Consider the following 57,671-nt stretch of genomic DNA (forward strand, 5'->3'; position numbering starts at 1 on the left):
GACAAATATATACCAAATTAAAACCTTAAAAATGGTATAATTTTGCCTCGTCAAATTAATCAAAATAAAATTACTATCATGGAATATAGAAAATTAGGCAATTCAGAACTAGAATTATCAGCTATAACATACGGTGCTTTTGCAATTGGCGGAACCATGTGGGGCGGAACTGAAAAGAAAGATTCAATCGAGTCAGTTCAGGCTTCTATCGACCACGGAGTAACCACAATCGACACCGCTCCTTTTTACGGATTTGGTTTAAGCGAAGAAATGATTGGCGAAGCAATAAAATCGTACGATCGTTCAAAAGTGCAATTGTTAACCAAATTTGGTTTAGTTTGGGACGGAAGCAACAACGGAAAAGGCGATTTCTTTTTTGATGCTGATGATAACGGAAAACAAGTGCCTATTTACAAATACTCATCAAAAGAAAACGTAATTAAAGAAATCGAAGAAAGCTTAAAACGCCTTAAAACCGATTATATCGATTTACTGCAAATTCATTGGCCAGACAGCACAACGCCAATTTCTGAAACCATGGAAGCCGTTGAAACCTTAATTCAACAAGGAAAAATCAAAGCTTTTGGTGTAAGTAATTACAATATTGAACAAATCAAAGAAGCGCAAAAAAAGGTTCAGATTGCATCAGATCAGGTGGCGTATAGCATGTTGAACAGAAGTATCGAAAAAGATTTACTTCCTTTTACCATCGCAGAAAATATCGGAATCATTGCTTACAGTCCGATGGAAAGAGGTTTATTGACAGGGAAATATTTCACCGACAGCAAGTTAAAAGAAAACGATCACCGCAACGGTTATTTCGGAAAATTCGATTTACAAAAAGTAAAAACCCTAATCGAAGAACTAAGTTCGCTGGCAAACGACAAACATATTTCTATCGCACAATTAGTATTGCGTTGGACAACATTACAAAAAGGAATTTCAATTGTTTTAGCCGGAGCAAGAAATGCCGAACAAGCCATTTCAAACGCTAAAACTATGGATTTCGATTTATCAGCTTCAGAACTTGCTTTCATTAATGAAGCACTTTCTAAAGTAGACTAATTATTTTTTAAACACATAGAAACATAGTTATTCATTGCGTACAAAGGCGTTTCACTTTTCTAAAAATCACATAGCTATGTGTTAGAAACTAGTTTCTTTCAATTCCCTTTTCAAGAAAGAAAGAAAAATCTATGTTTCTATGTGTTTAAAAAAAATCTCAAACAATTAAAATAATTTGGGTGTGCCCCTCCGGGTCGGGCTTTCAGCTATATCTTTTGTTCCATTTCATTCCACAAAAGGATACCGCCTCAATCCCTCACACATCCGTTTTCAAAAGAAACACTTATATCTCAATTTAGGTAAACAAAAACTTTGCGACTCTGCGTCTTTGCGAGATTAAAAAATAAAGAAAAAAATGCGCCTTTAAATTTCAATATAAAGACGTTAATAAAACCAATAGTAAAATGAAAAAGATATTTATAATTAACGGCGGGCAGAAATTTGCCCATTCAGGCGGAAAATTCAACAAAACAGTTCAGGACTGGACAACCGAATTTCTTTCCAAAAACAACGAATACGAAATCAAAACAACTCACGTAGAAGACAATATCGATCTTGACAAAGAAGTCGAAAAATTTGTTTGGGCAGATATTATCATTTACCATACACCAGTTTGGTGGTTTCAATTACCAAACCTTTTTAAAAAATACATCGACGATGTTTTCACCGCAGGCCATAACAAAGGAATTTACAAAAGCGACGGAAGAAGCCGTGTAAATCCAGACATCAATTACGGAACCGGCGGACTTCTGCACGGACGCAAATACATGCTGACCACAAGCTGGAATGCTCCTGCAACAGCTTTTACACTTCCAGGTGAGTTCTTCGATCAAAAATCAGTTGATGAAGGCGTAATGTTTGGTTTCCACAAAATGAACAAATTCACAGGAATGGAAAAACTAGACGGATTCCACTTTCATGATGTTGAGAAAGGCGCTACAATAGAAAATATCGTTATCTTTAAAGAGAATTACACCAAACACTTAGAGCAAACTTTTAAAAACTTATAATTATGATTTCGATTACCGCAATTTTAAAAAGTAAACCAGAGCATTTAATTGAAGTTAAAAATATGCTTACTCACCTAGTTACCGAAACTAGAAAAGAAGAGGCCTGTATTCGTTACGATTTACATACCTCCGAAAATGTTTTTATTCTTTGGGAAGAATGGAAAGACCAGCCTGGATTAGATTTACACAACAGCCAACCTTACTTACAAGAATTCATAAAAAAAACAGAATCCTTAGTTTCAACTCCAATCCAGGTTTACAAAACAGCTCAGATTTTATAAGTTTTTTTTCGCCACGACCCGAGCGATAGCGAACAGGCGAAGCAATTCACGAATTATTTTAAATACTAAGCGCATAGATTAAAAAAAATAAATTCGTGAATTCGCGGCGGAAAAACTATCCAGAAAAAAGCTAAATTGCTTAAAATTCAGAAACATATATTTTATGAGCAAATACCATCTTGCCGAAATTAATATTGCCAAAATGAAAGGAGTCGACATCAACGATCCAATCATGAAAGAATTTGTGGACAACTTAGACACCGTAAATAAACTAGCTGAAGAGAGCGAAGGTTTTGTCTGGAGACTAAAAGACGATACCGACAGTTACAATGCTACAAGTCTGAATCCGTACAATGATGAGCAAATCATTATCAATGTATCGGTTTGGGAAAGCATAGAAACACTGGAACATTATATGTACAAAACGTTTCACAGCGAATTCCTAAGACGCCGTAAAGAGTGGTTTCAAAAATTCGGAAAAGCCCATACCGCCATGTGGTGGATTCCAGCAGGCCAAATCCCAACCATGGAAGAAGCCGTTGAAAAACTAGACTACCTCCAAAAAAACGGCCCTTCAGAATTAGTTTTTGATTTAAGAACTAAATATCCGATGCCAGTAGATGCATAGTTTTTTTATAGCCACGAATTCACGAATTTTATTTTTTAAATCTATACGCAAAAATTTTGAATTAATTCGTGAATTCGTGGCTAACAAAACTTATTTAATTCCTCCAAAAGCTCCGAAACACATGTTTTTATGCAAGATTTCAACTTTAGAAAAACCTACTTTTTTCATCAAATCCAATTGGTAATTCATAGATCTTGGCGAATCTTCCTTTTCGATATAATCCAAAACTTTCTGACGATACTCCGCTCCTCCTATTCCTTCCAAATACTCTCCGTAACGTTGCCACGTATATTCATTCAACAATTCTGTGTCTTGCGTAATTAAATCCGAAATCATTAAACAGCCTCCCGGTTTTAATAATCTAAATAACTTTGTAAAAGTAGTTTCCCAATCTTCACCATCACGCAAATGATGTAAAACCGCACCTGCCAAAATAATATCAAAACTGTTTTCTTTTAAATCTACTTCACGAATATCACCTTGTTTAATTTCGACTTTTCCATTTGTTTCTGCTGAAACTCTTTCAAAAGCCCTGTCTAACATTGGTAAACTTAAATCAATCAAAACACAATTCAAGTTTGGTACTTTAGACAGCATTTTTAAAGTATAATTTCCAGCTCCACAGCCAACATCCAGTACATTTTTGGCATTCGGAACGATACGTTTTGAAGCTTCAGTAATTAATTCCAAAGAAATAGTCGCATCTATTGTAGCCACTTGCCCCGTTTCTAAATTTGAAAATCGTTCAACATCATTGTCAAACCGTTCTTTGATTTCTTGAATAGATGATTTTTTCATAGCTCCTGTTTTTTTATCTCTCGCAGATCACGCAGATTTAGGGGATCTTTTTGCTATTATATGATCGGAATTTTTGTGATTAAGAATGATTTTAATAAAATTAATTAATAATCTGCCCTATCTGCTGAATCTGCGAGAGGATTATTTTTTTTTCAAAACTATCTCTTTCATAAATACTTTAAAAATACTATTTTTATCAATAAATAATACTTTAAAAGTATCATGGAATTACGTCATCTAAAATATTTTCTGGCTGTAGCTGAAGAACTGAACTTTACCAAAGCTTCAGAAAAACTTTTTATTTCACAACCGCCATTAAGCCGACAAATAGCAGAATTAGAAGAAGAACTTCAAGCAAAGCTTTTCATTAGAAATAATAAAAAAGTCGAACTCACAGAAGCAGGAAAATATTTTGAAAAAGAAATTAAAACTCTTTTCCAGAATTTGGAACTTATTTCTGCAAAGACAAAAAAGATAGCCGAAAATGTTTCTGGTGAATTCAGAATCGCTTATATCAGTTCGATATATTCTGCTGTGATTTCAGATTTAATCAAACATTTAAAAAAACAGTTTCCGTATGTCAATTTCAAATTATTTGAGATTTCAACTGCCAAACAAATCACTGCCTTAGAACAAGGAAAAATCGAAATGGGAATTATTCGTTCTCCTGTAAAATCTCCAAAAATCAAATCCGATTTATGGTTTAAAGATGGATTTTCATTGGTTTACAATAAAAAATCAGTTCAGATAAAATCTGAAAACGATATTTTACAATTGAAAAACGAAACGTTTGTGTTTTTCAATAAAGATTATGCGCCACATTATCATGAAGTTTTATTAGAACTTTGCGCTTTTTATGGTTTTACGCCGAAGATTATTCACGAAGCCAATAACATCAACTCCATCGTACAATTAGTCAAAAATGGATTGGGAATTTCGATTGTTCCTTCTAATATTGCCAAAAACAATCATGATCCTGAAATTGGTTTTGTTGAATTGAAAAAGGTAAATCTAAAAACAGATGTTTCGATTATCACTTCGAGGGAAGATGATTCAGAGATTACGCAATCTGCTGTTGCTTTTTTATTGCCACAAAGGCCCTAAGGCTCAAAGTTTTTTTTAATCTCGCAAAGACGCAAATTTTATTAATTAAAAGTAAAAAAATAAGTTTCACGCAGATTCAGCAGATTTTAGCAGATTTTAAAAAATAATCATTTGCAGAATCTGCCTAAATCCTTTAAAATCTGCGTGAAACATAAAAATCCTTTCCAATCCTTTTAATCTGTGGCAAAAAAAACCTTGCGTCTTAGCGCCTTCGTGGCCATAACAAAAATTCGTTACAATTTAGTACAGAAATCCACATTATAAAAAGAGAACTTTTAAATACCTTAGCAAATTCAAATTCTACAATAAAAATTCAATATAAAAATGGCTGAGCAATCTTCAATTCAGTGTCCAAACTGCGGAACTCCTATCGATGTCAATGATGTTTTAAAACATCAATTGGAAGACAGCATCCGTAAAGAATTTCAACAAAAAGCAACTATTCAAAATAAAGAATTAGAGCTTAAAAATGAGCAATTGGACAAAGCCAAAGCAGAATTTGAAGCCAAAAAGAAACAAGAAAACGAGCTTTTTGCCGAGCGTTTGGAGCGTGAAAGAAAAATTGCCGAAAAGGAAATTTCTGAAAAACTAAAAACTAAACTCGAAGAAGAAAACAAAGATCGTTTGCTTTTAATGGAAAAAGAACTCTCTGAAAAATCGGAAAAAATCAGGGAATTAAATAAAATGGAAGGTGAAATCGCCAAATTACAGCGCGAAAAACTGGAAATGAAAGATGCCATTCAGGCTGAAGCTGAAAAGCAACTGAACACGCAATTGGCTTTGGAACGCGAAAAAATCAGAAAACAAGAAGACGATAAAAACGAGTTAAAATTTAAAGAACTTCAAAAGCAATTAGAAGAACAGAAAAAATTAACCGAAGAAATGAAACGCAAACAGGAACAAGGTTCTATGCAATTGCAAGGCGAAGTAATGGAATTGGCAATCGAAGAATGGCTAGCCAATAACTTCCCGCTTGACAGCATTGACGAAGTTAAAAAAGGCGCAAATGGTGCCGACTGTCTTCAAATTGTAAACACACGCGAACATCAAAACTGCGGTTCGATTTATTACGAAAGTAAAAGAACAAAGGCTTTTCAGCCATCTTGGATCGAAAAATTCAAAAACGATATCAGAATCAAAAGAGCCAATATCGGCGTTTTGGTCACCGAAGTTATGCCAAACGGAATGGAACGAATGGGCATGCGCGACGGAATCTGGATTTGTACTTACGAAGAATTTAAAGGTTTAAGCGCTGTTTTGCGTCAGTCTTTAATTCAGATCAATCAAGCTGTTCAGGCGCAGGAAAACAAAGGCGATAAAATGTCTATGTTGTATGATTTCTTAACCAGCAACGAATTCCGTTTGCAGATTGAAGGAATTGTAGAAGGTTTTACACAAATGCAAAGCGACTTAGATTCAGAAAAAAGAGCCATGCAGAGAATCTGGAAACAACGCGAAAAACAAATCGAAAAAGTGGTTCATAATACTTTAGGAATGTATGGTTCCATTCGTGGTATTGCCGGAAATGCAGTTCAAAGTGTAAAAGCTTTGGAATTGGATTTTATTGAAGGTAATGATGAAGAGGAAGGAACTAAGGAATTGTTTGAGTAAAATCATTGGTCAGAGCAACAAATTCACCATAATATTGTCATTTCGACGAAGGAGAAATCTTCGCAAGTAACTCCGTTCCAATAAGCTAAACTTTGTGGAGCTTCTCGTGGAGATTTCTCCTTCGTCGAAATGACAAAAAATGCGATAAAAATCTGCTCAATCTACAAAATCTGCGGGAACAAATAATAATCAATCCACCTTCTTAAAAATCAAAAGTTTCCCAGAAGGATTCGAAAGCGTCAATCTATTATTTTCAATAGAATACGTAGTTGTACTCTGCAACGCTTTAGTAAATTCACCTTCTTTATTTCCAGGTGAACAAGCCATTAATGTTGAAATTACTTTGGTAAATCGCAACAAATCTTTTTCATAAAAAATAGAACCGCTAATCGCATTACAACCACCATAACCAGAAAATCTATTTTCGGTTGAATTAATCTCGATTCTTGGCATTTCTTTTTGAAAATCAGTTGCAAAGACTTTATAGCCATTAAGTTCTTCCAAAACCCAGATATCATGAAGACGATAATCAGTATTATATTTTCCGCAACCACTAAGTTTTTTCAATTCTAATTCAGAATTATTTTTGATCTCGACTTTTACACTATATGGCGAAATCGCACCGGACATCGAATTCTGACATTCCAATTGCTGAATTGTGATTGTCGCTGTCGAAGTTTCATTACTAACTTTGTACATCTTTACATTGGCATCCATCGCTTTTATCGCTTCAACCGCTGGAAAAACCAATTTTTCTTTTCCCGGAATTAGCGAAGTAAAAACGATTTCTTCATTTCCTATTTTAATTCCCCAAAACGGTTCATTTCCGGTTCCGGTAAAAAAGTATTTCATTTCGTCTTCCTGAGTTCCATATTCAGAAGTAGTTTGTTTGTTATCTGAAGTTTTGCCTGCTGTAGATTTACAGCCTATCAATGAAAATAACAGCAAAAGTGAAAGTAAATTTTTCATATCGTTTTTATTAAGAATATGTTTTTATCGCAAAACACATATAAAATTCTTATGAATTTACGACAATTTTTTGAAATCCTTATTTAGAATCTTTTCAAATTTAAAATAATTCGGAATGCTAAAAATCTTCAAAACCCTTACTACGTAAAAGATTAAGTTTAAATACGTATACAATACAACTAGCATTAGCTTAAAAAATATTCCTATTACGTATTTTAATACGTATAAATACTTATATTTGCGTAGTAATACTTAATTAAAGAAATCATGATTAGAGTAATAGTAGTTGGAAACGGCATGGTTGGTTATAAATTTTGCGAAAAATTCATTGCAAAATCAGGACAAGAAAAGTATCAAATCACAGTATTTGGTGAAGAACCAAGACGCGCTTATGACCGCGTTCACTTAAGCGAATACTTCGGAGGAAAAACAGCTGATGATTTATCATTATCAACAACTGAATGGTACACAGAAAACAACATTATTCTCAATACATCAGAATTAATTACAGATATTAACCGTGATGCAAAAACAATCCACACTCACTTAAACAAAACACATACGTACGACTACTTAGTTTTGGCAACAGGTTCATCTGCTTTTGTACCGCCAATTGAAGGTGTTGAAAAAGAAGGTGTTTTTGTTTACAGAACCATCGAAGATCTCGATGCTATTATGGCTTACGCCAAAAAAATAAAAATAAAAGGCGCAACCGAAGCAGCAGTTTTAGGCGGAGGATTATTAGGTCTTGAAGCAGCAAAAGCCGTTAGAGATTTAGGATTGAATCCGCATGTGGTGGAATTTGCTCCGCGTTTGATGCCAAGACAATTGGATCAAGGCGCGAGTGATATGCTACAAGCTAAAATTGAAGAATTAAACATCGGAATTCATCTTAATAAAGCAACACAATATATTGACGGAAAAGAATGCATTACAGGAATGATGTTTGCGAATGAGGAATTGTTAAAGGTCGACATGTTGGTTATATCTGCCGGAATCAAACCTCGCGACGAATTAGCTCGAGTTTCAGGACTTGAAGTCGGTTTACGAGGCGGAATCTTGGTAAACAATCAAATGCAGACATCAGATCCTTCTATTTTTGCTATTGGAGAAGTAGCACTTTACAACCAAAACATTTACGGATTGGTTGCTCCAGGTTACGAAATGGCCGATGTCGCTTCTGAGCAAATATTAAATGGTGACAAAACCATGAGAGAAACCATCGATATGTCGACACAATTGAAATTAATTGGTGTTGAAGTAGCGAGTTTTGGAGATCCTTTCATCGAAAATGAAAACGTAACTGCCATTATTTATGAAAATAAATTAAGCGGAATTTATAAAAGAATCAACGTAACCAAAGATTCTAAAACGCTTTTAGGTGGAATTTTAGTCGGCGATTCAAGCGATTACAATTCACTTTTCCAGATTTACAGCAACGCAATGGCTTTGCCAAAAAATCCAGAAGATTTGATTTTAGGTTCTCGCGACGGTTCTGAAGGTTCAAGTTTAGGAAGCGTAATGGATTTGCCAGATACAGCCGTAATTTGTTCTTGCGAAAATGTTACCAAAGGTGCTATCTGCTGTAAGATTTTAGATGAAAGTTGTTCTTCATTATCAGATGTTGTTAAGGCAACTAAAGCAACTTCAGGCTGTGGAGGATGTAAACCAATGGTTTCAGATTTAGTAAAAGCGACTCAAAAATCTCTAGGAAAAGAAGTAAAAGAAGTTATCTGCGAGCATTTCAACTACAATCGTCAGGAATTATTCGATTTGGTAAAAATCAACAAATACGAGAATTTTTACGATGTTCTGGATCATCACGGAAAAGGTGATGGATGCGAAATTTGCAAACCTGTTGTAGCTTCAATTTTCTCAAGTATTTACAACGATACGGCAAATAAACACGTAACTACTCAAGATACAAACGACAGATTTTTAGCAAACATTCAACGAAACGGAACTTATTCTGTTGTTCCAAGAGTTGCCGGAGGAGAAATTACTGCCGAGAAATTAATCGTAATTGGCGAAGTAGCCAAACAATTCGATTTATATACCAAAATTACTGGAGCACAAAGAGTCGATTTATTCGGAGCGCATTTAAGTGACTTACCTAAAATCTGGAAAATTTTAATCGACAATGGTTTTGAAAGCGGTCACGCTTACGGAAAATCGCTTCGTGCCGTAAAAAGCTGTGTCGGAAATGCATGGTGCCGTTATGGAATGGATGACAGCGCGGGATTTGCCATCGAACTAGAAAACAGATACAAAGGAATCCGTTCTCCGCATAAATTAAAAGGTGGTGTTTCAGCCTGCATTCGCGAATGCGCCGAAGCCCGAGGAAAAGATTTCGGATTAATTGCCGTTGAAGGCGGATGGAATTTATACATCGCAGGAAATGGTGGTGCAAACCCAAAACACGCCGTTTTATTAGCCGAGAAAATCGACAAAGAAACTGTAATCAAATACATGGACAGATTCTTAATGTATTACATCCGAACTGCTGGTCCACTGATTCGAACTTCAACTTGGTTAGAAAAACTAGATGGAGGTTTAGAATATTTAAAAGAAGTAATCATTGAAGACAGCCTAGGAATCTGCGAAACATTAGAAGCCGAAATGCAGACTTTAGTAAACACTTTCGAATGCGAATGGAAGCAAGTACTAGAAAAACCAAGATTATTAAAACGTTTCAATCACTTTATAAACTCAGAAGAAAAAGACGATAATGTCATTTTTGTTCCGCTTAGAGATCAAAAAATGCCAAAAGCCTGGTCTTAAAAAAAAATTGCCACAAAGACGCAAAGTCGCAAAGTCGCAAAGTCAAAATAAAAAAACTTTAAAAAAAACTTAGCGCCTTTGCGCCTTTGTGGCAAACCACAATAAAGCTCCAAAAAAAGAAAAAATAAATTAAACGTTTGCTGTCCTTCTTGCCCTCTTTTTTACTGCGCCATCATAACTCTCATGATTGTAAAAAGAGGGCTAAGAAACAGGAAATCAAAACTCAATCAAAATGGAAGAAATCTTAAATCAATACGAAACAGTTCATGCGAACGATGCTACAATTTGGTTCAAAGCAGGTAAAGTAGAAGATTTTCCAACCAACCGAGGCGGATGCATCAAATACAAAAACAAACAAATCGCCATTTTCAATTTCACCCGTCGTAACGAATGGTACGCCTGCCAAAACGCTTGTCCACACAAAATGGAAATGGTGCTCTCAAGAGGAATGACAGGCTCTGCTAACGATATTCCAAAAATTGCCTGCCCAATGCATAAAAAAACATTTTCATTAGTTGATGGTTCAAACCTAAACGGTGACGAATATAGTATTGCAACTTACCCAATTAAGATTGTCGAAAATGAAGTTTTCGTTGGATTTGTAGATTAAATGAATATTTTCTTCCGCCACGAATTCACGAATCATTGTGTTCAATTTGTGTCATTAATTTCACAAATATAATTCGTTTTCATTCGTGAATTCGTGGCGAAAAAAAAACTTAATTCCGTATCTTTGAAATTCTATTATTAAACCAAAAAATGACTACACCTTTTCAAAAAGCAAGCGAATGGATTGATGCTGAAAACGCACAAGACCCAAACATCGAAATCGACCAAAACAAAGAATATCCAAAAGAATTGTTGTATTCCAACAGGATGTACGAAAGACTGATGCAGTTTGAACCCAATGCATCCGAAGAAATCCAGATCGCCTCCAAAGCACAACACATCTGTCGATGGAAAGTCGCTCGCGAATCGTACCCCATGGATCGCGTTGGTTATTTGAAATGGAGAGAAGAACTGAAAAAGTTTCACGCAAAAACTACTGCAGAAATTTTGGAGAAAGCAGGTTACGATCAAACTTTTATCGATCGCGTTTCCTTTTTAATAGAGAAAAAATTACTTAAAAAAGATCACGAAACACAATTATTAGAAGATGTAATTTGCCTAGTTTTCCTTGAATATTATTTAGAACCTTTCGTTCACAAACACGACGAAGAAAAACTAAAAAACATCATCAAAAAAACCTGGGATAAAATGTCGGACAAAGGACATCAGGAAGCCTTAAAAATCAACTATTCTGAAGAAAATCTAAATCTTATAAAAGCTTCTTTAGGACTATAATTCATATGAAGAAAAGCAATCAGGAAGAAGACAAAATTACGTTCAAAAATTTACGCCGTCTGTATTTTTTTGCGCTTCTTACTATTGCCTTAACTATAATTGTAAGTCAGATTTTAGTGCAATACAATCTGAATCAGCAGTTAAGCGACTCTAAAATCATCAATTTTTCGGGAAAACAGCGAATGCTGAGTCAGAAAATTGTCAAAGAAGTTCTGATTCTGCATTACGTTTCCGATACCGCTTCAGCCAAACAAATTTCGCATTTAGAAGAAGTTTTAGCACTTTGGAAAAAAAACCAAAACGCACTTGAAAACGGTAGTGACAGCTTAGCTTTTCCAAAAGAAAAATCAGAAACAATCAATAGATTATATCTTGAAATCAATCCGATTTTCAATAAAATTGTTCAGGCGACCGATTCGTTTTTACAGAATTTAAAACAGAAAAAACAATCAGCCGAAAATAAAAAATACGTTCAGATCATCTTAGAAAACGAAGGCAATTTCCTTTCCAAAATGAATGAAATCGTAACCCAATACGATCTCGAAGCACACGAAAAAGTAACTGAACAACGCCGAATCGAATACTGGATTTTCGGATTCACTTTACTGGTTCTACTTCTGGAATTCTTCTTCATTTTCAAACCAACCAACAAAAAAATCGAGCGATTAATTACAAGACTTTTATCTTCCGAAAAGAAAGCTTTAAAACTCGCATACGATACCGAAATACTTAGCGAAATCAAGGAAAATTCGGTTAAAGAATTAAAATCGCTCAATTATGCAATGGAAAATACTTTACTCTATTGCCGAATTGCGCCCGACGGTTCAATCATTCACATCGGAGAAAAATTTGCCAAACTTCTCAATTATACCAAGTTTTCATCCAACAAAAAATTCTCCGAAGTTTTAACCGTCGACGAAAAAGAACAAACCAATTTCGACCGCCTAATTTTCGAAAAACAAAGAAGTGGCTGGCAAGGCGAAATCAGTATTTTAAACAAAGAAAACGAAACCATTTGGCTTGATTTGTCAATGGTTCCGGTCATGATCAAAAAAGACGAATTAGAACTTTTAATCGTCTGCTTCAACATCACCGAACGCAAAAAAGCGCAACGCGAAGTCGAACGTTTAAACCTCGAAAACACCACCGAAAAAATCAATCAGCAAAAGATTATTTCAAGCAAAATCGTCGAAAATCAGGAAAACGAACAAAACCGAATCGCCAAAGAAATTCACGACGGAATCGGCCAGATGCTTACAGGATTAAAATTCAGTTTAGAAAGCATCAATCTTGATGACCGAGAAAAATCAGAACAAAAAATTGAGTATTTAAAAAAACTTTCGCTAGACATTATAAAAGGTGTCCGCACCGCAACTTTCAACCTAATGCCACCGGAATTAAGCGATCACGGAATCGTTTCTTCATTGGCAAAACTCACGCAGGAACTCTCAAAACTAACCGGAAAAGAAATCCTTTTCTACAACAAAACCGATTTCGACCGACGTCTGGATTCCCTAATCGAGATCAACATTTATCGTCTCACGCAAGAAGCCATCAACAACGCCATAAAATATGCCGAATCGTCGCATATAATCGTCCAGCTTTCCCACAGCGAAACACTTTTAAGCATCATCATCGACGACAACGGAAAAGGTTTCGACATCCATTCCGTCGACAAAAAACGCAACAGCGAATCCGGAATGGGACTTCTATTCATGAAAGAGCGCATCCAATACATCAACGGACGCGTATTCATCAACTCCATTCCCGGCGAAGGAACAAGAATCACGTTCAACATTCCCATTCTTAAATGAGAAAATTAGTCAATTAGATAATTTGATAATTACTTAAAGTAGCGTAAAAAATTATCTAATTGGCACATTTTCTAATTGCCACATTGACTAATTATCTAATTAATCAGGGCGAGACAGCATTAGAAAAAGTGGGCAATTTAACTTTGTCTATATACGCCCACTTTCCCTAATACTGTCGGGCTATCCGCGCTACTTCGGTAGCTTGCTCCTATCCCTCTCGCGGGCAATCGTTTTCAAAAGAAAATTTAAGTTTATAAGGGAATTAAAAAGTAAAAAAAAATCAATTGCCTCCAGCTTTAGCTGGAGATTACAAAAAAATATCAAGAAGGGCTTTAGCCAAACTTATGCATTTGGCTAAAGCCCTCTTTTTTGTCTACAAAAACCTCCAGCTAAAGCTGGAGGCAATTGAAAAACAAACTTTGTCAAAGCTTTTGAACTTTGACAAAGTTCTACACACGTTTGTCAGGCTGAGCGAAGTCGAAGCCCACGCAAGTAGCTCTACAAAGATTGGCGATTCAGATATTGAAATTGATTTTTGCAATTGCCATTGATATTGAAATTACCATTGATATTGCAATTTTTTCTAATGATTTTTTAATATTGGAATTTGGAATTTCAAAAAATTGGAATTTTAAATAAAAAAAGTACGTATATTAGCGTCTTCGTTATAGATGAATATACGTAAAAATCGAGAATCTAAATTAAGTAAATTATGAGTAATATCATTCGTGTAGTATTAGCAGATGACCATGTTTTTGTTCGAGACGGAATCAAATCTTTACTGGAAAACGAAGCAAACATTGAGGTTGTAGGAGAAGCAATCGATGGCGCCGACGCACTTGATGTTGTGGCCGAAACCAAACCCGATTTACTTATAGCCGATATTCGTATGCCAAACTTAACCGGTATCGAACTAGTAGAAAAACTTAGAAGCGAAAGCAACGATATAAAAATCATTATGCTTTCGATGCACGAATCCGAAGAATACGTATTGAAATCTATAAAAGCCGGCGCCGATGGTTATTTATTAAAAGGATCTTCTAAAGAAGAATTCTTGAAAGCACTTCATACCGTTTCTGCTGGTGGAAAATATTTCAGTGGCGATATTTCTTCTATCTTGATTGGTCAATTGACAAATCCATCAAATTCATTAGAACCGAAGCAAAACTTAAGCGACGAAATGATGATAACCAAAAGAGAAAAAGAAATTTTAACACTGTTATTATCAGGAAAAGGAAACAAAGAAATCGCCGAAGCACTTGCCATCAGTAAACGAACTGCCGAAGTTCACCGTTTCAATTTGATGAAAAAACTGAAAGTGAAAAACTTAATGGAACTTTCTAACAAAGCCACTGAGTATTCTTTAATTTAAGATTCAAATGAGAAAACTACAGAAATATACCTTCGTAATTCTCATTCTAAGTTTAAAAATATATTCTCAGGAATCTTCAGATTCTATTCCGAAAAATTGGAAATACTTTGAATTAAAACAGAACGAAAAAGCCATCATAATTGATCATATTCCAATTCAAATACTTTGCGGAATTACAGCTTTTGCCTCTGTAACAATTGTTAAAAACACCAAAGGAGACATTTTCAGGGTATTGAATTTATGCAGTTTAAAAAAATTTACACCTAATGAACAGGTGAATATATCTCCAGAAAAAGCACCTCCATTCAATGTAAATTTTCCAAAGAAATATTTAATAGATTCAAAAAGTGGCAACGAAATTATTCAGGAAAATAATTATGAAAAAACTATTCTAAAAACAACTTGGGGTTCAATTGAAAAGACCAAGTAGTAATTAAGTATAAATACGTAATTATTTTTAAAAAACTGCGTTTTAGCATGTTTTAACTAAGTTATAGTACTTATTTTTACATAAAAATATAAGTACTATGAAAACTACAAACTCACTATCGCAATCACACAAGATTTTATTTTTGAACACATTGGCTTTTACCGTGTGTTTTGCCTGCTGGACATTAAATGGGGTTTTAGTAACCTTTTTAGTCGATAACGGAATTTTCCACTGGAGCGTCGTTCAAGTCGGATGGCTTCTTGGGATTCCAATTTTAACAGGATCCGTAATGCGTCTGCCAATCGGAATCTTAACAGACAAATTTGGCGGAAAATATGTTTTTTCTCTTTTACTATTACTAAGTTCAATTCCACTTTTTCTCCTTCCCTACGCCGACAGTTTTTTCATGTTTGCTTTACTAAGTTTCTTCTTTGGAATGGTCGGCACAAGTTTCGCTGTCGGAATTGGATACACTTCTATCTGGTATCCAAAAGAATGGCAAGGTCGTGCTCTTGGAATCTTCGGAATGGGAAATGCCGGCGCCGCAATTACTACTTTTCTAGCTCCATCAATATTAAATCATTTTTCAATTGATGATCCACAAAATGGCTGGAAAATCCTTCCTGTTATTTACGCCGTTTCATTAGTTATCATTGGCATTGCTTTTTTGATTTTCACTCAAAATAAAAAACCAGAAAACAATACTAAAACTGTTTCTCAAATGCTTGTCCCTTTAAAATCAGCTAGAGTTTGGCGTTTTGGCGCGTATTACTTCTTGGTTTTTGGTTGTTTTGTGGCTTATTCACAATGGCTTTTACCAAATTTTATGAACGTTTATCAAACCAGTTTAGTTATGGGAGGTTTATTTGCAACGATGTTCAGTTTGCCATCAGGTGTAATTAGAGCTTTTGGAGGTTATTTATCAGATAAATTTGGCGCACGAAAAGTAATGTATTGGGTTTTGGGTTCTTCTGTAATTTTGAGTGCCTTATTGGCAATTCCAAAAATGGAAATAACAACAACAGGTCCAGGAGTTTTGGCAACCAAAAAAGGAACAATAACCGCTGTTACCAATGACAAAATCAAAATTGGAGAAACAGATTTCCCTGTCGCACAGAAAAAAGAAAACAATGCCGAAAATACTATTTTTCCAACTTCAACATCTTGGCAACAAGTTGTAGTGGCAGAGAATCAAAGTGTAAAGAAAAAAGAACTTTTAGCTAAAGGAATTACAGTAATTAAGTTTGATGCTAATATGTGGGTTTTCTTGGTTTTGGTAATCTTAATCGGAATCTCTTGGGGAATCGGGAAAGCGGCGGTTTACAAACATATTCCGGAATATTTTCCAAATGAAGTGGGTGTTGTAGGCGGAATGGTTGGAATGATTGGCGGTTTAGGCGGTTTCTTTGGCCCGATCATCTTTGGATACCTTTTAACTGCAACAGGAATATGGTCTAGTTCGTGGATTTTTATACTGCTATTCTCAACTGGCTGTCTGGTTTGGATGCATTATGTTATCACTAAAAAGATAGACAAGAAGCAAGAAATCAAAACAAAAACAGCTGGGCAACCACAACTTATAGCTGCTATAAACTAAAATTAAAAAATAATTAGATTATTATTAGCAAAGGCCTAATTTTCTTATAAATTTACGCTGCCAAAAAAATACCACTTTATGAAAAGAATAATTTTTCTCTTGCTTTTAGGAACAACTACCCTAATGAATGCACAGGAACTAGATGTAAATTTACAAGTCAGGCCTCGTTTTGAATACCGAAATGGATACCGAACCCTTTTACCAGAAGGACAAAAAGGAACTTCTCAAATTTCGCAACGTTCTCGTTTAAATTTCAATTACAAACAAGATGAATTAGTTGTTAAATTAACTCTTCAAAATACCAGAACTTGGGGAGATGTACCAACCAATGCGGTGGCTGACAAAAACGGAGTAGCGGTTTTTGAAGCTTGGGCACAATACAATTTTACAGATAAATGGAGTGCCAGAACGGGACGCCAAGTCCTTTCTTACGATAATCAACGTATTTTAGGAGAACAGGACTGGGGACAGCAGGCTCAAAGCCATGATGCCTTTACGGTAACTTATCAGACCGAAAAACAGAAATTGGATTTTGGAGGCGCTTATAACTCTACTGCCGAAAATACATTTCAAACACCTTATACGGTTGCTAATTACAAAGCTTTAATGTATGCTTGGTATCACAACCAATTCAGTACTGATTTAGGTTTAAGCTTTTTATTGCTTAATACTGGTTATGAATATGCCAATGCTGATACAAAATTATTAGTGGATTATAAACAGACTTTTGGGCCTTATTTGACTTATAAAAACAGTAAAATAGAAAGTAACTTTTGGCTATACGGACAAACTGGAAAAAGTACCGATTTACAAGTCAGCGCCTGGAATGCGGCCGCAAATTTCAATTACAATGTAACCGATTCTTTCAAAGCAGGTTTAGGGTATGAATTTTTATCGGGTAAAGCTACCAATGATGGAAGCACTGTAATTAAATCATTTAATCCAATTTTTGGAACCAACCATGGTTTTAACGGTTTTATGGATTATTTTTATGTTGGAAATCATTTAAACAATGTTGGTTTGCAAGATGCTTTTATAAAATTAAGCTACAATGTAAACAAATGGCAGTTTGCTTTAAGTCCACATGCATTTTTAGCCGCCGCAGATGTGGTTACACCCCTAAACGAAAAAATGGATTCTTATTTAGGGACTGAGATTGATGCTTCTTTTGTTTTCAATTTCAAAAAAGACATTACAGTTACAGGAGGTTATTCGCAAATGTTTGGCTCTAAAACCATGGAATTCATTAAAAATGGAGACGCTAATCATACCAACAATTGGGCGTGGTTGTCAATATCTGTTAATCCAAGAATTTTTAGCTGGAAAAAATAATTTTTCTATAAAATTAGCTCATAAATTTTACCCTTTTCCTATTTCAAGAAAAGGGTGTTTTTTTTTACCTAAAGAAAACCTATTATATAATATAATTAATTATATTTGAAGCGATTATGAACCCCCAATTCTATCCTAATGAAACCATTTCTAAAACTTTCAATGCTGACATTTATTGTTACGCAGACAGGCATTGCCCAAAAATACAATGATGCCTTAATCTCTAAAAACTCAGAAATTAATTTTGCAAAAACGCAAAAAAGAGGAATCAAAAAAAACAACATTGTTTATTATGTTGAAAACGACATGCAAACCATCTCGGCTTACAAAAAAAGTAAATTGAAATGGCAGACTAATGTAATTTCAGTTTGTGGAAAACCTAAAAAAGGAGAACCTGAAATTAGATATGTAGGATATAATTCAGACAAACTGCTTATCGTTATGGGAAAACATAATTTTGCAGAAATTGATGTAAATAGCGGTGTAACTACACTTGTTTAAAAAATAAAGAGATTTTTAAAATCTGAAATTTATAAAATACCCTTTTTTATTTTTGAGAAAGGGTATTTTTTTGTTTGAAATCTAAACTAAACCTTTCTTTATTAAGTAAATTTGATTTTGATTTCTAAAAATTTACTAATGAACAACTGGACTAAAAGATGGGACGACCGCTATAAAACCGAAGAATTTGCATACGGCGAAGAACCTAACAATTACCTAAGAGAACAAATCGAAAAATTACAAGCCGGATCTATTTTATTTCCTGCTGAAGGCGAAGGACGAAACGCCATTTTTACGGCAAAATTAGGCTGGAATGTTTCCGCTTTTGATATTAGCGAAGAAGGAAAAAACAAAGCTCTAAAACTTGCTGAAGCGAATAATGTTTCAATTGACTATCAAGTGGGCGAATTAGAAGCACTGGATTTTCATCCAGTACAATTTGATGCAATTGCTTTAATTTACGCTCATTTTCCAGCAGAAATTAAATCGGATATTCATAAAGAACTGGATGAATTATTACGCAAAAACGGGGTTATTATTTTTGAAGCTTTCAGCAAAAAACATTTAGAATATCTTGCGATAAATGATAAAGTTGGCGGACCAAAAGATATCGAGTCACTTTTTTCAATCGAAGAAATCAAAGCTGATTTTCCAAATTATGAAATCATTGAATTAGAAGAAAAAGAAATCGAATTAAACGAAGGTTTATTCCATAACGGAACGGGTTCTGTAATTCGATTTGTTGGAAAGAAAAAATAAATTATTCGACGTGGAGGTATATTACGGTCCATCTCCACAAAAATATCTTAAAAAAATATTCCCTTGGAAGATAATTCGTAAATTTGAAAAAATATTCAATGCCATGGATTTACAAACTAGAAAAATAGAATTTGTACAAGAATTTTTAAAAATTCAAAGCGAAGAATTGATTTCTCAGCTCGAAAATTTATTAAAAAACAAAGACATTGCTGATGATAGCGATTTTTTCAATCCAATGTCTATTGAAGAATTCAACAGCAGAATAGATCAGTCTGAAGATGATTTTAAAAATGGAAGATATAAAACGACTTCTCAGCTTCTAGAAAAGTACAAGTAATGAAATTAAAAATTGTCTGGTCGCAATTTGCAGAAAATGAAATTGACAAAATCTATGAGTATTATCTTTATAGAGCAGGAATTAGGGTTGCAAAAAAAATTATTAAAGAAATAATTTCTGAGCCAAACAAACTCGTCTCCAATAACCTTTCAACACAAACTGAAGAACTTTTATTAGACAGAGAAAACGAGTATCATTACTTAGTCTGTAAAAATTACAAAATTATTTATCATATTGATAAAGAAAATAAGCTAATCCAAATAGCTGATGTTTTTGACACAAGACAAAACCCCGTAAAACTTAAGCGTACAAAATAGTTTTTAGATAAGTATTACTACGTAATAACGTTCAAAAATATTTATGTTCCATAATTTCAGATCTCAAGACTGAAACTTTCAAAATCCCAATTCGTTTTCCAACAGTCTGAATCAAAGCTTCTTTTTTAAGACTTGAAATTACTCGAATAACTTGTTCTTCAGTTGTTCCGGCAAAATCGGCGATTTCTTTTCGGGAAAGATCAATATCAATTAAACCATTGATTTGTCCGAATTTACGATGAATGTAGAGCAGCAAATCAACTACACGTTCACGAACATTCATGTGTGCGATTTTGCGAATATTATTTTCACTTTTATTTAATTCTTCTGCATAAAATAACATTAAAGCATAAGTAAACTCAGGAATCTGTTTTAGAATTTCCAATATCGTTTCGTTGCTGAAATTACACAAAATCGTATCTTCCAATGCGTAAGCGCCAATTAAATACTTTTTTCCAGTTCCAAATCCGCGAAAACCTATTATATCGCCACTTTTTGTTAAACGAACAATTTGCTCGCGCCCATTGATTCCTGTTTTTACCGTTTTTGCTTTTCCTTTACAGATAAAATAAAGTCCTTGCAAAGTGGAACCTTCCACAATAAATTGATCCGACTTTTTGCAGATTATATTCTGTTTTTTAGAAATATAGCTTTGCATTTGCTCTAAATGTAGATGCTTCTTAATAAAACAATTTTCATTGATGCAAGAATAGCAAACAGTTTGTTCCTCTTTCATGAGTCCAAATTTTTATCAGATTAAAAACTAATTTGTTGTTACTCATTTTCTTTCATCAAAAATAGAAAAATAAATTCTAAAAATAAGTATTTATACGTAAAAATACTTATTTTTGTGTACGTGATTTATTTACACAAAATAAATTCTAGAATAAGTATCTAAAAAAGTATTCTAATGCAAAATACCAAAATCAAAACTACCTGTTCGTATTGCGGCGTTGGCTGTGGTATAATTGCGACCAAAGATGCCAAAAACGGTGTTATGGTAGAAGGTGATAAAGATCATCCGGTAAACAAAGGAATGTTATGTTCCAAAGGAATGAATTTGCATTACGTAGCCAACGATACTTCTGACCGAATTCTATATCCTGAAATGCGTGGCAGTAAATCCTATCCATTAGAACGTGTGAGCTGGGATACGGCTTTGGATCGCGCGGCCGCAGTTTTTTCTTCCATCATAAAAAAGCACGGCCCAGACAGTGTTGGCTTTTACATTTCAGGTCAATGTTTAACAGAGGAATATTACTTAGTAAACAAACTCGTAAAAGGCTTTTTGAAAACAAATAATATTGATACCAATTCACGACTCTGCATGAGTTCTGCGGTTGTGGGTTATAAAAAAACTTTCGGAGAAGATTCGGTTCCAATTGCTTATGATGATATAGAACTTGCTGATACATTTCTAATTACAGGCGCAAATCCCGCTTGGTGCCACCCTATTCTTTTTAGAAGAATCGAAAAACACAAAGAAAAAAATCCGAAAATAAAAATCATTTGTATTGATCCAAGACGAACAGATACCGCTGCTTTCGCTGACTTGCATTTGCAGATTATTCCGGGTTCGGATATCATTTTGTACCATGCGATTGCCAGGCGTATTATCGAAAAAGGTTATGTAGATCATGATTTTGTAAAAAACCACGTTGAAAATTTCAAACAATATAAAGACTTAATTTTAGGAACTTCGCTAGAAAAAGCTTCAAAACTGTGTGGGATTTCTGTAAACGATATTAAACTTGCAGCTGATATTATCGGGAAAGCCAAAGGATTTATCTCGCTTTGGGCAATGGGATTGAATCAAAGTGCCGTTGGGGTTGATAAAAATACAGCTTTACTGAATTTATCTCTATTAACGGGACAAGTTGGAAAACCAGGTTCTGGACCATTTTCGTTAACAGGTCAGCCCAATGCAATGGGCGGACGTGAAGTGGGTGGCATGGCAACACTTTTAGCAGCTCATAAAGACATTGCAAATCCTCAACATCGCAAAGAAGTTGCCAATTTTTGGGGCGTAGATGAAATTTCAGACAAACCGGGATTAACGGCAACCGAAATGTTCGAAGCATTAGAATCTGGAAAAATGAAAGCCGTTTGGATTATCTGTACAAATCCGTTAGTGAGTTTACCCGATTCTAGAAGAGCTGAAAAAGCGCTTCAAAATGCCAAATTCGTTGTTGTTCAGGATATTTCACACAATGCCGATACAGCAAAATTTGCCGATTTACTTCTTCCTGCTGCAGGTTGGTTGGAGAAAGAAGGAACGATGACGAATTCTGAACGTCGTATTTCTTATTTACCGAAAGGAATTAATGCACCAGGCGAAGCGCTTCCAGATATTGAAATTTTAATTCGATTTGCTAAAAAAATGAATTTTCATGGTTTCAATTTTAACAATGCCGAAGAAATTTATAAAGAACATTGTGCCCTTACAAAAGGAACCAACATCGATATTTCATTTTTAAATTACAATCGTTTAAAAACCGAAGGTACTTTTCAATGGCCTGTTCCTGACTATAATCATCCAGGAACGCCAAGATTATTTACAGACAAAAAATTCTATACACCTTCTGGAAAAGCAATTTTTAATCTGCCTGTTTCTATCGAAAATACTTCAGTTCAGCCAAATGACGAATTCCCTTTTATTTTGACTACAGGAAGAATTCGAGATCAGTGGCATACGATGACCAAAACCGGAAAAGTATCACGATTGTTAACGCATATTCCGAGTCCTGTTTTAGAAATAAATCCGATTGATGCTTTTAAAAATGATATTAAAAATGGTGATATTGTAACCGTTTCCAGCAAAAATGGCGAAGTCAGAGTAAAAGCGAAAGTAACAGATGCTATCAAAGAAAAAGTACTTTTCCTGCCGATGCATTGGGGAAAACAGCTTGAAAATGATTTAAACCGAACCAATAATTTAACGAATACAGTTGTTGATCCAATTTCAAAAGAACCCGATTTTAAGTTTACCACTGTTTCGATCAAAAAATACGTAAAACCATTCCAGAAAATTGCGATTGTGGGTGCCGGCGCAGCTTCTTTCCGATTCATTCAAAACTACCGTGAATTCAATACAACAGATGAAATTATTGTTTTCTCAAATGAAGTAAATCCGTTTTACAATCGTGTTTTGCTTCCTGAATATATGACGGGAGAATTTACTTGGGAACAGCTTTTAAAAGTCAAAGACGGTGAAACTTTTAGTAAGCTCAAAATAACTATGAAAGCAGGAGTTGCTATTGATAAAATAGACACTCAAAACAAAATTATAAAAGACAGTTTAGGCGAAACACATACTTTCGACTCGTTGATTTTGGCAACAGGAAGTCGTCCTTTTGTTCCAGAAAATGCACAGCTTCATCTTCCTGGACGATTTACCGTAAGACGAAAAGAAGATGCCGATCGTTTAAAAAAACATCTTGACAGAACCAATCTTCCACCAGAAGAACAACATGTTGTTATTATTGGCGGCGGATTATTAGGTTTGGAATTGGCTGCAGCTTTAAAACATAAAAAAGTAAAAACCACTATAATTCAAAGAGCTTCTCGCTTAATGGAACGTCAGCTCGATCGAATTTCCAGTAAATTATTAGCCGAAGAAGTACAACTTCGAGATATCCAGATTTATTTTGATAATGAAGTGAGCACCGTTTTTGAAACCGATAATCCTAATGAAATTGAAATTGCTTTAAAAAGCGGTAAAATATTGACTGCAAATGCAATTGTATATACGATTGGAACCATTCCCAATATAGAAATTGCCCGAGAAAGTGGTTTAATCTGCGGACGTGGTGTGAAAGTAAATCAGTATTTACAGACTTCAAATCCTGATATTTTTGCCATTGGCGAAATAGCCGAATTCAATAATAAACTATTCGGAATCACTTCTGCCGCTGAAGAACAGGCAGATATTCTGGCAAATTTTCTAGCTGGCGATATCAGCAGTTATTATAAAGGTTCAATTTTAATGAACATTCTAAAATTAGAAGATATCAACCTTTGCAGTATTGGCGATTTGACTATTCCAGAAAATGACGATTCCTACGAAGAAATTGTTTTTGCCGATTTGAAAAAACGTTATTACAAAAAGTGCATTGTAAAAGATGATCTTTTGGTTGGTGCAATTTTGATGGGTGATAAAAACGAATTTGCCGAATTCAAAACGATGATCGAAAGCAAAATCGAATTATCAGACAAACGAAAAACGCTTTTAAGAGGAAGTTCAAATGCAAAACCGGTTTTAGGAAAACTAGTATGTTCATGCTCCCAAGTTGGAGCGGGAAACATCGAAGAAACGATTAAAAGCGGTGTAAATGATTTTACTGAATTATGCAAAAACACAGGTGCAGGTTTAGGTTGCGGAAGCTGTAAAACGGAAGTTAAAGAGATTCTTGCTAAGTGCAAATAGGTTCTTTTATGTTACTTTACTTTGAACATAAATTTTAACGCAAAGAGCACAAAGTTTTTTCGCAAAGTTTCGCAAAGTATATTTAATAAGTAGCCAAAGTTCGCAAAGCTTTGTGAGCTTAACAAAAATAATTTCACACACAGAATGTAAACCTTAAAAAACTTTGCAAAAAACCTTTGCGCTCTTTGCGTTAAAATCAACACAATCCAGAAACTTGAAAACTGAAACAAAAAGAAAAATGGAACTAACAAGATTAATAGTAAAAGGAGGCGTTATTTCGCCAGGAGAACTTAAAGAAGTTGTAAACATCGCTTTGCAAGAAGGCCTGGATTCGATTTCGTTTGGTTCAAGGCAGGACATTATTTTTCCTAAAGGTTTTAAATCTTTAGATAAAACCACTTTAGGCAAACATCATTTTGTTTATCCTGATCAGAAAAGCGGGAATAATATTGTGTCGTCTTATGTTTCAACTGATATTTTCAGAAATACAAATTGGCTTACAGGAAACCGTTTTTTATATATTTTGGAAGAATTTAAAGAACAGCCAAAGCTAAAAGTAAACATAACTGACCCAAAACAGCAATTGGTTCCTTTGTTTACAGGACATTTAAATTTTATAGCTTCAGATAACGAAGATTATTGGTATTTATACATTCGCCTTCCAAAATGGGAAAAAATGGAAATTTATCCTGTTCTGCTTTATACTTGGGACTTGGCAAAAATTTATTACGAAATCGAAAAAATCTCTGAAGAAGAATCAGTTGATATCGAAATACTTTTTTCATTGTTGAGCGAAGCTTTAGACACCAATAACCGTACAATCGACAAACCTTTGAATGTTCCATTTTATCCGTTTCCGTATTACGAAGGAATGAATAGAATGGGAATTGATCAATATTGGTTGGGATTGTATTGGCGAAATAACTTATACGATTTAGATTTTCTAAAAGAAATGTGCGATTTGTGTTTTGAATGCAAAATCGGAAAAATTTCGATTACACCTTGGAAATCTTTCATTATAAAAGGGATTCCTAAAGATAGAAAACTAGAATGGGAAAAATTCCTCGGCAAACGTGGTATCAACGTTCGTCATTCCTTATTAGAGTTAAACTGGCATTTACCCGTTGCAATGGAATGGGCTTTGAACCTTAAAACTTTTTTGGTTCGAACTTTAGATCAATTCGACATCAGTACTTACGGATTGAATTTTGGAATTTCAGAGTACAATCGCAATGGACATTATTTCACTTCGATTGTAATTGAAAAAAATGAACTTCCAACAGCTCTGGAATCCATTAAAATCAGAGATACTTATAATGTTTTGTTTGCAAAGAATTTCGATCCAAATACACGCGAATATATTGTGCATTCACAAGACATTGACAAATTAGAATTGCCTACGATTTTAATTGAATTGAGCCGTAAATATTTTGAAGAACTTGGAAATAACACAATGGAAACAATTGAAAATCTACAAAAAAAAGAAAAAGCACCACAGGAGATTTATCAATGTCAAGAGTGTTTAACCCTTTATAATTCGGAATACGGAGATGAAAGACAAGGAATTCCAAAAGGTATACTGTTTACTGATTTAGGTGATGATTATTGCTGTTCTTTGTGCGAAGCTCCAAAAAGCAATTTCCGAATTTTGGAAACAGTTGAACATTAGCAAGTTCTATAAAAAGCTTAACATTTTTATATTTAAAAATTGCGTATATTTAGCTTAACTAAGAATTAGAAATTATAAAAGCTCACTTCAAAAGCTATAAAAATTCTTGGTTGTATCTATTTACTCAATAAAAAATATTGTTATGATAAAAAGAAACTCAAGAACTGCTGCAGAAAAGACAAGCGATATTCCAGCAGAAACTGCTGTAGAAAGCACTACGGAAACACAAACGCAGCCAGAAGCAAAAACAACTGTTAAAAGAACCACTAGAACGGCGGTTAAAACACCTGCTTCAAAATCAACAGCTGCAAGGACAACAGCTTCAAAAGCATCTGCAACAACTGTTAAACCTGTCACCAAAACGCCTGTAAGAGCAGCTTCAAAAGGAACTCCGAGAGCAACTGTTAAAAAAGAAGCCACTACACCGAAGAAAACGGAACCAATTGTTTCTGAAATTATAGAAATACAAACTCAAGATCTTCCTGAACCAAATGAGCCAATTTTAGAAATTGACGGAGCAATTCTTGAAATTGTAAAAGACAAAAAAAAGGATATAAAATCACAGCTGAAAGCGAAACTTAAAGCTAAAAAAGAAAAAGAGAAAAAAAGAGAAAAGGCTATAAAAGCCGTAATCAAAAAACTTGAAAAAGCCAAGAAAGCAAAATTAAAAGCTGCCGAAAAGAAAAAAGAAAAAGCAAAAAAAGCAAAGGAAAAAGCAAAAGCTAAAAAAATTGCTGAGAAGAAAGCTAAAGCTCAAAAAAAGGCAAAGGCTAAAAAGAAAAAATAAATTTTTAAGAAAGGTTTGACTTTAAAAAAGTTGAACCTTTTTTATTTCAAGACCGTTTTCATAAAGTTTGTCATTTCGACGAAGGAGAAATCTTCGTCAGAAGCTCCGCATGCAAAATCGCCAATCTTTGTAGAGTTACTCACGGAGATTCCTCGTTCCTGGGAATGACAAAACTGTGCGGTTAAGGCTTCGACTTAACTCATCCAGACAATTCACAATTCACAATTAACTTTTATCCTCCAATCGCAATCATACTGCGATTATCAAAATGTTTTTTAGGATCATCCATTTCATCCATGGTAACCATTCCGGCGCGAACTTTCTTTTTATTTTGAATCGATTCTGAAATCAAATTCGTTATAGATTCCCCATTTCTAAAAGCCGTTAATAAATCGGTTTCAGAATTAGAGAAAAGGCAGTTTTTGATTTTTCCGTCAGCCGTCAAGCGGATTCGGTTACAACTGTCGCAAAACGGATTTGTGATGGAACTTATAATTCCGAAATCGCCTTGAAAATCTTTTATTTTATAATTTCTTGAAGTGAAGTTTTTTTCGTCTTCCAGTTTCTGAATTTCATCTTCAGCAAAAACTTTTTCAACCAAAGATAAAATCTCTCGTTGCGAAACCATTTTGCTTCTATCCCACTCGTTTCCCGCAAAAGGCATAAACTCAATAAAACGAACTGAAACTGGAAGAAACTGCGTCAGTTTTACAAAATCAACAATTTCGTTGTCATTAAAACCTTTTATCAAAACGACATTCACTTTTACTTGAAAATCGTTATTCAAAAGCAAATGTAAATTATCAATAACTTTCTCAAATTGATTTCTGAGCGTTATAGAAGCAAATTTAGACGAAACCAAAGTGTCTAAACTCAAATTGATTTTTTTGACTTTAAACTGTTTTAAAACATCAATATGACGATCAATTAAAATTCCGTTTGTTGTTATTGAAAGTGAAATTTCTAAAGCTGATAGTTTAGAAACAATTTCAGGAAAATCTTTTCTCAATAAAGGTTCACCGCCGGTCAACCTGATTTTATCTACACCATTTTGTACGAAAGTTTGAGCGATACCAAAAATCTCATCGGCCGTCATTAAACTGGCTTTTGGAGAAAGCGCAATTCCGTCCGCCGGCATGCAATATGTACAACGCAGATTGCATTTTTCCAGCAACGAAATGCGCAGATAATTGTGTCTGCGCCCAAAACCGTCCGTCAAAATTGTGTTAGAGGCTGTCATGGTTTTTACCTTTTAAAATATGAAAGACGTGCATTACATGCGGGAAAACAGCGTCCATCGATTCTTTTACTCCGTTTGTTGATCCCGGCAAAGCCAAAACCAATGTTTTGCCTAAAGTTCCTGCAACGCTTCTTGAAAGCATTGCATACGGCATTCTCTGCTGTCCATAATTTCTGATTGCTTCTTCAATTCCTGGAATTCTGCTTTCTAAAATTGGTTCCAAAGCTTCTGGCGTAACATCTCTTGGAGACAAACCTGTTCCGCCAGTAAAAATCACCAGCTGATGTTCTTTGGCGAAAGCCTTTGTTTTCTCTTGAATAATATCTAATTCGTCTGGAATGATTTCATAATGCGAAGTTTCAACTCCGTACGATTCTAATTTTTCTACAATTGTTTTTCCCGAACGATCTTCTTTATCGCCAGCAAAAATTGAATCGGAACAAACGAAAACCGCTGCTTTGATCACTTTCGGAAATTTATTTTTGAAAGAAGATTTTCCGCCTTCTTTATTGATTAATTTGATGGTTGAAATTTCAATTTCTTTATCAATTGGTTTCAGCATATCGTACATTGTCAACGCAACGATCGATGCACCGTGCATCGCTTCAACCTCAACTCCGGTTTTGTAAACCGTTTTTACATTGAAAATGATCTGAATTTCTAAACCTTCGACTTGATATTCAACCGAAGTAAATTCAATTGGAATTGGATGACAATCCGGAATCGATAAGTGCGTATTTTTTACCGCAAATAATCCTGCCGTTTTTGCCATTTCAAGCACATTCCCTTTTGGCACAAGGTTATTTACAACAGCATCAATTGTTTCCTGTTTGCTGACTTTTACAATGGCGGTTGCGGTTGCTTTTCTTAATGTGCTTATTTTATGAGTAATATCTACCATTAACTATTTTGTTTCCAAGTGAATGTGTCATTTTCAAACATTTCTTTTCCAAAAATCGGAACATCGGTTTTAATCCAGTTTACGATGGCTTCTGTCGCTTCATAAACTTGTTTGCGTCGTGTTGCCGAAACAAAAACAAATAAACATATTTCGCCTGCTTTTACAACGCCTAAACTGTGGTAAATATGCATGCAGGTTAAATCGAATTTAGCGAAAGCTTTTTCACGAATGGCATACAAAGCTTCGTTTGCCATATCAGTGTAAGCAGAATAATCAATCGCTACGACTGTATTGTTGTGAATAACATCAGCACGAACTTGTCCTAAAAATATGTTGTGCGCCCCAATTGTATGTTTGGATTGATGTTTCGCAATCGACTCGGCAATAAATTCCGGAGCAATTGGCCCTTCTACAAATACATTTTTACTCATTTTTTTATTTTTTTTTCCGCCACGAATTCACGAATTTTATTTTTTAAAATCTATGCGTAAAGTATTTATATTAATTCGTGAATTCGTGGCTATTCTTTTTTTCTTGTAATAACTGTTTCATTGCCAAAGCGCCACCTGCAATGCTTTTTGCATTTTTAAATTGATACTTTTGAAGCAATTCGACTGCGATTTTACTCCTAATTCCAGATTGACAGAAAATATAAATTGGTTGATTTTTATCCAGTTTTTCTATTTGCTTTTCTAAATGCATTAATGGAATCTGAATTTGATTCTGTAAACTGATTTTTGGCGATTCATCAATATTTCTAACATCAAGAAAAAGAACGGCATCTTTGTTTATTTCATCTAAAACGGATTCAAAATTTACTTCTTCAATTTCTGTTTTATTATATTTTTCTTCGAATGTTTCTCTGCTTATAGACTGAAAATCGCTTTTATCGAAATCATATTTTTGCTGTTCGTTATTCAGAATATTATAAACCAGTATTTTACCGCTAAGAACTTCTCCAATTCCAAGAATCATTTTCAAAACTTCATTGGCCTGAAGCATTCCAATAATTCCAACCGAAACTCCAATTACGCCAGCGTCTTCACAATTTAGAGCATTCGAGTTTTCATTTGGATACAAACATCTGTAAGTTGGTCCGCTTTGATAATTGAAAACCGAAACTTGTCCCTGAAACCTGAAAATTGATCCATAAACCATTGGTTTATTGGTTATCAAACAGGCATCATTAATTAAATATTTAATCGAAATAGTATCGGTTGCATCAACTATAATATCATATTTTTCAAATAACGAAAGGGCATTTTTTCCGGATAATTTTTCAGAAATCGATTTTACTTTAACCAAAGGATTCAATTCAGAAATCATGGTTTTAGCTTCCTTCGCTTTTGATTTTCCGATTGCAGAAGTTTTATAAATTACCTGTCTCTGAAGATTCGAAATCTCAATAACATCATGATCTGCAATTCCGATTTCGCCAACTCCGGCCGAAGCCAAATAAGGCAGAATTGCACTGCCCAAACCACCTGCTCCAATTATCAAAACTTTTGATTCTGCTAATTTTTGCTGACCGTTCTTACCTATTTCAGGAAGTATAATTTGTCTGTTATATCGATTTGATGTTTCCATGTTTTTATCCCCCAGCAAAAGGTGGCAATAAAGCTACGATATCACTTGTCTGTAAAGTGTAATCGGATGTTTTTGAAACTATTTTTTGGTTTATTGCAACGCTGAAAGTCAGTGATTCGAACTCATATTTTTCATTCAGATCTTCCAAAAGTTTCTGCAAGGACAATTCTTCCGAAAAAGATAATTTTTCGAATTCACATTTTGTCTTTTCGGCTACAGCTCCAAAATATTTAACCTCAATCATTTTTATAAATTTAAATTCTGAAAAATGAATTCATCTTCAAAATGTTCCTGAAAATAAGAAATCCAGCTTGATGTATTTCTCACTACTTCACCAATCACAATAATTGCGGGCGATGATATATTTTTTTCAGCTACCAATTTAGTAATTGTGCTAATAGTTCCAATCACTTTTTGCTCTGAATTTTTTGTTCCGTTTTGAATAATAGCAACTGGAAGATCATCGTTTCTGTTTTCTTCATAAATAGAAATGATTTCATTCAATTTATGCATACCCATCAAAATCACCACCGTTGCGGCCGATTTTGAAGCTAACTGAATATCTTTTGATAATTTATGATCTGACGTTGTTCCCGTAATGACCCAAAAACTTTCAGCAACTTTACGCTGTGTCAAACTAATTCCAACCGAAGCAGGAACTCCTAATGCCGATGAAATCCCAGGAACGATCGCAGTTTCAATTCCGAACTCTTCTGCAAATTCGATTTCTTCGCTTCCTCTTCCAAAAACAAACGGATCACCGCCTTTTAAACGAACCACATGTCCGTGTGATTTTGCCATCGAAACAATCAAATCGTTAATTTGATCTTGTGTGTATGCGTGACAGCCTAATCGTTTTCCAACAAAAACTATTTCCGCATTCGATGCATATTCTAATAATTCTTCGTTTACTAAAGCATCATACAAAACTACATCGGCACTTTTTAAAGCTTTTATGGCTTTCATTGTAATCAACTCAACATCCCCGGGGCCTGCGCCGACAATAGTTAATTTTGGTGTTTTTAAAGTCTTCATAGTGCTTTAAATTGAATTGATATTTAAATCATCTAATTCGTCTGCCGAATTAATATTGGTCAAATGAAAGTTTTCGCTTTCTTCTATATTGATAATCTGATGCGGTACTTTTGCCAGCAGATCCATCATTCTCAATTCATTCGAATCGATTGCTTCTTTAATAATCGGAACAATTTCTTTTGAGTAAATTCCAATTAATGGATGTGTTTTACTCTCAGAAGCGAAAACTGTGATTCCAGCTTCGTTGGTATGTTTTGAAATTAATTCCTCCAAAAGTTCAGTTGAAATTAACGGAATATCACAGCTTAAAATCAGATTAAACTCGGTTTCTGAATGTGATAATGCTGTATAAACTCCACCCATCGGGCCTTTTTCTACAATTAAATCTGGTATTTTTTCATACGGCAGATAATTGTATTCTTCTGAAGCCGTAATTAGTTTTATATGGTTTGTAATAGGCAAAATCGCCTGAATGATATGCTCAATGAATGGTTTTTCCTGAAACAAAACCAATCCTTTTTCTGACTGCATTCTCGAGCTTTTTCCTCCGCAAAGAATAAATACTGTTAGTGTTTTCATAGTTTTTCTTGTTTCAGGTTTTCTTTGTTTCAAGTTGGAATGAGTTTTTTTTACCGCAAAGTGCGCTAAGTTTTTTTGCTCATCACTATCTTTAAAATTAAATTCGCTAAGCTGGATCTACACAAAGCTTTGCGTGCTTTGCTATTTTTAATAAAATTAACTTAACCTAAAAATCTTGCGTTCTTTGCAGTTAAATTTTATTTCATTCTTAAGGAAAAATCAATTTCACGCTTGCCATTAAAATTACGATTCCTAGAACCATTTTTAAAGTTCTGTTTGAGAATTTTCCACTTCCGTAAAATCCGCCTAACATTCCTCCTACTATTGCAATTGGAACCAGATAAAAACTTTCCATAGGGATTGTTTTTCCTCCTAAAAAGAAACCTAACATTCCTGCAAAAGAATTCACAAAAATGAATAAACTCGAAACCGCAGCCGATTCTTTTACAGATGCCCATCCTAAGAACAATAAAATCGGACTTAAGATAATTCCTCCGCCAATTCCAAGCATTCCAGATAATAATCCGATGGCAAAACCAATCGCTAATGCAAACGGAAGGTTAATTTTTACTTCTTCTTTTTCTTTAAAATTAAAAACTCCAAATAATCTCAGGGCCGCAAAAACTAAAACAATTCCGAGAATTATTTTATAAACCGTATTATCCAAAGTGATAAATCCGCCAATAAACGCTGCTGGAATTGAGGCTATTGCAAAGGGATAAAACAGTTTAGGCTTGAAATAATTATTTCGGTAATAAAACAAAAACGAAATACTGGAAACAAATAAATTCAACAGCAACGCTGAAGGTTTCATAATCGAAATTGGAAAAGCAAAAATGCTCATCAAAGCCAAATAACCCGATGCTCCGCCGTGCCCGACACTGGAATATAAAAATGCAATTACAATTAAGGCAAAACTGAATAATAGTATGTTTTCGGAATTTAGGAGACTCATTTTTTTGTTTTTCTTTTGTTTGCTATACCTATTCGGCTAAAGCCTTGTGTCAAGTTTCAAGTTTCAGGTTATTACTTTGTGTCTAAACTTGAACTAAAAATCTATTTTTTTTATTCTATTTTCTATTCTCTTTTTCTTTAGTCTAAAAAACTAATCAATCGGAAGAATCGTTACTAAACTTCCTTTTTTCATCTTTTCGCAATCCTGTTCTACAATCACTAAACCATTGGCGATAGCAAAAGAATTTAACATTGACGAAGCTTGACCGTCTAAAATCGTAACGCTTGTTTCATCATACAATGCTTTTAGAAATAATGTCTTGCCAGTTGTATTTTCGATATCATCATTCAGCTTTCTTGTAATTTTTGGAAGATGAGTATTTGAAAAACCCATTAGATTTTTTACTGCTGGATAAACATAAATATAGAAGTTCGTTAATGATGAAGCCGGATTTCCTGGAAGCGCAAATACCAAAGTATTCTTTTTAGAACCAAAAAACATTGGCTTTCCTGGTTTTTGATTTATTTTATAAAAAAGTTCCTCTACTCCATTTTCTAACAAAGCTTCTTTTACAAAATCATAATCTCCAACTGAAATTCCGCCAGAAATTAATATTATATCATTCTTTTTTAAAAGATCTTTCAAAACATTTTTCGTTTCTTTCAGACTGTCTTTTACTCTAAAAACCTTTGCATTCTTTATTCCTATTGTCTGTAAAGCCGCCTGAAGCATAATAGAATTACTCTCGTAAATTTTTCCCTTTTTTAGCTTTTTTCCTGGCTCTACCAATTCGTTTCCAGTAACCAAAATGGCAATTTTAGGCTTTTTATATACTTGTATTTCTGTAATTCCTAAACAAGCTAAAAAACCAATTGCTGCCGGTGTAATTACTGTATTAGCATCAAAAACAACATCTTCTTCATTAATCTGTTCCCCTTTATTTCTAACATTTGCAAATGGCTCAGGCATTTTGGCAATCAAAATAGAATCGTCATTTGCCATAACATCTTCTTGCATTACTACAGTATCTGCATTTTTAGGAACATGAGCACCTGTAAAGATGCGGACAGCTTCATTTTCTTTTAGTTTTACTTTTAAATGATCTCCAGCCTGAGAAATGCCAATGATATCAAATTGATGTCTCCCCGAATGAATAAAAGCATATCCATCCATTGCAGATTGACGAAACGGAGGCATAGCAATGGGCGAATAAATTGTTTCTGCAAGAACATAACCAAGTGCTTTATGCACTGCTATTTTCTGTTTGGGCATATTTGAGCTGTTCGCTGCAACAGTTTCTAAGGCTTCTTTAACTTCAATCATTTTTATCTAGATATAAAACTAAGTAAAAATACTTATTTACAAATATAAGTATTTCTGCTTACGATGAACATTTTTTTTGGTTTTATTTTAATTTCTATAAAATTACTCTAATTTATTCGAAATCAACTTTAAAATTCACATCTGATTTTTATAAAATAAACCGTTAGACCACTTTCTTTGACGTTTTAGAGTTCTATTTTTATCTCTTGAAGTAACTTTACAGACTTTTACTTATTAAAAATTAAGTATAAAATACTACAATTTTATTACTATTCAAAAAATTATTTTAACATTTGTTTCAGTTCAAAATATCATTTTATCCCTTTTATAATAAGGCTTCAGCAAACCAAACCTCATCTACAGCAAGCACATAGCTCTTTATTTTTCAAAAAAAAACAAACAAATTTTTGGTTTTTATTATATAAAATTTAACTTTGTCTATAGGATTAGTAGAGTTTAAAATAATATTTCAAACTAAATAATTATTATTGTGAAAACAACAGAAAGCATATTGCATTACATTCTTCCTAAAAAGTACACTTATAACACTTCTTGTTGTATGTGTTTCTGTTGTTAATAATCTACTTTTATTTTGTTTGCTGATTTTTACATAAAAGCAAATTTCTTAAAAACACACCACCAAAAATATTTATTGCATTTACCCAAAAATCTCTCTGAGGCATTTTTTATGCTTTGGACAGATTCTTGAAACCGTACCTTTTATTCAGAAATTAAATAACTAACAACTAAAGAAAACTAAAATGAAAACAATGCAAAGCTGTTGCTGTAAATAAAAAAAGCCATTTCTGCGGCAACAGAAATGGCAAGGCTTAAAGAACATTTATCACTAAATCAAGAACACTTTTAGAGTGCTGTATAAACAGTGCTCAGGGCATCTTGTTAATTACTTAAAACCATTACAAAGAAATGAAAAAAAAATTAAACATATACATACCGCTGTTTCTACTGTTGATAACGGCGGGAATACACGCCCAAAATACCACGCCGCTTATTCAATCTAAACTCGACGGAACTGTAGTCGATGCTATTACAAATCAGCCAATTATCGGTGCTTCAGTTACGATTAAAGGAACAACTCACGGGGTTGTAACGGATGCTGAAGGAAAATTTTATTTTCAGACAGGACAGAAATTTCCTTATACTTTGATTGTAAGTTACATTGGATATAAAAAATTAGAAATTATTGTAGAGAAAAATCCAGTAATTATTAACCTTAAAGAAGAACGTCAGGAACTAGATGAATTAGTAGTTGTTGGCTACGGAACGCAGAAAAGAAAAGATATTACGGGTTCTGTTGCTTCGGTTCCAAAAGCCAATTTATCTCAGGTAACCTCTTCGGCAGATAATCTTTTAAGAGGCGCAATTTCAGGGGTTGTAGTCACACAAAGTTCAGGACGACCTGGAGCTTCTTCAAGTGTACGTATTCGCGGAGGAAACTCTATCACTGCTGGTAACGAACCGCTTTATGTTGTAGACGGAATTCTAATTTACAATGATAACAGTAACAGTTCAGCAGGAGTTTCTTTTGCTGGAGCAAGTGTCAACGTCTTATCAACAATAAATCCAGCAGATATTGAATCTATTGAAGTTTTAAAAGATGCTTCGGCAACTGCTATTTATGGTTCTCGAGGCGCTAATGGCGTTGTCATTATTACTACTAAAAAAGGAACTAAAGGACAAGATAATATTTCGTATCAAGGTTATTTCGGATTCCAGAACATCTCCAAAAAACTAAGAATAATGAATGCAAGCGAATGGGCTAGTTTAAGAAATGATGTTCAGGCAAGTATTGGTCAGGCTCCATCTTTTACAGATGCTCAGATTGAAGCATTTAAAACTTCTGGAAGTTATGATTGGCAAGACGCCGCATTTGTGACTGCTGCACCAATACAAAGTCATAACCTATCTTTCTCTGGCGGAGATGAAAGATCCAGATATTCAATCTCGGCTGGTTATTTTGATCAGGACGGAATTGTTTTAGGAAGTGATTTTAAACGTATTTCTCTTCGTGCTAACTATGAAAGAAATTATTCTCAAAATTTCAAATTTGGCGTAAATGCGAATTATACCAATTCTATTTCGAATGGAGTCGGCTCAAGCAGCAGTGGCGGTAGAAATCCAAACCCGTTAGTTGGTGTTTTATTAACTGCTCCCGTAGTTCCAATTAAAAATGCAGATGGAACTTATAATGTAACCAACAACCCTTATACAACTTCTGTAAATGGTTACGTTCCCAATCCGATTAATGATCTGGAAAATACTACTAATGAAACCAAAATCAATAGAATCTTAACGAGTTTATTTGGCGAGTACAAAATCACTAAAAAACTAACTGCTAAAGTCGCTGTAAGTGGTGATGTTATCAACACAAAACAAAATTATTACGCCCCTGCAAACACTTCAAATGGCGCAGGAACAAAAGGTTTGGCTTCAGTTGGAGATAGAGTGGTAAGTTCTGTTTTAAATGAGAACACATTAAACTATAATACTAATTTTGGAGAAAGTCATAAATTTTCTGCTTTAGGAGGTTACACGCTTCAATACACTAAAGGCGAGGTTGTAAATGCGGGAGCACAGACCTTTGTAAACGATGCTAATACATACAATGCTTTACAAGATGGTGTTGCCGTAAAACCGTACAGCGATGCTTACGAAAGTGTATTAAAATCTTGGCTCGCAAGAATAAATTATTCTTATAAAGGAAAATATAATTTCACTTTATCTGGACGTGCAGATGGTTCTTCGAGATTTGGTGCTGAATCACTTTGGGGATACTTTCCTTCTGCTGGATTTTCTTGGAATATTACTGAAGAAGAATTTGCCAACAACATCAAAGGCGTAACCGAAGCTAAATTGAGAATTACCGCAGGAACAACAGGAAACCAGGAAATTGGAAATTATCTTTCTTTACCAGCAATGGGTTCTGTAAACTACTCTTTTGGAGGAACATTATACACTGGTTTAGCCCCTACCCGATTGGCCAATCCCGATTTGAAATGGGAGAAAACAACTCAATATAACGTTGGATTGGATTTATCCTTATTAGACCGAAAAATCAATTTTGTTTTTGATGTGTATTACAAAAAAACAAACGATTTATTAATCAGTGTTCCTGTTCCTTTGAGTTCAGGTTATGCAACAGTTCTTCAGAATATTGGTGGTGTTGAAAACAAAGGTTTGGAAATTGGTTTAACTACTGAAAATATTAAAACCGAAAAATTCGCATGGAATTCCAACATTGTATTTTCTGCTAATAAAAATAAAGTTACTGAAATTGGAAATGGCGTAAATGAGTTTTTTCCTGTAGTTCCAAATGGCTCTTTATTACAACAGCAACCCGTTATTGTAAAAGTTGGATTGCCTTTGGGAACTTTCTGGGGGTATAAAACCAACGGAATTTTCCAAACTCAGGAAGAAGTCAACACACAACCAAAAATCAACAGTTTGGCCAATACCAAAGTGGGAGACAGAAGATATGTTGATGCAAATGGCGACGGCGTAATTAATGCCTTAGACAAAGGAAATTTAGGAACTTCTCAACCAAAATTTGTCGGCAGTTTCAGCAATACCGTTTCATACAATGATTTTGATTTGAATTTCTCTTTCCAAGGTTCTTACGGCGGAAAAATCTTTAATGCTTTAAATCAGCAGTTAGAAATTTCTACTCTTGGAACTAATGCAGCAACTACTTTAAATGATCGTTGGACACCAACAAATCCAAGCAATGAAATTCCGAGAGCAACAAGTTCTCCGCTAGGAATTGTTTCCGAAAGATATGTTGAAGATGCTTCTTTCTTACGATTGAAATTAATCACGCTAGGTTATACTTTACCTAAAAGTGTTTCTAAAAAACTAGGAACCAAAAGCGTGAAATTCTATGTATCAGCAGAAAATCTAATTACATGGACAAAATACACTGGTTATGATCCAGAGGTAAGTTCTTACGAACAAAACAACTTATATCCGGGAATTGATTTTGGTTCTTATCCAAACTCTAAAACATTCATCTCGGGCTTGAACGTAACTTTCTAAGTAAAAAATATATAAAATGAAAAAGATCATTATAACATTCCTTTTAAGTGCCGGATTATTGGTATCGTGCACAGAGCTGGAGGTAACACCAACCTCTTTTGTAACCGAAGACAATTACTTTATCACTCAGGATGATGCTGTTGCTAGTGTTACCGCAGTTTATGCTTCCTTAAGCCTTGATCCGGGAGAACAGAGTTTATTTGGACGAAATCTTTATTTCCTAACCGATATGGGTTCCGATTATGCAGCTGCAGGAGTTTCTGCTACCAATCCGCAGGTAAGAGCCATGAGCGCTTTAACACACGATGCCACAACCGACCGTGTTCAGGTAGCCTGGAGACAAATTTATGCCGGAATCAACAGAGCTAATGTTTCGATTGATAATATTCCGAAAGTAACGGGTAATGAAGTTATCAAAACACGATTAATTAATGAAGCAAAGTTTATCAGGGCATTGCTTTATTTTCAGGCAGTACGTCTTTGGGGTGGTGTGCCGATTGTTTTGCACGAAGCGACTTCTATACAATTGGGCAGTCTTAAAACAAACAGAGCAACTGTAGAAGAAGTTTATACGCAAATTATTAAAGATTTAACAGATGCAGAGTCTTTACCTCCGACCTATACTGCTGCAGATGCCGGCCGCGCCACTTCTGGAGCTGCGAAAGCCATTTTAGCAAAAGTGTATCTGACTAGAAAAGATTGGCCAAATGCAATTGCAAAATCGAGAGAAGTAATTAACGGCGGTTATGGATATGCTTTGTTTGAAGATTTTCAAGATATTTTCACTAAAACTAAAAAGAACGGAAAAGAACATATTTTCTCTGTTCAATTCGAGCCAAATCAAGCAGGAAACGGTTCTAGCGGAAGCACTTTTCAAGCAACATCCTTTACTGGATTTACAGCAACAGAACCAGCAGATATTATTTCAGATGTTGCTTTATTTTATGACATCTATGCTCCTGGAGACAAAAGAAGAGACGTTAGCTACGCCAAGCAATTGCTTAATCCGACAACGGGAACGCTTTATACTTTTCCAAAACCAATTTTCAAAAAATATCTGGATTTAACCAATCTGGCAACACCTGCAAACGTATCAATCAACTTTCCTGTGATTCGTTATGCCGACATCCTTCTGTCTCTAGCGGAAGCGATAAACGAACAAAGCGGCCCAACAGCAGAAACTTACGAATTGATCAATCAAATTCGCAGAAGAGCCTTCGGAAAAGCCATTACAACGCCAGATGCAACAGTAGATTTAAGTGGATTAAATCAGGCAACATTTAGAGCGGCGATTCAGGAAGAACGCAAAAAAGAATTTGTACAGGAAGGACAAAGATGGTTCGATTTAGTGCGCTGGGGAACTTTGGTTACAGAAGTAAAAAAAGTAACTGCTAAAAACTCCGTTTCAGAACGAAATAACCTTTATCCGATTCCGCAGAGTGAAAGAAATATCAATCCGGATGGCTTACCTCAAAATCCTGGATATTAAAAGTTTTAAACACATAGAGACATAGATTTTTTTTAATTATTAATAAAGAAAGTAAAAGAGAAACTCGTTTCTCCACACATAGTTGCTATGTAAATTGAAATAAGTGAAACGCCTTTTATCGATTCTAAAAACTATGATTCTATGTGTTTAAAAAAGATTGAAGATTAGAAAACCTTATAACTAAAAAACTATAAAATCATGAAAAATTTAAAAAATAACCTTTTAATCAAAAGTCCTAAAAAGGGGCTTTTGATTACTGCAATACTGGTTGCTCAATTAGGATTTGCACAAGACACACAAGAATTTAAAGGAACTATTGGTCAGACTTTGGCAGATTCAAAAGAATATTGGCCTGAGCCTGTAACCGCTCCAAAGGGCGCTCCAAATGTGGTTTGGATTTTATTGGATGATGTTGGATTTGGCGCTTCAAGTGCATTTGGAGGTTTAATCAACACTCCTACTTTTGATAATCTGGCAAACAATGGTTTACGTTATACCAATTTCCATACAACAGCGATTTGCGCACCGACCCGCGCCGCTTTGTTGACGGGAAGAAATTCAGGAAGAGTTCATGTAAGCGGATTTTCGCATACTATTTTATCAGCAGGTTTTCCAGGTTGGGATGGAAGAATTCCGTCTGATAAAGGAACTATTGCGGAGATTCTTCGTGCAAACGGATACAATACTTTTGCAGTTGGAAAATATGGTGTCACACCAGACGAAGAAGCTTCAGATGCTGGGCCGTTTGACAGATGGCCGACTGGAAAAGGTTTCGATCATTTCTACGGATTCTTAGGCTCGCAGACCGATCAATACAATCCTGATTTAGTAGAAGACCAAGTTCATATAAAACCTGATGGACGCCATTTAAATGAATTAATTACCGACAAAGCCATCAGCTATATTCAGAAACAGCAGAAAGCCGCGCCTGGAAAACCATTTTTCTTATACTATGCGCCGGGAGCAGTTCATGCACCTCATCAGGTTGCCGAAAAATGGGTGGAGCCTTACAAAGGAAAATTTGACGAAGGCTGGGATGTTTACCGCGAAAAAGTTTTGGCTAACCAAAAGAAATTAGGAACTGTTCCTGCAAATGCTGTTTTACCAGAACGTAACGCCCTTATTACTGAATGGAAAAAATTGACTCCAGACCAAAAGAAAGTATATGCAAGATTCATGGAAGTTTATGCTGGATTCCTGACTTATACCGATTATGAAATCGGAAGAGTGGTGAATTACCTAAAAGAAAGCGGTCAATTGGACAATACTTTAATTTTTGTTGCTATTGGAGATAACGGAGCCAGTAAAGAAGGAACTCTGCAGGGAACAATCAATCAGAGCCTATTTTCTCAAGGGAAAACAGATGAAGAAAACTTCCAAAGCAATTTGAATAACATCGGTGAAATTGGAACGGCGAAAGGTTTAAACACGAACTATCCTTTGGGTTGGGCACAAGCTACAAATGTTCCTTTTAAAAACTGGAAACAAGATGCACATTCTGAAGGAGGAACGCGTAACCCTTTGATTGTATTTTATCCAAACGGAATTAAAGATAAAGGTGGCATCAGAAATCAATACAGCCACGTGACTGATTTGCTTCCAACAACTTTAGCCATTACTGGAATTAAAGCTCCAGAATATATCAAAGGAATTAAACAGGATATTATTCAAGGCTCTTCATTCCAAGCTTCTTTAGACAATCCAAAAGCAGAATCACTTCATAAAATTCAATATTACTACATCTTTGGAAACAGAGCAATTTACAAAGATGGATGGAAAGCTTCTGCCGCACATTTACCAGATTCATTTGCTGTAAAAAAATCTTTAGGAAGCAATGAAAAACCTGCACCAAGCAATTTCGATACCGACGTTTGGGAATTATATAATCTAAATGAAGACTTCAACGAACGTAATAATCTAGCGAAAAAATATCCAGAAAAGCTAGCTGAACTTCAAAAATTATTTGACGAACAAGCCAAAGAAAACAATGTTTACCCATTGATTGACTGGCAGGATGTGTACAACAGAAGAATTCACAACACTGGAGCAGATAAAGGAAAAACAGTTTCTGATTTAATCAAACAGGCCACTAAACCTGGAGGAACCAATAACTAGTAATTACACAACCTGCAAGGTTTCTAAAACCTTGTAGGTTTAAATTATAAAAACTAAAAAAAACATACCTACAAGGTTTTGGAAACCTTGCAGGAAATAAAATATAAAGATTATGAAACGAGTAGATTATGAAATTATCGGAAAAAAGATTGTCGTGGGGATAATCTTGTTTTTAGTGCCGTTGGCCATTCTCGCTGGCGGATTAACCTTAATTAATCAATTTTTAAAATAAGAAATCATGGCAATAGTTCAAAAAGAAAAATTAGTAAGAGACTTAACGATAAGTTTTTTCATTTATTCATTGCCTGTTGTGGCAATTTACCTTTATTTTAAACTAACTGGCGGTGCTGTAAGCGAATCGCATTTAACATTACCTCCATTCTTAGAATTTGCGCAACCTGTTTTTGCTAATATCAGAACTTGGGGACTAACGGTATTTATGATCGTTTTAGGAATTATAGAATTCGCCGCAGGTTTATACGATGACGAATGGACTGGCGAAGAACGCAAAATTGATATTGTTTGTTTCTTAGCTCCAAAATTACTGTTACCACCCGTAATTGCTTTTTTCAGCTTAACTGCTTTGCCGTATTTATTACCAAACGCTGCAAATGCATTATCTTGGGTTCCGTTTTGGGGAGGTTTTTTCCTAATTGCAATTGCCGATGATTTAACGCAGTATTGGTATCACAGATTGCATCATCAGGTTCCGTTTTTATGGCGTTTCCACAGAACACATCATTCGGCTCCGTATATGGGAATGGCGATGGCTTCGAGACAAAACTTTATTTATACGGTTTTCTTTTCTCAAATTTATTTGACTGCAACTTTAACTTATTTAGGTTTAGGGCTTCCGGCTTTATTTGTTTTGGTAATCAAAAGTGTCATCACTTTAGGCGCACACTCAAGTATTCCTTGGGATAAACCTTTCTACAAATACAAAGTATTACATCCAATTGCATGGGTTTTAGAAAGACTGATTTCTACTCCGGCAACGCATCACGCACATCACGCAGATACAAGTGGAGACGGTGTTGGACATTTTAAAGGAAACTTCGGAAACATGTTTTTTATTTGGGATGTTATTTTTGGAACAGGATTAATTACACGTCAATACCCAAAATCATTCGGAACAAAATCATACAAACAGGAAGAATGGTACGCACAGTTTCTTTGGCCGATTTTTAAATCGAAAAAAGAAGGAAGTTCCCTTGCTGAAGGTGTATTATCACTTCCATCAAAACCAAAAGCAGTTATAGAAGAAACTCCTGCACCAGTTTTAGAACAAGTATAATATTTCCGGATATGAAAAATCAAATCTTAAAAACCAGCTTAACAGCAATTGCCTTTTTATTGGCGATTGCTGTCTTTTCGCAGAATGAAAACCATAATTCATTATCTTTAGATTCCTTTTATTCTAAAATAAAAAGTCAAAAGAATCCACAGATTGTTGATGCGAGAACTTCAGAAGAATTTGCTCTAAATCATATTGAAGGCGCAGTAAATTTTAATCTTCAATCTGAAAATTACGATAATTATATTGCTAAACTAGATAAGTCTAAACCTGTTTTTATTTATTCAATCGGTGCCGGCAGAAGTGTTGCTCTAGAAAAAGAATTACTAAAAAATGGATTTGCTGAAGCTTATAGCTTAGAGGGTGGCATTGCCAATTGGATTGGAAATGGAAAACCTTTTTATTCTAATCTGAAAAGCAAATTGTCTTTAGCAGAATTCAATAAAATTATTGCTTCGAACAAAAATGTTTTGGTTGATATTGGTTCCAAATACTGTGGGCCTTGCAAAAAAGTAAAACCTATTTTAGAAACTATCAGAACAGAATACGGTTCGAATTTAAAAATCGTAGAAATTGAACTGGAAGACAGTCCGCAGGTTATTGCCGATTTAAAAAAAGTAAAAGTTTTTCCGACTTTAATTCTATATGAAAACGGAAAAATTATTTTTAAGAAGGAAGGGATTAGTGATTTGAAAAATGAGGTTGATGTTGCATTGGCTTCGAAGTAATCTCGAAACTTTTTAGACTCACATAACCACAATATTGTCATTTCGACGAAGGAGAAATCTCCACGAGTAACTCCGCAACGAATGTTCAATCTTTGTAGAGCTTCTTACGAAGATTTCTCCTCCGTCGAAATGACAAAAAATGCGTAAAACTTTGACAAAGTTCTTACCCTCCTATGAAAAACTAACCAAAACCAAACTTATGGCAACCTATAAAAAAATAACCAAAATTGTTATCCCAATTTTAATAGTGCTTTTCATTCTAGCAGCTTTTCTTTTCTGGCCAATTAATACTGATGGTACTTTAGTCAAAGAAAATGAAAAACTGGCAGAAGGGAAAAAAGCTTTTTTAGCTTCCAAACCAAAATCTGATTCACTTTCAGAGAAAAAGACCAATATTATCATTCTGCTTGCTGATGATTTGGGCAAATATGATATTTCACTCTATGGCGGAAAATCGACGCCTACTCCACAAATTGATTCTCTGGCCGCCTCGGGAGTTACTTTTACGGATGGTTACGCCTCTGCTGCAATCTGTTCTCCATCTCGCGCCGGATTAATCACGGGAAGATACCAGGAACGTTTTGGGCACGAATATCAGCCAGGAGATCGCTATCCCAAAAACAATCTGGAATATTATGCTTTTAAATATTTACTGAATACCAATGATTGGAGATTAAATGATAAAATCGAATATCCAAACGAGGCTTCTATCAAAACACAAGGGCTTCCGAAATCTGAAATTACTTTTGCTGATTTAGCCAAAAGGCAAGGTTACGCTACAGGAATCATTGGTAAATGGCATTTAGGCCACAACAAAGGATTTTTTCCTCTAGACCGTGGCTTCGATTATCATTACGGATTTTATCAGGCGTTCTCCTTGTATGTTCCGGAAGATGACAATCCGGATATTATCAATCATCATCATAAAGATTTTACCGATAAAATGATTTGGGGAAAAGGCCGTGTTGGAATCGGTCAAATTCGTCGTGATACTACTGTTATTGATGAAAAAGCGTATTTAACCGAAAAATTTGCCGAAGAAGCCGAAGCTTTCATCGATAAAAATAAAAACAAACCATTTTTGCTTTACATTCCATTCAACGCACCACATACGCCGTTTCAGGTTCGTAAAAAATATTACGATCGTTTTCCGAATGTAAAAGACGAAAATAAACGTGTTTATTTTGCCATGATCAGCGCTTTGGATGATGCGATTGGAAGAATTCGTGAAAAAGTAAAAAAAGAGGGCCTTGAAGACAATACCTTAATCATTTTTGCCAGTGATAATGGAGGTGCCGATTATACTTTTGCTACAACAAATGCTCCGCTAAAAGGCGGTAAATTTTCGCATTTTGAAGGCGGAATAAATGTCCCTTTTGCACTTTCGTGGAAGGGAAAAATCAAACCTCATACGGTTTATAAACAGCCTGTAAGCACTTTAGATTTTTTTACCACCATTGCAGCAACGATTGGTTCAGATTTACCAAAAGACAGAGTTTACGATGGAGTTGATTTAGTCAAAACTGTCAATGAAAACAAGGTCGCGCACAAAGATTTATACTGGCGATCTGGTGATGCAAAAGCCATTAGAAGCGGTGACTGGAAATTGGTCATTAGCGGCAAAACACATGAAAAATGGTTGTATAATCTAGCTTCGGATAAATTTGAAACAACAGACCTCTCACAAAAAAATCCTGAAAAGGTAAAAGAATTACAAACTGCGCTTCAAACCTGGGAAAAAGGATTGATCAAACCGCTTTGGCCAAACTTGACCTATTATGAATTCAATTTTGGAAAACAGAAGTACTTTGTTGATTTGTAATCTCTTAATTCAAAAAATTATTTCCTGCAAGGTTTCCAAAACCTTGTAGGTTTACTTTATCTATTCAAATAATAATTAATACCTACAAGGTTTTGGAAACCTTGCAGGAAAGCAAAATAAAAAATGTCAACCTCAACAAAATTTACCATTCACGAAGACTGGACTGTCGTTATTCTCGGTTTTCTTATTATTGGAATCTCTCTTTTTATTTTTCTGCCAGAAGTTCCTGTTTTCAAATGGGCAAGTGGAAACGATTTAATTTCCAATGTATTCGAAATCAAAAACCTTCAACATATTGGTTTTCAATTTATTTATTTTCTTCTAATTGGAAGTGTCGGAACTTTTTTAGTTGGAAAATCAGTTAAAAATTTCATTCTAGGATTTCCAATAATTTATTTCTTAACTATAATCGCTTTAATTCTTGCTGGAAATACAGAAGTTAAAGCACTAAATCTAGAAGCTGTAATTTTTAGTTTAGTAATCGGATTATTAATTGGCAACTTTTTCAAACTTCCGGAGTGGTTTCGTTCTGCTCTATCAACTGAACTTTTTGTCAAAATCGGATTGGTTTTGCTGGGAACAAGCGTTATTTTTTCAGATATTCTAAAGGCAGGTTCATTGGGCTTAATTCAGGCATTGGTGGTTGTTTTATCTGTCTGGTATTTTGCCTTTTGGCTTTGCCGAAAACTAAAAGTAGACGACGAATTGACCATGATGATTTCGAGTGCGGTTTCCATCTGTGGAGTTTCGGCGGCAATTGCAACTTCTGGAGCGATAAAAGGAGATTCTAAAAAATTATCTTATGTGATTTCGATGGTTTTGGTTACCGCCATTCCCATGATGATTTTTATGCCAATTATTGCGAGTCATTTTAATTTTCCTGAAGAAGTTACAGGAGCGTGGCTTGGGGGTAGTATTGATACTTCAGGTGCTGTTGTGGCTTCTGGAACTTTGGTTGGCGAAACGGCTTTAAAAATAAGCACGATTGTCAAATTTTCTCAAAATGTTTTATTGGGTTTAGCCGCTTTTGCCATTTCTATTTATTGGACTTATACGCATAATAAATCGGCTGAAGTTCAGGAATCGAAACCGACACTGAGCGTAATTTGGGAACGTTTTCCAAAGTTTGTTATCGGGTTTATTGGAGCTTCTATTATTTTCTCCTTTTTCATTGCACCTGAAACTCGCGAAACCGTAAAAGAAATTTTAAAAAACCTGCAAGGACTTTGGTTCGCTTTGGCTTTTACCAGTATTGGTTTGGAAACTAATTTTAAAGATTTGCTTCAAAACAATAGCAGAAAACCTTTAATAGCATTTTTGACGGCACAGTTGTTTAATGTCATTATTACATTGATTATCGCTTTTTTACTTTTTAAACCTTAAAAAACGATTTTTTCTTAACGACACCAACAGATTTTAAAAACCTGTCGGGTATGTCTTTTATGAAACAGATTATTTTTCAATTTTTCAATTGCCTCCAGCTTTAGCTGGAGGTTTATAATTTAATCTTTTTGGGGCTTTAGCCAAACTTAATTTTTGGCTAAAGCCTTTTTTCTACCATCAAACACAAACCTCCAGCTAAAGCTGGAGGCAATTCATTAAATTTTTCAAACTCCCAAATACTTGAACCTCAGAAAGTAGAAAAAACTTAAAATCATATAATTAAAAGATAAAAAAGCAAGTAAAAACTGTCTAAAACAAAACAGCTTTTACTTGCTTTTATTTTTCCACAAAAAATAAATAAACAGCTAAATATCAACTACTTAAATTCGTTAAAAATATATTTTAAATTCTTCTGACTACACTTTTTTCTAAAAAAATTAAATAATCTTTTGGTTTTCTTTACAATAAAATTAACTTTGTCTATAGGATTAGTAGAGTTTAAACAATTAATAACTACATTTTGAAAACAACAGCTTATACATCGCAATACATTCTTCCTAAAAAAATCACTTATAACAACTTCCGTTATATGTGTATGTGCTGTTAAAATCCAATTTCATTTTTGTTTTCAATTCGAAAATAAAATCACAAACTAAATTTCATACTGACAAATCAGCCATTAATGCCTAACAACATTAAGAGCATAACCATGTCAAAATCATATTAACTAAAAAAATAATAACTAAAACAAGACTACAATGAAAATAATGCACTGCCCTACTCTTTCATAGTAAAACCCATTTCTGCGGCAACGGAAATGGCAAGACTCAAAGAACATTTATCACTAAAGAAAGCCTTCGAAAATTGACGAATCAATTTTTCGCATCGCTATATTATTTAAACCCAAAAAGTAATGAACAAGCAATTACACGCCCTTTTGTGGATTTTTGTGTTTTTAATTTCTATAGGAATTAAAGCGCAAAATACACAACCCTTAATTAATTCGACCTTAAATGGTACCGTAATCGATCAGGTAACCAATCAGCCAATTCCGGGAGTTACCGTTCAAATCAAAGGAACAACGCACGCAGCGGTAACCGATTTAGACGGAAAATTCTATTTTCAGACCGGACAAAAATTCCCTTACACTTTAGTAGTAAGTTATTTAGGTTATATCACTACAGAACATATCGCAACCAAAGATTTCGTTCAGATTTCTTTAAAAGAAGATGTTAAAGAATTAAATGAAATCGTAATCATTGGATACGGAAGCACTTCTAAAAAAGATTATACCGGAGCTGCCGAAACTGTGGCTCAAATGTCTTTAAAGGCTACACAGAAAACATTAGAAAGTTCGCTTCAGGGTTCTGTTGCAGGTGTAAACGTTACACAGACTTCGGGTGCACCGGGAGCAGGAATGAGTATCCGTATTCGCGGCGGAAGTTCTATTCAAGGAGGAAACGAACCGTTGTATGTAATCGACGGATTTCCTATATATAATTCCGAAGTAACTTCAGGCGTTTTGAGCGGTACGCCGACCAATCCACTTTCAACAATAAATCCAGCCGATATTGAATCGATTACAGTTCTGAAAGATGCTTCATCAACCGCAATTTATGGTTCCAGAGGAGCCAATGGAGTAGTTATTATTACAACCAAAAAAGGTTCGAGTACGGTAACAACTGTCAATTATGATTTTACAATCGGTCAGCAGGAAGTTCGTAAAAAGATTGATTTACTAGATGCACAAGGTTTTTCCAGATTGCGAAATGCGGCTTTATACGACTCAAATCCATCAGGCGGTACAAACCAATATCTGAGTGAGGCACAAATTGCTCAACTTGGAAAAGGAACGGACTGGCAAGATGCTGCTTTCCAAAAAGGATTGACACAGAATCATCAATTGAGTATTTCTGGCGGAAACAATCAAACCAAATTTGCCATTTCTGGAAACTATTACAATCAAGAAGGAATTATTAAAAACACCGGTTTTGAGCGTTTCAGTACTCGTGTCAACTTAACTTCAAAAATAAACAGTAAAGCAAGATTTGGTTTAAACTTAACTCTTGCTGAAACCAAAGCCAAAGTAGCTCCAAGCGGTTTGATTACAGCTTTAATAAGCATGCCTCCTACTGCAACTATTTATGAACCGGATGGAACTTATACTTTAAGAAATCCGTTTGAAAATATTTTTGCCAATCCGATAGCGACTTTAAACGAACGCAAAAATCAATCTATCACCGATCGTATTTTGGGAACTGTATATGGCGAATATGATCTTTTGAAGAATTTAGTTTTAAAAGTTTCTTTTGGAACTGATGTTATTTTCAACAAAGAAAAAAGTTATCTGCCTGCAAGCATTTATGAAGGTTCTATCACAAATGGAGAAGGAAAAATTGGTAATGCCGATTCTAAAAGCTGGTTAAACGAAAACACTTTAACCTATACTACAGTTTTTGGCGAAAAACACCATTTGAATGCTTTAGCCGGTTATACACAGCAAAGATCTACCAGAGAATTTTCGACTGCAGGATCACAGCAGTATGTAAACGACATTACAGGTTATTATAGTTTGCAAAGCGGTAATATTGCTTTAATGCCTTCTTCTGGTGAAAGTACCTGGGCTTTGAATTCTTATTTATCAAGAATCAATTACAATTACGATTCAAAATATTTCCTAACAGGAAGTATCAGAGCTGACGGTTCTTCTCGTTTTGGAAAAGATAATAAATGGGGTTATTTTCCATCTGTAGCTGCTGCTTGGCAGATTAGCAACGAAAGTTTTTTTGATCCGCTGAAAAAAGTCGTTAACAGCCTAAAAATTAGAAGCAGCTGGGGAGCAACAGGAAATCAGGAAATTGGAGAATACCAGTCTCTATCTACTTTGACGAGTGTAAAATATCTTTTTGGAGATCAGATTTATACTGGTTTTACGCCTACGAGAATTGCCAACGACAATTTAGGTTGGGAATTAACAAATCAGTTTGATGCTGGGGTTGATGTTGGTTTTTTCGAGGATAAATTGAATTTAACAGTTGATATTTATCGTAAAACCACTAAAAACTTATTGTTAGATGTTCAGCTTCCTTATACAACTGGATTTACTTCTTCTCTACAAAATTTTGGTTCTGTTCAGAATCAGGGAATCGAATTAGGTTTGAATGCTTCTCTTGGAAATACAGCTTTTTCTTGGACATCCAACTTTAATATTGCCTTTAATAGAAACAAAATTATTGCTTTAGGAAATGGTGCTGAATTCTATACTTTCGGAAATTATATTTTAAAAGTGGGACAATCACTAGGAACATTTTACGGTGCTGTTACTGACGGAATTTTACAAACGGATGAAGTTGCTACTAAAGGAGTTTTCACAGGAAATGCAACGCCAAAAGCGGGAGATCGTTTGTACAAAGACATCAACGGAGACGGCGCTTTTACAACAGCTGCAGACAGAACCAGTATTGGCGACGCACAACCAGATTTTGTTTTCGGATTCTCGAATAATTTTACTTACAGAGGTTTTGAATTAGCTGTTTTAGTAAATGGTTCGGTTGGAAATAAAATTTTGAACGGAAACTTACAAGCTTTAGAATTGTATAACGGACAGCAAAATGCCTCAACTTCTGCTTTAGACGCTTGGACACCAACAAATCCAAGTAATACGACTCCGAGAGCGAAACTAGATCCTGCACCGGTTTTCTCCAATCGATTTGTGGAAGATGGTTCTTTCGTTCGATTAAAAAACATCACTCTAAGCTACAATCTGCCTAAGAAATTATCCGAAAAACTGAGTTTAACTTCAGTTAAATTCCGTGTCATTGGAGAAAACTTACTGACTTGGACAAAATACACTGGTTTTGATCCAGAAGTAACAAACGGAACTACTATTTCTCCAGGAACAGATACTGGAATTTATCCAGCTTCTAAAACTATTTCAGGTGGACTAAGTGTAACATTCTAAAAGATTTATCATGAAAAAACTAATCATATTCAGTTTTGCGTCACTCTTTTTAATCAGTGCCTGCAATCCTTTGGACGAAGATCCAAAAGCTTTCATTTCGTCTACCAACTTTTATAAAACAACCGAAGATGCCGATGCAGCAGTAATTGCGATCCATAATGCCATCAACAGTTCAACACATACATTATACAATCGTTTAATCCAAATTGCTACTGAAATGGCTACAGACGATTACGAAGCCGGGCCAAGAGCCAGAAATGCTCATGTTAGAGCTTTATCAAACCTGACTCATGATGCTTCAAACGATCGTATGATCGAATTGTGGAGACAGAGTTATGACGGCATCAACAGAGCAAATGTGGCTATTGATAATATTGCTAAAAACCCAAATCTTAATTCTCAGAAAGACAAAGATTTGATTAATGAAGCGAAGTTTTTAAGAGCACTTTTATATTTCAATTTAGTGAGATGGTTTGGCGATGTTCCACTGGTTTTACACGAAACAACTGTTTTGACGTCAGAAGCTATTAACGTTTCGAACACACCCGAAGCCGATGTTTATACCCAAATTGAAAATGATTTGATTGATGCAGAAGCTCTTCCAGTAGTTCAGGCAAATAAAGGAAGAGTTACGGCAGGTGCTGCAAAAAGCATTTTGGCAAAAGTATATTTAACCGAAAAAAAATGGCAGAAAGCAGCTGAAAAAAGTAAAGAAATCATTGATAGCAAAGTATATGATTTATTCGAAAATTATGCTGACGTCTTTAACGTAGCAAGCAAAAACGGAAAAGAACATATTTTCTCAGCACAGTTTAAAGGTTTAACGAACTGGAATGGAAACATGCTGGCTTCTACAGCTGCGCCGACTTCTGTTCCTGGAATTGCAGGAGATCAAGCTGATGCTTTGCATAAAGAAGGCGGTCTTTTTGAGGCTTTCGCTGAAGATGACAAAAGAAAGTACATCACCTTTGCAGTAGAATTTGTGAGTCCAACTGATGGGAAAACCTATAAAGTGACGCCTCATTTCAATAAATATTATGATCCTTCGACACCAGCTTCTCCTGGACAGTCTTCTAAAAACACGCCAATTATAAGATTTGCTGAAGTTTTATTGATTTATGCTGAAGCTGTAAACGAACAAAATGGCGGGCCAACTACCGAAGCTTACGCAGCAGTGGATCGAGTGAGAACAAGAGCGGGGATTCCATTATTAGCGACAACTTCTCCTGGATTGAGTCAAGACGCTTTTAGAGAAGCTGTTTTTGAAGAAAGAAGAAAAGAATTGGTTTACGAATATCAGCGCTGGTTTGATTTGGCAAGAAGAGGCCCGGATTATTTTGTGGCAAAATTAAAAGCAGCAGGAAAAACAAACGCTCAGCCAAAGCACGTTCACTTCCCTATTCCGCAAAGAGAATTGGATTTAAATCCGAATTTAAAACAGGTTCCAGCTTGGAGGTAATTTTTTTTGAAACACATAGAAACATAGGTTTTTCTGCTTGTGAAAAAGGATATAAAAGAGAAATATATTTCTCAACACATAGCTATGATTTTTATTACAAGTGAAACGTCTTACTAAGTCTATAAAATCTATGTCTCTATGTGTTTAAAATATACTAGCGAGTAAAAAAAATATACTAATAGTAAATTATAATAAAATGAATAAAAGAATAAACATTTTATTTTCTGTCTTATTGACGGGAATAATAGGTTCTTATGAATCTGAAGCGCAAAACGCATCCTCAAAACCCAACGTAATTTTGATTATGGTCGACGATATGGGATATTCGGATTTAGGGAATTATGGTTCAGAAATTAAAACACCCAACTTAGATCGTTTGGCGAAAGAAGGAACACGTCTTCGTGAATTTTATAACAACTCAATCTGTGCGCCAACCAGAGCTTCTTTATTAACAGGGCAATATCAGCATAAAGCGGGAGTGGGTTATTTTGATGTTAATTTGGGTTTACCCGCTTATCAAGGATATTTAAACAAAGAATCTCTGACTTTGGGAGAAGTTTTCCGTTCGGGAGGTTACAGCACTTTAATGTCAGGAAAATGGCACGTTGGTTCTGAAGATCAGGCACAATGGCCAAATCAGAGAGGTTTTGATAAATTTTACGGAATCTTAAAAGGTGCGGCTAATTATTTTGATACCAAACCGCTTCCTTTCGGGAAAACAGCTTATCCGGTTAAAATGATTCGTAATAACGAAGAATTACATCCAAAAGATGATTCTTACTACTTTACAGATGAAATTGGAAACAATGCAGTTACTTTCTTAGACGAACAAAATAAAGAAAACAAACCTTTCTTTTTGTACTTAGCTTTTACTGCTCCGCACTGGCCATTACAGGCAAAAGCAGTTGACATTGCAAAATACAGAGGTAAATTTGACGAAGGCTGGGATGCTTTAAGAGAGAAAAGAATCAAAAAGTTAAGAGAAAACGGAATCTTACTGCCAAATCAGACAATTGCTCCAAGAGATCCTGAAGTTCCAGAATGGGATAAATTGACTTATGATGAAAAACAATTTTGGAAAGCCAAAATGGAAGTGTATGCCGCAATGGTTGACAACATGGATCAAAACGTTGGAAAAGTTCTAGACAAACTTAAAGCTTTAAAGAAAGACAAAAACACTTTAATCATTTTCATTGCAGACAATGGCGCTCAAGGCGGATTCAATACATACAATCCTTTAAAAAGAGGTTTAGTTCGTAATGACGGCCCAATTGGAAGTTCTGGCTCTTTTGATTATCAAGAACAAAACTGGGCATATTTATCTAATACTCCATTACAGGATTATAAAAACAATATGCACGAAGGCGGTTTCAGTTCGCCGTTTATTGCTTGGTATCCATCAAAAATAAAAGCAGGAAGAATCGATAAAGGAACTGGACACATAATTGACCTTGCTCCTACTTTTTACGAATTGGCTGGAATTGAATATCCTAAAAACTTAAACGGTGTAAACTCTAATCCGCTTGCTGGAAAAAGTTTATTGCCTGTTTTATTTGACAATGCATCAGAAGTAAACCGCGGTGCACCACTATTCTGGGAAAGAGCTGGAAACAGAGCAGTAAGAGAAGGAAAATGGAAACTAGTTTCAATCTATCCATCGTATCAATGGGAACTTTACGATCTTGAAGCTGATCGTGGCGAAACAACCAATGTTGCGACTCAAAATCCAGGAATCGTAAACGATCTTTCGGCAAAATATTTTGACTGGGCAGATAAAACAGGAGTAGTTGAATACAGTAAATTCAAACAAAAAAATGAACTGATTCCAGGCGCAGCTGCTAAGAAATAATTACTTTTTTTGATATTTTTAGTAATTATGACAAAAAGCGATTGTTGTTAGAACAGTCGCTTTTTAAAACAAAAAAATGGTCTACAAGCCAAATGTTCCTAGGAACAAAAAGGGCTGTCCCAAATTTTGGACAGCCCTTTTCTATTTTAAATCTCTAAAGAAAATTATCTAAAATCATTCAAAGATTTCTCAATAATTTCAAGACATTCGTTAATCTGTTCTTCTGTCATAACCAAAGGCGGTGCCAGTCTGATTTTGTTTCCATGAGTTGGTTTTGCTAATAATCCGTTATCTCTGAATTTTAAACAAATTTCCCAAGCCAAATCAGAATCTTCATCTGTGTTGATTACGATGGCGTTTAGAAGTCCTTTTCCTCGAACCAGCGTAATTAGGTTGTTCTTTTGAGCGATTTTATTTAATCCGTCTCTTAAAATAACTCCTAAACGTTCTGCATTTTCAGCTAGTTTTTCATCTTTAATTACTTCTAATGCTGCAATTGCAACCGCTGCTGCAACAGGATTTCCACCAAAAGTAGATCCGTGCTGCCCTGGTTTAATCACATTCATGATTTCATCATTACATAAAACTGCTGAAACTGGATAAACTCCTCCGGAAATTGCTTTTCCTAAAATCAAAACATCAGGCTGTACATTTTCGTGATGAACCGCTAATAATTTTCCAGTACGCGCAATTCCTGTCTGTACCTCATCCGCAATAAAAAGTACATTATGTTTTTCGCAAAGTGCTTTCGCTTTCGCTAAATAGCCTTCAGACGGAACATAAACTCCTGCTTCTCCTTGAATTGGTTCAACCAAAAATCCAGCAATATTTTTAGATGAATTTAAAGCGTTTTCAAGCGCTTCCAGATTATCGTATTCAATTTTTATAAAACCGTCTGTAAAAGGCCCGAAGTTTTTACGAGCTGTTTCATCGTTTGAAAATGAAATAATTGTAGTGGTTCTTCCATGAAAATTATTTTCACAAACAATAATCTGTGCTTGATTTTCTGGAATTCCTTTTACTTCATAAGCCCATTTTCTCGAAATCTTTAACGCTGTTTCAACTGCTTCAGCACCTGTATTCATTGGAAGAACTTTATCGAAACCAAAATAGTTTGTTACATATTCTTCGTAATTTCCTAATTTGTCATTGTAAAAAGCACGGGAAGTCAAAGTCAGTTTTTGCGCTTGCTCTACCATTGCATTTACAATTTTTGGATGGCAATGACCTTGATTTACCGCAGAATAAGCCGATAAGAAGTCATAATATTTTTTACCATCTACATCCCAAACGTATACACCTTCTCCGCGTTCTAAAACAACTGGAAGCGGATGGTAATTGTGAGCTCCGTATTTATTCTCTTTTTCAATCAAAACTTCTGATTTTGACGAAAGTGCTTTTTCTGTACTAATCATAATCTGCTTTTTATTTTTACAAAAATATTAAAAATTAAATTACAAAAGGCATTTAAATAGAGTTTTGACTTAAAAATAACAAAATTAGAGTCAAAATTTACATTTTAAAGCAAATAAAAAGCAAATTTTTATTTGGACAGAAACAGTAATTTGTGAATAATAATTAAAAAAAATAATTACTTTTATAAATCATCAACAACTGAAATTTAAAGATTTTTATTGAATGGATTTATTAGACGAATTTGATATCAGTATTATTAAAGAATTAGAAAAAGACGGCAGAATGGCATTTTCCGCCATCGCGGCTAATTTGAAAATATCAAATACAATGGTGCATCAGCGTATCAACCGAATGATTGAACAAGGCGTAATTGGAGGCATAAAACCAATTATTCAGGAAAAAAAAATTGGGTACGATTGGGCTTCTTTTACTGGACTTACACTAAACAAAGATTCTGATTCTGAACGAATTATTGAAGCACTTAAAGAAATTCCAGAAATTACAGAATGTTATTATGTAACGGGTTCGTTTACTTTATACATTAAAATTATAGCCAAAAATCACGAACATATGCGTCGTATTCTTTATGAAAAAATTGATGGAATTCCGGGTATTGATAAAACCGATTCGATTGTAGAATTAGGCTGTGCTTTTAAAAGAAATATATCTTTATAAACTTCATTCTCCGAACGAGAATATTCGTTATAAACCTCACAAGAATTTACTTGTGAGGTTTTTTTGTAACATATTATTTCTGATATTTGTTAAAAATTGTAGAAAAATGAAAAACTCAGTACTAATTTTATTCAGTGCAATCTTATTTTCCAATCTTATGAATGCGCAATTAAAACCCGTAAAATATTCAGAAGGAAGCCAGCAATTAAATGGTTTATTTATAAAATCGGCTAAAAAAAGTGCCAATAATCCAGGAATCTTACTTTTACCAGCATGGCTTGGAATCGATAATGCTTCTAAAGGAATTGCAGAAGAATTATCAAAACTAGGTTACCATGTATTTATCGCAGATATTTATGGAGAAGGAAACTATCCTAAAAATACTGGCGAAGCTGGAAAACAAGCTGGTTTCTATAAAACAAACTACGAAGCTTATCAAAAAAGAATCAATACTGCATTGCAGGAATTAGTAAAATTGGGTGCGAATGCTGATAATATAGTAGCTATTGGTTACTGTTTTGGAGGAACTGGAGTTTTGGAAGCAGCTAGAGGACATTTAAATGTAAAAGGAGTGGCTTCGTTTCACGGCGGTTTAGGCAAAGATGCCAGCAGAAAAATAGAACCTATAAATACAAAAGTTTTAGTTTGCCATGGTGCTGACGATCCATTTGTTCCAAAAGACGAAATTGCTTCTTTCCAGCAGGAAATGCGTGATTCTAAAGCAGATTGGGAAATGATTTATTACGCCAATTCTGTTCACTCTTTTACCAATCCAGAAGCAGGAAGTGATAATTCTAAAGGCGCAGCTTATAATGCTGTAGCAGCCAAACGTTCCTCTGATCATTTACAGCTTTTCCTAAATGAAGTTTTAAAGA

Annotated in this window: 47 protein-coding genes (1 of these 47 only partly in view); 34 read left to right on the forward strand and 13 right to left on the reverse strand. The window is 34.8% G+C overall.

Translation table 11 applies throughout. From position 1 onward, the window contains the following. Positions 1-78: 78 nt before the first annotated feature. From GSY47_RS01935 to GSY47_RS01950, 4 genes are all read left to right on the forward strand, one after another. On the forward strand, positions 79-1,065 hold the full coding sequence (locus tag GSY47_RS01935; protein ID WP_179002930.1) for an aldo/keto reductase: 987 nt from the start codon (positions 79-81) through the stop codon (positions 1,063-1,065). A gap of 404 nt (positions 1,066-1,469) precedes the next feature. Beyond that, positions 1,470-2,075 (forward strand): NAD(P)H-dependent oxidoreductase, encoded by a 606-nt coding sequence (locus GSY47_RS01940; RefSeq protein ID WP_179002929.1) that lies wholly within the window; start codon positions 1,470-1,472, stop codon positions 2,073-2,075. A 2-nt stretch (positions 2,076-2,077) separates the two neighbouring features. Then, the gene (locus tag GSY47_RS01945; protein WP_179002928.1) at positions 2,078-2,356 is read left to right on the forward strand and encodes a putative quinol monooxygenase; all 279 of its coding nucleotides are present in this window, start codon (positions 2,078-2,080) and stop codon (positions 2,354-2,356) included. A gap of 163 nt (positions 2,357-2,519) precedes the next feature. Beyond that, positions 2,520-2,984 carry a DUF3291 domain-containing protein gene (locus GSY47_RS01950; RefSeq protein WP_179002927.1) on the forward strand — a complete coding sequence of 155 codons (465 nt, stop codon included), beginning with the start codon at positions 2,520-2,522 and terminating at the stop codon, positions 2,982-2,984. A gap of 90 nt (positions 2,985-3,074) precedes the next feature. On the opposite strand, the gene GSY47_RS01955 is transcribed toward GSY47_RS01950, so the two are convergent. Further along, complete coding sequence (locus GSY47_RS01955) at positions 3,075-3,782, reverse strand: class I SAM-dependent methyltransferase (protein ID WP_179002926.1); 708 nt, start codon at positions 3,780-3,782, stop codon at positions 3,075-3,077. A gap of 222 nt (positions 3,783-4,004) precedes the next feature. On the opposite strand from GSY47_RS01955, the gene GSY47_RS01960 reads away from it, so the two are divergent. Both GSY47_RS01960 and GSY47_RS01965 read left to right on the forward strand, forming a co-directional pair. Further along, positions 4,005-4,886 carry a LysR family transcriptional regulator gene (locus tag GSY47_RS01960; protein WP_179002925.1) on the forward strand — a complete coding sequence of 294 codons (882 nt, stop codon included), beginning with the start codon at positions 4,005-4,007 and terminating at the stop codon, positions 4,884-4,886. A 324-nt stretch (positions 4,887-5,210) separates the two neighbouring features. Beyond that, the gene (locus GSY47_RS01965) at positions 5,211-6,497 is read left to right on the forward strand and encodes a DUF2130 domain-containing protein (RefSeq protein WP_179002924.1); all 1,287 of its coding nucleotides are present in this window, start codon (positions 5,211-5,213) and stop codon (positions 6,495-6,497) included. 189 nt (positions 6,498-6,686) lie between these two features. On the opposite strand, the gene GSY47_RS01970 is transcribed toward GSY47_RS01965, so the two are convergent. Beyond that, the gene (locus GSY47_RS01970) at positions 6,687-7,466 is read right to left on the reverse strand and encodes an META domain-containing protein (RefSeq protein ID WP_179002923.1); all 780 of its coding nucleotides are present in this window, start codon (positions 7,464-7,466) and stop codon (positions 6,687-6,689) included. A 267-nt stretch (positions 7,467-7,733) separates the two neighbouring features. Between GSY47_RS01970 and nirB the strand changes: the two genes are divergently transcribed. The 13 genes from nirB (at position 7,734) to GSY47_RS02035 (ending at position 20,050) form a co-directional block, all read left to right on the forward strand. Beyond that, positions 7,734-10,247 (forward strand): nitrite reductase large subunit NirB, encoded by a 2,514-nt coding sequence (gene nirB, locus GSY47_RS01975; RefSeq protein WP_179002922.1) that lies wholly within the window; start codon positions 7,734-7,736, stop codon positions 10,245-10,247. 232 nt (positions 10,248-10,479) lie between these two features. Next, positions 10,480-10,857 (forward strand): nitrite reductase small subunit NirD, encoded by a 378-nt coding sequence (nirD, locus tag GSY47_RS01980; RefSeq protein ID WP_179002921.1) that lies wholly within the window; start codon positions 10,480-10,482, stop codon positions 10,855-10,857. A gap of 149 nt (positions 10,858-11,006) precedes the next feature. Further along, entirely contained in the window at positions 11,007-11,591 is a 585-nt protein-coding gene (locus GSY47_RS01985; protein WP_179002920.1) for a DUF4202 domain-containing protein, read from the forward strand. A 5-nt stretch (positions 11,592-11,596) separates the two neighbouring features. Beyond that, positions 11,597-13,405: a PAS domain-containing sensor histidine kinase gene (locus GSY47_RS01990; protein ID WP_179002919.1), complete on the forward strand. Its 1,809-nt coding sequence runs from the start codon at positions 11,597-11,599 to the stop codon at positions 13,403-13,405. Between the two features lie 284 nt (positions 13,406-13,689). Continuing rightward, positions 13,690-13,956 carry a hypothetical protein gene (locus GSY47_RS01995; protein WP_179002918.1) on the forward strand — a complete coding sequence of 89 codons (267 nt, stop codon included), beginning with the start codon at positions 13,690-13,692 and terminating at the stop codon, positions 13,954-13,956. A 161-nt stretch (positions 13,957-14,117) separates the two neighbouring features. Further along, on the forward strand, positions 14,118-14,777 hold the full coding sequence (locus GSY47_RS02000; protein WP_179002917.1) for a response regulator transcription factor: 660 nt from the start codon (positions 14,118-14,120) through the stop codon (positions 14,775-14,777). Between the two features lie 7 nt (positions 14,778-14,784). Next, positions 14,785-15,207 (forward strand): hypothetical protein, encoded by a 423-nt coding sequence (locus tag GSY47_RS02005; protein ID WP_179002916.1) that lies wholly within the window; start codon positions 14,785-14,787, stop codon positions 15,205-15,207. 97 nt (positions 15,208-15,304) lie between these two features. Next, positions 15,305-16,804 (forward strand): MFS transporter, encoded by a 1,500-nt coding sequence (locus tag GSY47_RS02010; RefSeq protein ID WP_179002915.1) that lies wholly within the window; start codon positions 15,305-15,307, stop codon positions 16,802-16,804. 78 nt (positions 16,805-16,882) lie between these two features. After that, positions 16,883-18,136 (forward strand): alginate export family protein, encoded by a 1,254-nt coding sequence (locus GSY47_RS02015; RefSeq protein ID WP_179002914.1) that lies wholly within the window; start codon positions 16,883-16,885, stop codon positions 18,134-18,136. A gap of 138 nt (positions 18,137-18,274) precedes the next feature. After that, positions 18,275-18,637 carry a hypothetical protein gene (locus tag GSY47_RS02020; protein ID WP_091491601.1) on the forward strand — a complete coding sequence of 121 codons (363 nt, stop codon included), beginning with the start codon at positions 18,275-18,277 and terminating at the stop codon, positions 18,635-18,637. Positions 18,638-18,775: 138 nt separating this feature from the next. Next, positions 18,776-19,396: a class I SAM-dependent methyltransferase gene (locus GSY47_RS02025; RefSeq protein ID WP_179002913.1), complete on the forward strand. Its 621-nt coding sequence runs from the start codon at positions 18,776-18,778 to the stop codon at positions 19,394-19,396. A 103-nt stretch (positions 19,397-19,499) separates the two neighbouring features. Further along, positions 19,500-19,733, forward strand: a complete 234-nt coding sequence (locus GSY47_RS02030) for a hypothetical protein (RefSeq protein WP_179002912.1) — start codon at positions 19,500-19,502, stop codon at positions 19,731-19,733. After that, positions 19,733-20,050 (forward strand): type II toxin-antitoxin system RelE/ParE family toxin, encoded by a 318-nt coding sequence (locus tag GSY47_RS02035; RefSeq protein WP_179002911.1) that lies wholly within the window; start codon positions 19,733-19,735, stop codon positions 20,048-20,050. Before GSY47_RS02030 ends, GSY47_RS02035 begins: the two co-directional genes overlap by 1 nt. A gap of 31 nt (positions 20,051-20,081) precedes the next feature. Here the strand turns inward: GSY47_RS02035 and GSY47_RS02040 are convergent, their stop codons facing one another. Continuing rightward, positions 20,082-20,786: a Crp/Fnr family transcriptional regulator gene (locus GSY47_RS02040; protein ID WP_179002910.1), complete on the reverse strand. Its 705-nt coding sequence runs from the start codon at positions 20,784-20,786 to the stop codon at positions 20,082-20,084. Between the two features lie 174 nt (positions 20,787-20,960). Here GSY47_RS02040 and GSY47_RS02045 point away from each other — a divergent pair, with 174 nt between their 5' ends. From GSY47_RS02045 to GSY47_RS02055, 3 genes are all read left to right on the forward strand, one after another. Further along, the gene (locus tag GSY47_RS02045) at positions 20,961-24,476 is read left to right on the forward strand and encodes a nitrate reductase (RefSeq protein ID WP_179002909.1); all 3,516 of its coding nucleotides are present in this window, start codon (positions 20,961-20,963) and stop codon (positions 24,474-24,476) included. Positions 24,477-24,714: 238 nt separating this feature from the next. After that, entirely contained in the window at positions 24,715-26,145 is a 1,431-nt protein-coding gene (locus GSY47_RS02050; RefSeq protein ID WP_179002908.1) for a rubredoxin, read from the forward strand. A gap of 142 nt (positions 26,146-26,287) precedes the next feature. After that, entirely contained in the window at positions 26,288-26,932 is a 645-nt protein-coding gene (locus GSY47_RS02055) for a hypothetical protein (RefSeq protein WP_179002907.1), read from the forward strand. A gap of 232 nt (positions 26,933-27,164) precedes the next feature. Here the strand turns inward: GSY47_RS02055 and moaA are convergent, their stop codons facing one another. From moaA to GSY47_RS02100, 9 genes are all read right to left on the reverse strand, one after another. Further along, complete coding sequence (moaA, locus tag GSY47_RS02060) at positions 27,165-28,172, reverse strand: GTP 3',8-cyclase MoaA (RefSeq protein ID WP_179002906.1); 1,008 nt, start codon at positions 28,170-28,172, stop codon at positions 27,165-27,167. After that, positions 28,159-29,073, reverse strand: coding sequence for a bifunctional molybdenum cofactor biosynthesis protein MoaC/MoaB (moaCB, locus tag GSY47_RS02065; RefSeq protein ID WP_179002905.1), 915 nt, complete (start codon positions 29,071-29,073; stop codon positions 28,159-28,161). The genes moaA and moaCB overlap by 14 nt, the downstream gene beginning before the upstream one ends. Continuing rightward, a complete protein-coding gene (locus tag GSY47_RS02070) occupies positions 29,073-29,504 on the reverse strand; it encodes a molybdenum cofactor biosynthesis protein MoaE (protein ID WP_179002904.1) in 432 nt (143 codons plus the stop codon). The genes moaCB and GSY47_RS02070 overlap by 1 nt, the downstream gene beginning before the upstream one ends. Before the next feature lie 70 nt (positions 29,505-29,574). Beyond that, entirely contained in the window at positions 29,575-30,660 is a 1,086-nt protein-coding gene (gene moeB, locus GSY47_RS02075; protein WP_179002903.1) for a HesA/MoeB/ThiF family protein, read from the reverse strand. 4 nt (positions 30,661-30,664) lie between these two features. Next, a complete protein-coding gene (locus tag GSY47_RS02080) occupies positions 30,665-30,904 on the reverse strand; it encodes a MoaD/ThiS family protein (protein ID WP_179002902.1) in 240 nt (79 codons plus the stop codon). A 2-nt stretch (positions 30,905-30,906) separates the two neighbouring features. Continuing rightward, positions 30,907-31,695: a uroporphyrinogen-III C-methyltransferase gene (gene cobA / locus GSY47_RS02085; protein WP_179002901.1), complete on the reverse strand. Its 789-nt coding sequence runs from the start codon at positions 31,693-31,695 to the stop codon at positions 30,907-30,909. Between the two features lie 6 nt (positions 31,696-31,701). Beyond that, positions 31,702-32,274 carry a molybdenum cofactor guanylyltransferase gene (locus GSY47_RS02090; RefSeq protein WP_179002900.1) on the reverse strand — a complete coding sequence of 191 codons (573 nt, stop codon included), beginning with the start codon at positions 32,272-32,274 and terminating at the stop codon, positions 31,702-31,704. Between the two features lie 208 nt (positions 32,275-32,482). Then, on the reverse strand, positions 32,483-33,229 hold the full coding sequence (locus GSY47_RS02095) for a sulfite exporter TauE/SafE family protein (RefSeq protein ID WP_179002899.1): 747 nt from the start codon (positions 33,227-33,229) through the stop codon (positions 32,483-32,485). A gap of 150 nt (positions 33,230-33,379) precedes the next feature. After that, positions 33,380-34,552: a molybdopterin molybdotransferase MoeA gene (locus GSY47_RS02100; protein WP_179002898.1), complete on the reverse strand. Its 1,173-nt coding sequence runs from the start codon at positions 34,550-34,552 to the stop codon at positions 33,380-33,382. A gap of 927 nt (positions 34,553-35,479) precedes the next feature. On the opposite strand from GSY47_RS02100, the gene GSY47_RS02105 reads away from it, so the two are divergent. The 10 genes from GSY47_RS02105 (at position 35,480) to GSY47_RS02150 (ending at position 54,705) form a co-directional block, all read left to right on the forward strand. After that, a complete protein-coding gene (locus GSY47_RS02105; RefSeq protein WP_179002897.1) occupies positions 35,480-38,605 on the forward strand; it encodes a SusC/RagA family TonB-linked outer membrane protein in 3,126 nt (1,041 codons plus the stop codon). Between the two features lie 16 nt (positions 38,606-38,621). After that, complete coding sequence (locus GSY47_RS02110) at positions 38,622-40,094, forward strand: RagB/SusD family nutrient uptake outer membrane protein (protein ID WP_179002896.1); 1,473 nt, start codon at positions 38,622-38,624, stop codon at positions 40,092-40,094. Between the two features lie 198 nt (positions 40,095-40,292). Further along, positions 40,293-42,209, forward strand: coding sequence for an arylsulfatase (locus tag GSY47_RS02115; RefSeq protein ID WP_179002895.1), 1,917 nt, complete (start codon positions 40,293-40,295; stop codon positions 42,207-42,209). A 238-nt stretch (positions 42,210-42,447) separates the two neighbouring features. Continuing rightward, positions 42,448-43,503, forward strand: a complete 1,056-nt coding sequence (locus tag GSY47_RS02120; protein WP_179002894.1) for a sterol desaturase family protein — start codon at positions 42,448-42,450, stop codon at positions 43,501-43,503. Positions 43,504-43,514: 11 nt separating this feature from the next. Then, entirely contained in the window at positions 43,515-44,231 is a 717-nt protein-coding gene (locus tag GSY47_RS02125) for a thioredoxin domain-containing protein (protein ID WP_179002893.1), read from the forward strand. A 199-nt stretch (positions 44,232-44,430) separates the two neighbouring features. After that, complete coding sequence (locus GSY47_RS02130) at positions 44,431-46,053, forward strand: sulfatase-like hydrolase/transferase (protein ID WP_179002892.1); 1,623 nt, start codon at positions 44,431-44,433, stop codon at positions 46,051-46,053. 123 nt (positions 46,054-46,176) lie between these two features. Continuing rightward, complete coding sequence (locus GSY47_RS02135; RefSeq protein WP_219071085.1) at positions 46,177-47,436, forward strand: YeiH family protein; 1,260 nt, start codon at positions 46,177-46,179, stop codon at positions 47,434-47,436. A gap of 913 nt (positions 47,437-48,349) precedes the next feature. Continuing rightward, complete coding sequence (locus GSY47_RS02140; RefSeq protein WP_179002890.1) at positions 48,350-51,397, forward strand: SusC/RagA family TonB-linked outer membrane protein; 3,048 nt, start codon at positions 48,350-48,352, stop codon at positions 51,395-51,397. Between the two features lie 10 nt (positions 51,398-51,407). After that, complete coding sequence (locus tag GSY47_RS02145) at positions 51,408-52,856, forward strand: RagB/SusD family nutrient uptake outer membrane protein (RefSeq protein ID WP_179002889.1); 1,449 nt, start codon at positions 51,408-51,410, stop codon at positions 52,854-52,856. Between the two features lie 196 nt (positions 52,857-53,052). Beyond that, on the forward strand, positions 53,053-54,705 hold the full coding sequence (locus tag GSY47_RS02150; protein ID WP_179002888.1) for an arylsulfatase: 1,653 nt from the start codon (positions 53,053-53,055) through the stop codon (positions 54,703-54,705). 164 nt (positions 54,706-54,869) lie between these two features. On the opposite strand, the gene rocD is transcribed toward GSY47_RS02150, so the two are convergent. Continuing rightward, a complete protein-coding gene (rocD, locus tag GSY47_RS02155) occupies positions 54,870-56,120 on the reverse strand; it encodes an ornithine--oxo-acid transaminase (RefSeq protein WP_179002887.1) in 1,251 nt (416 codons plus the stop codon). Between the two features lie 223 nt (positions 56,121-56,343). Here rocD and GSY47_RS02160 point away from each other — a divergent pair, with 223 nt between their 5' ends. Both GSY47_RS02160 and GSY47_RS02165 read left to right on the forward strand, forming a co-directional pair. Further along, entirely contained in the window at positions 56,344-56,796 is a 453-nt protein-coding gene (locus GSY47_RS02160; RefSeq protein WP_179002886.1) for an Lrp/AsnC family transcriptional regulator, read from the forward strand. A 106-nt stretch (positions 56,797-56,902) separates the two neighbouring features. Continuing rightward, on the forward strand, positions 56,903-57,671 hold the 5' portion of the coding sequence (locus tag GSY47_RS02165) for a dienelactone hydrolase family protein (protein WP_179002885.1). The gene runs 5 nt beyond the window's last position; 769 of the gene's 774 nt are visible here — the first part of the coding sequence; its start codon is at positions 56,903-56,905; its stop codon lies off the right edge, out of view.

This window comes from Flavobacterium quisquiliarum (assembly GCF_019308285.1).
Taxonomy (GTDB): Bacteria; Bacteroidota; Bacteroidia; order Flavobacteriales; family Flavobacteriaceae; genus Flavobacterium; species Flavobacterium quisquiliarum.

Coding starts and splice junctions, on each gene's coding strand:
- GSY47_RS01935 (WP_179002930.1), top strand. CDS start 79: ATGGAATATAGAAAATTAGGCAATTCAGAACTAGAATTATCAGCTATA.
- GSY47_RS01940 (WP_179002929.1), top strand. CDS start 1,470: ATGAAAAAGATATTTATAATTAACGGCGGGCAGAAATTTGCCCATTCA.
- GSY47_RS01945 (WP_179002928.1), top strand. CDS start 2,078: ATGATTTCGATTACCGCAATTTTAAAAAGTAAACCAGAGCATTTAATT.
- GSY47_RS01950 (WP_179002927.1), top strand. CDS start 2,520: ATGAGCAAATACCATCTTGCCGAAATTAATATTGCCAAAATGAAAGGA.
- GSY47_RS01955 (WP_179002926.1), bottom strand. CDS start 3,782: ATGAAAAAATCATCTATTCAAGAAATCAAAGAACGGTTTGACAATGAT.
- GSY47_RS01960 (WP_179002925.1), top strand. CDS start 4,005: ATGGAATTACGTCATCTAAAATATTTTCTGGCTGTAGCTGAAGAACTG.
- GSY47_RS01965 (WP_179002924.1), top strand. CDS start 5,211: ATGGCTGAGCAATCTTCAATTCAGTGTCCAAACTGCGGAACTCCTATC.
- GSY47_RS01970 (WP_179002923.1), bottom strand. CDS start 7,466: ATGAAAAATTTACTTTCACTTTTGCTGTTATTTTCATTGATAGGCTGT.
- nirB (WP_179002922.1), top strand. CDS start 7,734: ATGATTAGAGTAATAGTAGTTGGAAACGGCATGGTTGGTTATAAATTT.
- nirD (WP_179002921.1), top strand. CDS start 10,480: ATGGAAGAAATCTTAAATCAATACGAAACAGTTCATGCGAACGATGCT.
- GSY47_RS01985 (WP_179002920.1), top strand. CDS start 11,007: ATGACTACACCTTTTCAAAAAGCAAGCGAATGGATTGATGCTGAAAAC.
- GSY47_RS01990 (WP_179002919.1), top strand. CDS start 11,597: ATGAAGAAAAGCAATCAGGAAGAAGACAAAATTACGTTCAAAAATTTA.
- GSY47_RS02000 (WP_179002917.1), top strand. CDS start 14,118: ATGAGTAATATCATTCGTGTAGTATTAGCAGATGACCATGTTTTTGTT.
- GSY47_RS02005 (WP_179002916.1), top strand. CDS start 14,785: ATGAGAAAACTACAGAAATATACCTTCGTAATTCTCATTCTAAGTTTA.
- GSY47_RS02010 (WP_179002915.1), top strand. CDS start 15,305: ATGAAAACTACAAACTCACTATCGCAATCACACAAGATTTTATTTTTG.
- GSY47_RS02015 (WP_179002914.1), top strand. CDS start 16,883: ATGAAAAGAATAATTTTTCTCTTGCTTTTAGGAACAACTACCCTAATG.
- GSY47_RS02020 (WP_091491601.1), top strand. CDS start 18,275: ATGAAACCATTTCTAAAACTTTCAATGCTGACATTTATTGTTACGCAG.
- GSY47_RS02025 (WP_179002913.1), top strand. CDS start 18,776: ATGAACAACTGGACTAAAAGATGGGACGACCGCTATAAAACCGAAGAA.
- GSY47_RS02030 (WP_179002912.1), top strand. CDS start 19,500: ATGGATTTACAAACTAGAAAAATAGAATTTGTACAAGAATTTTTAAAA.
- GSY47_RS02035 (WP_179002911.1), top strand. CDS start 19,733: ATGAAATTAAAAATTGTCTGGTCGCAATTTGCAGAAAATGAAATTGAC.
- GSY47_RS02040 (WP_179002910.1), bottom strand. CDS start 20,786: ATGAAAGAGGAACAAACTGTTTGCTATTCTTGCATCAATGAAAATTGT.
- GSY47_RS02045 (WP_179002909.1), top strand. CDS start 20,961: ATGCAAAATACCAAAATCAAAACTACCTGTTCGTATTGCGGCGTTGGC.
- GSY47_RS02050 (WP_179002908.1), top strand. CDS start 24,715: ATGGAACTAACAAGATTAATAGTAAAAGGAGGCGTTATTTCGCCAGGA.
- GSY47_RS02055 (WP_179002907.1), top strand. CDS start 26,288: ATGATAAAAAGAAACTCAAGAACTGCTGCAGAAAAGACAAGCGATATT.
- moaA (WP_179002906.1), bottom strand. CDS start 28,172: ATGACAGCCTCTAACACAATTTTGACGGACGGTTTTGGGCGCAGACAC.
- moaCB (WP_179002905.1), bottom strand. CDS start 29,073: ATGGTAGATATTACTCATAAAATAAGCACATTAAGAAAAGCAACCGCA.
- GSY47_RS02070 (WP_179002904.1), bottom strand. CDS start 29,504: ATGAGTAAAAATGTATTTGTAGAAGGGCCAATTGCTCCGGAATTTATT.
- moeB (WP_179002903.1), bottom strand. CDS start 30,660: ATGGAAACATCAAATCGATATAACAGACAAATTATACTTCCTGAAATA.
- GSY47_RS02080 (WP_179002902.1), bottom strand. CDS start 30,904: ATGATTGAGGTTAAATATTTTGGAGCTGTAGCCGAAAAGACAAAATGT.
- cobA (WP_179002901.1), bottom strand. CDS start 31,695: ATGAAGACTTTAAAAACACCAAAATTAACTATTGTCGGCGCAGGCCCC.
- GSY47_RS02090 (WP_179002900.1), bottom strand. CDS start 32,274: ATGAAAACACTAACAGTATTTATTCTTTGCGGAGGAAAAAGCTCGAGA.
- GSY47_RS02095 (WP_179002899.1), bottom strand. CDS start 33,229: ATGAGTCTCCTAAATTCCGAAAACATACTATTATTCAGTTTTGCCTTA.
- GSY47_RS02100 (WP_179002898.1), bottom strand. CDS start 34,552: ATGATTGAAGTTAAAGAAGCCTTAGAAACTGTTGCAGCGAACAGCTCA.
- GSY47_RS02105 (WP_179002897.1), top strand. CDS start 35,480: ATGAAAAAAAAATTAAACATATACATACCGCTGTTTCTACTGTTGATA.
- GSY47_RS02110 (WP_179002896.1), top strand. CDS start 38,622: ATGAAAAAGATCATTATAACATTCCTTTTAAGTGCCGGATTATTGGTA.
- GSY47_RS02115 (WP_179002895.1), top strand. CDS start 40,293: ATGAAAAATTTAAAAAATAACCTTTTAATCAAAAGTCCTAAAAAGGGG.
- GSY47_RS02120 (WP_179002894.1), top strand. CDS start 42,448: ATGGCAATAGTTCAAAAAGAAAAATTAGTAAGAGACTTAACGATAAGT.
- GSY47_RS02125 (WP_179002893.1), top strand. CDS start 43,515: ATGAAAAATCAAATCTTAAAAACCAGCTTAACAGCAATTGCCTTTTTA.
- GSY47_RS02130 (WP_179002892.1), top strand. CDS start 44,431: ATGGCAACCTATAAAAAAATAACCAAAATTGTTATCCCAATTTTAATA.
- GSY47_RS02135 (WP_219071085.1), top strand. CDS start 46,177: ATGTCAACCTCAACAAAATTTACCATTCACGAAGACTGGACTGTCGTT.
- GSY47_RS02140 (WP_179002890.1), top strand. CDS start 48,350: ATGAACAAGCAATTACACGCCCTTTTGTGGATTTTTGTGTTTTTAATT.
- GSY47_RS02145 (WP_179002889.1), top strand. CDS start 51,408: ATGAAAAAACTAATCATATTCAGTTTTGCGTCACTCTTTTTAATCAGT.
- GSY47_RS02150 (WP_179002888.1), top strand. CDS start 53,053: ATGAATAAAAGAATAAACATTTTATTTTCTGTCTTATTGACGGGAATA.
- rocD (WP_179002887.1), bottom strand. CDS start 56,120: ATGATTAGTACAGAAAAAGCACTTTCGTCAAAATCAGAAGTTTTGATT.
- GSY47_RS02160 (WP_179002886.1), top strand. CDS start 56,344: ATGGATTTATTAGACGAATTTGATATCAGTATTATTAAAGAATTAGAA.